At 46.3% G+C, this 57119-nt stretch carries 58 protein-coding genes (2 of these 58 running past the window's edge); 24 read left to right on the top strand and 34 right to left on the bottom strand.

What is annotated here, in order from left to right; all coding sequences use genetic code 11:
* The 3 genes in view from AC4E8B_RS03220 to AC4E8B_RS03210 are tightly spaced (at most 2 nt apart) and all read right to left on the bottom strand, a layout consistent with a single transcriptional unit that may run on beyond the window.
* Window positions 1-202 carry the start of a sensor histidine kinase gene (locus tag AC4E8B_RS03220; protein WP_490216988.1) on the bottom strand. Its footprint begins 920 nt before the window's first position, so only the first 202 of its 1122 coding nucleotides appear in the window; the start codon lies at window positions 200-202; the stop codon falls past the left edge of the window.
* The gene (locus tag AC4E8B_RS03215; protein ID WP_490216986.1) at window positions 203-943 is read right to left on the bottom strand and encodes an ABC transporter permease; all 741 of its coding nucleotides are present in this window, start codon (window positions 941-943) and stop codon (window positions 203-205) included.
* Window positions 944-945: 2 nt separating this feature from the next.
* The gene (locus AC4E8B_RS03210) at window positions 946-1884 is read right to left on the bottom strand and encodes an ABC transporter ATP-binding protein (RefSeq protein WP_490216985.1); all 939 of its coding nucleotides are present in this window, start codon (window positions 1882-1884) and stop codon (window positions 946-948) included.
* 317 nt (window positions 1885-2201) lie between these two features.
* Here AC4E8B_RS03210 and yiaA point away from each other — a divergent pair, with 317 nt between their 5' ends.
* Complete coding sequence (gene yiaA, locus AC4E8B_RS03205) at window positions 2202-2675, top strand: inner membrane protein YiaA (RefSeq protein WP_490216984.1); 474 nt, start codon at window positions 2202-2204, stop codon at window positions 2673-2675.
* A gap of 129 nt (window positions 2676-2804) precedes the next feature.
* Here the strand turns inward: yiaA and AC4E8B_RS03200 are convergent, their stop codons facing one another.
* The 5 genes from AC4E8B_RS03200 to AC4E8B_RS03180 form a co-directional block, all read right to left on the bottom strand.
* Complete coding sequence (locus tag AC4E8B_RS03200; RefSeq protein WP_490216983.1) at window positions 2805-5531, bottom strand: dynamin family protein; 2727 nt, start codon at window positions 5529-5531, stop codon at window positions 2805-2807.
* Window positions 5532-5815: 284 nt separating this feature from the next.
* Window positions 5816-6334 (bottom strand): YflT domain-containing protein, encoded by a 519-nt coding sequence (locus AC4E8B_RS03195; protein WP_490216981.1) that lies wholly within the window; start codon window positions 6332-6334, stop codon window positions 5816-5818.
* Between the two features lie 71 nt (window positions 6335-6405).
* Window positions 6406-7602, bottom strand: coding sequence for a class I SAM-dependent rRNA methyltransferase (locus AC4E8B_RS03190; protein WP_490216980.1), 1197 nt, complete (start codon window positions 7600-7602; stop codon window positions 6406-6408).
* A 185-nt stretch (window positions 7603-7787) separates the two neighbouring features.
* Window positions 7788-8945 carry an MFS transporter gene (locus AC4E8B_RS03185; RefSeq protein WP_490219477.1) on the bottom strand — a complete coding sequence of 386 codons (1158 nt, stop codon included), beginning with the start codon at window positions 8943-8945 and terminating at the stop codon, window positions 7788-7790.
* A gap of 235 nt (window positions 8946-9180) precedes the next feature.
* Window positions 9181-9924 (bottom strand): alpha/beta hydrolase, encoded by a 744-nt coding sequence (locus AC4E8B_RS03180; protein WP_490216978.1) that lies wholly within the window; start codon window positions 9922-9924, stop codon window positions 9181-9183.
* Window positions 9925-10101: 177 nt separating this feature from the next.
* On the opposite strand from AC4E8B_RS03180, the gene AC4E8B_RS03175 reads away from it, so the two are divergent.
* Window positions 10102-10287, top strand: coding sequence for a hypothetical protein (locus AC4E8B_RS03175; RefSeq protein ID WP_490216976.1), 186 nt, complete (start codon window positions 10102-10104; stop codon window positions 10285-10287).
* Window positions 10288-10478: 191 nt separating this feature from the next.
* Here AC4E8B_RS03175 and AC4E8B_RS03170 read toward each other — a convergent pair whose 3' ends face one another.
* The 3 genes from AC4E8B_RS03170 to AC4E8B_RS03160 all read right to left on the bottom strand — a co-directional run bounded on the left by AC4E8B_RS03170 (window position 10479) and on the right by AC4E8B_RS03160 (window position 11964).
* Window positions 10479-10673: a hypothetical protein gene (locus AC4E8B_RS03170; RefSeq protein ID WP_490216975.1), complete on the bottom strand. Its 195-nt coding sequence runs from the start codon at window positions 10671-10673 to the stop codon at window positions 10479-10481.
* Between the two features lie 39 nt (window positions 10674-10712).
* The gene (locus AC4E8B_RS03165; protein WP_490216974.1) at window positions 10713-11618 is read right to left on the bottom strand and encodes a hypothetical protein; all 906 of its coding nucleotides are present in this window, start codon (window positions 11616-11618) and stop codon (window positions 10713-10715) included.
* A gap of 169 nt (window positions 11619-11787) precedes the next feature.
* Window positions 11788-11964 carry a hypothetical protein gene (locus AC4E8B_RS03160; protein WP_490216973.1) on the bottom strand — a complete coding sequence of 59 codons (177 nt, stop codon included), beginning with the start codon at window positions 11962-11964 and terminating at the stop codon, window positions 11788-11790.
* 268 nt (window positions 11965-12232) lie between these two features.
* Here AC4E8B_RS03160 and AC4E8B_RS03155 point away from each other — a divergent pair, with 268 nt between their 5' ends.
* Window positions 12233-13891 carry a glutamine--tRNA ligase/YqeY domain fusion protein gene (locus AC4E8B_RS03155; RefSeq protein ID WP_490216972.1) on the top strand — a complete coding sequence of 553 codons (1659 nt, stop codon included), beginning with the start codon at window positions 12233-12235 and terminating at the stop codon, window positions 13889-13891.
* A gap of 137 nt (window positions 13892-14028) precedes the next feature.
* The gene (locus AC4E8B_RS03150) at window positions 14029-14454 is read left to right on the top strand and encodes an RrF2 family transcriptional regulator (protein WP_490216971.1); all 426 of its coding nucleotides are present in this window, start codon (window positions 14029-14031) and stop codon (window positions 14452-14454) included.
* Between the two features lie 56 nt (window positions 14455-14510).
* Here AC4E8B_RS03150 and AC4E8B_RS03145 read toward each other — a convergent pair whose 3' ends face one another.
* Window positions 14511-14861 carry a hypothetical protein gene (locus tag AC4E8B_RS03145; protein ID WP_490216969.1) on the bottom strand — a complete coding sequence of 117 codons (351 nt, stop codon included), beginning with the start codon at window positions 14859-14861 and terminating at the stop codon, window positions 14511-14513.
* Window positions 14862-15135: 274 nt separating this feature from the next.
* Here AC4E8B_RS03145 and AC4E8B_RS03140 point away from each other — a divergent pair, with 274 nt between their 5' ends.
* Window positions 15136-15843: a nitroreductase family protein gene (locus AC4E8B_RS03140; RefSeq protein ID WP_490216968.1), complete on the top strand. Its 708-nt coding sequence runs from the start codon at window positions 15136-15138 to the stop codon at window positions 15841-15843.
* Between the two features lie 358 nt (window positions 15844-16201).
* Window positions 16202-17695 (top strand): peptide MFS transporter, encoded by a 1494-nt coding sequence (locus AC4E8B_RS03135; protein WP_490216967.1) that lies wholly within the window; start codon window positions 16202-16204, stop codon window positions 17693-17695.
* Window positions 17696-18016: 321 nt separating this feature from the next.
* Here the strand turns inward: AC4E8B_RS03135 and AC4E8B_RS03130 are convergent, their stop codons facing one another.
* Complete coding sequence (locus AC4E8B_RS03130) at window positions 18017-18490, bottom strand: DUF2383 domain-containing protein (protein WP_490216966.1); 474 nt, start codon at window positions 18488-18490, stop codon at window positions 18017-18019.
* A 95-nt stretch (window positions 18491-18585) separates the two neighbouring features.
* Here AC4E8B_RS03130 and AC4E8B_RS03125 point away from each other — a divergent pair, with 95 nt between their 5' ends.
* Together AC4E8B_RS03125 and AC4E8B_RS03120 are read left to right on the top strand one after the other, a co-directional pair.
* Window positions 18586-19350, top strand: a complete 765-nt coding sequence (locus AC4E8B_RS03125) for an ABC transporter ATP-binding protein (RefSeq protein WP_490216965.1) — start codon at window positions 18586-18588, stop codon at window positions 19348-19350.
* On the top strand, window positions 19337-21256 hold the full coding sequence (locus AC4E8B_RS03120; RefSeq protein WP_490216964.1) for an FtsX-like permease family protein: 1920 nt from the start codon (window positions 19337-19339) through the stop codon (window positions 21254-21256). The genes AC4E8B_RS03125 and AC4E8B_RS03120 overlap by 14 nt, the downstream gene beginning before the upstream one ends.
* Before the next feature lie 35 nt (window positions 21257-21291).
* On the opposite strand, the gene AC4E8B_RS03115 is transcribed toward AC4E8B_RS03120, so the two are convergent.
* Both AC4E8B_RS03115 and AC4E8B_RS03110 read right to left on the bottom strand, forming a co-directional pair.
* Window positions 21292-22287, bottom strand: a complete 996-nt coding sequence (locus AC4E8B_RS03115) for a sensor histidine kinase (protein WP_490216962.1) — start codon at window positions 22285-22287, stop codon at window positions 21292-21294.
* A complete protein-coding gene (locus AC4E8B_RS03110; protein WP_490216960.1) occupies window positions 22284-22958 on the bottom strand; it encodes a response regulator transcription factor in 675 nt (224 codons plus the stop codon). Before AC4E8B_RS03110 ends, AC4E8B_RS03115 begins: the two co-directional genes overlap by 4 nt.
* Before the next feature lie 143 nt (window positions 22959-23101).
* On the opposite strand from AC4E8B_RS03110, the gene AC4E8B_RS03105 reads away from it, so the two are divergent.
* The 4 genes from AC4E8B_RS03105 to AC4E8B_RS03090 all read left to right on the top strand — a co-directional run bounded on the left by AC4E8B_RS03105 (window position 23102) and on the right by AC4E8B_RS03090 (window position 26726).
* Window positions 23102-23488, top strand: a complete 387-nt coding sequence (locus AC4E8B_RS03105) for a hypothetical protein (RefSeq protein ID WP_490216958.1) — start codon at window positions 23102-23104, stop codon at window positions 23486-23488.
* 108 nt (window positions 23489-23596) lie between these two features.
* Window positions 23597-24874 (top strand): IS110 family RNA-guided transposase, encoded by a 1278-nt coding sequence (locus AC4E8B_RS03100; protein ID WP_490216957.1) that lies wholly within the window; start codon window positions 23597-23599, stop codon window positions 24872-24874.
* 494 nt (window positions 24875-25368) lie between these two features.
* Complete coding sequence (locus tag AC4E8B_RS03095; protein WP_490216955.1) at window positions 25369-26103, top strand: EAL and HDOD domain-containing protein; 735 nt, start codon at window positions 25369-25371, stop codon at window positions 26101-26103.
* Between the two features lie 29 nt (window positions 26104-26132).
* Window positions 26133-26726, top strand: coding sequence for a hypothetical protein (locus AC4E8B_RS03090; protein ID WP_490216954.1), 594 nt, complete (start codon window positions 26133-26135; stop codon window positions 26724-26726).
* A gap of 45 nt (window positions 26727-26771) precedes the next feature.
* On the opposite strand, the gene AC4E8B_RS03085 is transcribed toward AC4E8B_RS03090, so the two are convergent.
* Window positions 26772-27320 carry a glutathione peroxidase gene (locus AC4E8B_RS03085; protein ID WP_490216952.1) on the bottom strand — a complete coding sequence of 183 codons (549 nt, stop codon included), beginning with the start codon at window positions 27318-27320 and terminating at the stop codon, window positions 26772-26774.
* A 206-nt stretch (window positions 27321-27526) separates the two neighbouring features.
* Here AC4E8B_RS03085 and AC4E8B_RS03080 point away from each other — a divergent pair, with 206 nt between their 5' ends.
* The gene (locus tag AC4E8B_RS03080; protein ID WP_490216951.1) at window positions 27527-28957 is read left to right on the top strand and encodes a vWA domain-containing protein; all 1431 of its coding nucleotides are present in this window, start codon (window positions 27527-27529) and stop codon (window positions 28955-28957) included.
* Window positions 28958-29430: 473 nt separating this feature from the next.
* Here AC4E8B_RS03080 and AC4E8B_RS03075 read toward each other — a convergent pair whose 3' ends face one another.
* Both AC4E8B_RS03075 and AC4E8B_RS03070 read right to left on the bottom strand, forming a co-directional pair.
* Window positions 29431-30273, bottom strand: a complete 843-nt coding sequence (locus AC4E8B_RS03075; RefSeq protein WP_490216949.1) for an aldo/keto reductase — start codon at window positions 30271-30273, stop codon at window positions 29431-29433.
* A gap of 33 nt (window positions 30274-30306) precedes the next feature.
* Complete coding sequence (locus AC4E8B_RS03070; RefSeq protein WP_490216947.1) at window positions 30307-31518, bottom strand: MFS transporter; 1212 nt, start codon at window positions 31516-31518, stop codon at window positions 30307-30309.
* A 174-nt stretch (window positions 31519-31692) separates the two neighbouring features.
* On the opposite strand from AC4E8B_RS03070, the gene AC4E8B_RS03065 reads away from it, so the two are divergent.
* Both AC4E8B_RS03065 and AC4E8B_RS03060 read left to right on the top strand, forming a co-directional pair.
* On the top strand, window positions 31693-32064 hold the full coding sequence (locus tag AC4E8B_RS03065) for a winged helix-turn-helix transcriptional regulator (RefSeq protein ID WP_022543312.1): 372 nt from the start codon (window positions 31693-31695) through the stop codon (window positions 32062-32064).
* Between the two features lie 193 nt (window positions 32065-32257).
* On the top strand, window positions 32258-33001 hold the full coding sequence (locus AC4E8B_RS03060; protein WP_490216946.1) for a MerR family transcriptional regulator: 744 nt from the start codon (window positions 32258-32260) through the stop codon (window positions 32999-33001).
* A gap of 39 nt (window positions 33002-33040) precedes the next feature.
* On the opposite strand, the gene AC4E8B_RS03055 is transcribed toward AC4E8B_RS03060, so the two are convergent.
* A complete protein-coding gene (locus AC4E8B_RS03055) occupies window positions 33041-35272 on the bottom strand; it encodes a putative bifunctional diguanylate cyclase/phosphodiesterase (protein ID WP_490216945.1) in 2232 nt (743 codons plus the stop codon).
* A 180-nt stretch (window positions 35273-35452) separates the two neighbouring features.
* Window positions 35453-35722, bottom strand: a complete 270-nt coding sequence (locus AC4E8B_RS03050) for an IDEAL domain-containing protein (RefSeq protein WP_490216943.1) — start codon at window positions 35720-35722, stop codon at window positions 35453-35455.
* 206 nt (window positions 35723-35928) lie between these two features.
* Here AC4E8B_RS03050 and corA point away from each other — a divergent pair, with 206 nt between their 5' ends.
* The 3 genes from corA to AC4E8B_RS03035 all read left to right on the top strand — a co-directional run bounded on the left by corA (window position 35929) and on the right by AC4E8B_RS03035 (window position 38958).
* Window positions 35929-36879 carry a magnesium/cobalt transporter CorA gene (gene corA / locus AC4E8B_RS03045; RefSeq protein WP_490216941.1) on the top strand — a complete coding sequence of 317 codons (951 nt, stop codon included), beginning with the start codon at window positions 35929-35931 and terminating at the stop codon, window positions 36877-36879.
* Window positions 36880-36906: 27 nt separating this feature from the next.
* Window positions 36907-37614: a hypothetical protein gene (locus AC4E8B_RS03040; protein WP_490216940.1), complete on the top strand. Its 708-nt coding sequence runs from the start codon at window positions 36907-36909 to the stop codon at window positions 37612-37614.
* Between the two features lie 474 nt (window positions 37615-38088).
* Window positions 38089-38958: a hypothetical protein gene (locus AC4E8B_RS03035; RefSeq protein ID WP_490216939.1), complete on the top strand. Its 870-nt coding sequence runs from the start codon at window positions 38089-38091 to the stop codon at window positions 38956-38958.
* Between the two features lie 36 nt (window positions 38959-38994).
* Here the strand turns inward: AC4E8B_RS03035 and AC4E8B_RS03030 are convergent, their stop codons facing one another.
* Complete coding sequence (locus AC4E8B_RS03030) at window positions 38995-39390, bottom strand: VOC family protein (RefSeq protein ID WP_490219476.1); 396 nt, start codon at window positions 39388-39390, stop codon at window positions 38995-38997.
* Between the two features lie 229 nt (window positions 39391-39619).
* Between AC4E8B_RS03030 and AC4E8B_RS03025 the strand changes: the two genes are divergently transcribed.
* Complete coding sequence (locus AC4E8B_RS03025) at window positions 39620-40075, top strand: DinB family protein (RefSeq protein ID WP_490216938.1); 456 nt, start codon at window positions 39620-39622, stop codon at window positions 40073-40075.
* Window positions 40076-40119: 44 nt separating this feature from the next.
* Here AC4E8B_RS03025 and AC4E8B_RS03020 read toward each other — a convergent pair whose 3' ends face one another.
* The 6 genes from AC4E8B_RS03020 to AC4E8B_RS02995 all read right to left on the bottom strand — a co-directional run bounded on the left by AC4E8B_RS03020 (window position 40120) and on the right by AC4E8B_RS02995 (window position 46202).
* Window positions 40120-40839 (bottom strand): YebC/PmpR family DNA-binding transcriptional regulator, encoded by a 720-nt coding sequence (locus AC4E8B_RS03020; protein ID WP_490216936.1) that lies wholly within the window; start codon window positions 40837-40839, stop codon window positions 40120-40122.
* 194 nt (window positions 40840-41033) lie between these two features.
* On the bottom strand, window positions 41034-41750 hold the full coding sequence (locus tag AC4E8B_RS03015) for a hypothetical protein (protein ID WP_490216934.1): 717 nt from the start codon (window positions 41748-41750) through the stop codon (window positions 41034-41036).
* A gap of 100 nt (window positions 41751-41850) precedes the next feature.
* Window positions 41851-42189, bottom strand: a complete 339-nt coding sequence (locus AC4E8B_RS03010) for a DUF6054 family protein (RefSeq protein ID WP_490216932.1) — start codon at window positions 42187-42189, stop codon at window positions 41851-41853.
* Between the two features lie 112 nt (window positions 42190-42301).
* On the bottom strand, window positions 42302-43741 hold the full coding sequence (locus AC4E8B_RS03005; RefSeq protein WP_490216931.1) for a PstS family phosphate ABC transporter substrate-binding protein: 1440 nt from the start codon (window positions 43739-43741) through the stop codon (window positions 42302-42304).
* Window positions 43742-43966: 225 nt separating this feature from the next.
* Complete coding sequence (pepV, locus tag AC4E8B_RS03000; RefSeq protein ID WP_490216930.1) at window positions 43967-45376, bottom strand: dipeptidase PepV; 1410 nt, start codon at window positions 45374-45376, stop codon at window positions 43967-43969.
* Complete coding sequence (locus AC4E8B_RS02995; protein WP_490216929.1) at window positions 45369-46202, bottom strand: DODA-type extradiol aromatic ring-opening family dioxygenase; 834 nt, start codon at window positions 46200-46202, stop codon at window positions 45369-45371. Before AC4E8B_RS02995 ends, pepV begins: the two co-directional genes overlap by 8 nt.
* Window positions 46203-46472: 270 nt before the next feature.
* On the opposite strand from AC4E8B_RS02995, the gene AC4E8B_RS02990 reads away from it, so the two are divergent.
* Both AC4E8B_RS02990 and AC4E8B_RS02985 read left to right on the top strand, forming a co-directional pair.
* Window positions 46473-48149 carry a glycosyl hydrolase family 28-related protein gene (locus tag AC4E8B_RS02990; RefSeq protein ID WP_490216928.1) on the top strand — a complete coding sequence of 559 codons (1677 nt, stop codon included), beginning with the start codon at window positions 46473-46475 and terminating at the stop codon, window positions 48147-48149.
* 110 nt (window positions 48150-48259) lie between these two features.
* Window positions 48260-48979, top strand: coding sequence for a DUF3784 domain-containing protein (locus tag AC4E8B_RS02985; RefSeq protein ID WP_490216927.1), 720 nt, complete (start codon window positions 48260-48262; stop codon window positions 48977-48979).
* Between the two features lie 81 nt (window positions 48980-49060).
* On the opposite strand, the gene AC4E8B_RS02980 is transcribed toward AC4E8B_RS02985, so the two are convergent.
* Both AC4E8B_RS02980 and AC4E8B_RS02975 read right to left on the bottom strand, forming a co-directional pair.
* Entirely contained in the window at window positions 49061-49792 is a 732-nt protein-coding gene (locus tag AC4E8B_RS02980) for a ZIP family metal transporter (RefSeq protein WP_490216926.1), read from the bottom strand.
* Window positions 49793-49852: 60 nt separating this feature from the next.
* Complete coding sequence (locus AC4E8B_RS02975) at window positions 49853-50050, bottom strand: hypothetical protein (RefSeq protein WP_490216925.1); 198 nt, start codon at window positions 50048-50050, stop codon at window positions 49853-49855.
* 228 nt (window positions 50051-50278) lie between these two features.
* Here AC4E8B_RS02975 and AC4E8B_RS02970 point away from each other — a divergent pair, with 228 nt between their 5' ends.
* The gene (locus AC4E8B_RS02970; RefSeq protein WP_490216924.1) at window positions 50279-50674 is read left to right on the top strand and encodes a DUF2512 family protein; all 396 of its coding nucleotides are present in this window, start codon (window positions 50279-50281) and stop codon (window positions 50672-50674) included.
* 98 nt (window positions 50675-50772) lie between these two features.
* On the opposite strand, the gene AC4E8B_RS02965 is transcribed toward AC4E8B_RS02970, so the two are convergent.
* From AC4E8B_RS02965 to AC4E8B_RS02955, 3 genes are all read right to left on the bottom strand, one after another.
* Window positions 50773-51684, bottom strand: a complete 912-nt coding sequence (locus AC4E8B_RS02965) for a gluzincin family metallopeptidase (RefSeq protein ID WP_490216922.1) — start codon at window positions 51682-51684, stop codon at window positions 50773-50775.
* A gap of 27 nt (window positions 51685-51711) precedes the next feature.
* Complete coding sequence (locus AC4E8B_RS02960) at window positions 51712-52413, bottom strand: HAD family hydrolase (RefSeq protein ID WP_490216921.1); 702 nt, start codon at window positions 52411-52413, stop codon at window positions 51712-51714.
* 117 nt (window positions 52414-52530) lie between these two features.
* A complete protein-coding gene (locus AC4E8B_RS02955; RefSeq protein ID WP_490216920.1) occupies window positions 52531-53091 on the bottom strand; it encodes a hypothetical protein in 561 nt (186 codons plus the stop codon).
* Window positions 53092-53392: 301 nt separating this feature from the next.
* On the opposite strand from AC4E8B_RS02955, the gene AC4E8B_RS02950 reads away from it, so the two are divergent.
* Window positions 53393-54829 (top strand): carbon starvation CstA family protein, encoded by a 1437-nt coding sequence (locus AC4E8B_RS02950; RefSeq protein ID WP_490216919.1) that lies wholly within the window; start codon window positions 53393-53395, stop codon window positions 54827-54829.
* Between the two features lie 192 nt (window positions 54830-55021).
* Complete coding sequence (locus tag AC4E8B_RS02945; RefSeq protein WP_490216918.1) at window positions 55022-55696, top strand: AlkZ-related protein; 675 nt, start codon at window positions 55022-55024, stop codon at window positions 55694-55696.
* A 266-nt stretch (window positions 55697-55962) separates the two neighbouring features.
* On the opposite strand, the gene AC4E8B_RS02940 is transcribed toward AC4E8B_RS02945, so the two are convergent.
* Entirely contained in the window at window positions 55963-56703 is a 741-nt protein-coding gene (locus tag AC4E8B_RS02940; protein WP_490216916.1) for a TPM domain-containing protein, read from the bottom strand.
* Window positions 56703-57119 carry the 3' portion of a LemA family protein gene (locus tag AC4E8B_RS02935; RefSeq protein WP_490216913.1) on the bottom strand. It continues 159 nt past the right edge of the window, so only the last 417 of its 576 coding nucleotides appear in the window; its start codon lies off the right edge, out of view; the stop codon is at window positions 56703-56705. Before AC4E8B_RS02935 ends, AC4E8B_RS02940 begins: the two co-directional genes overlap by 1 nt.

Genomic DNA, 57119 nt, shown 5'->3' with positions numbered 1-57119 from the left:
CAATGATCGGAGTTTCATATTTTCTGGTCCAGTACAGATGCCTGTAAAAAAAGAGATAGGCCAGCAGCAGGAAAAAGCCCGCTTCCCTCATAAGCGGGGCTTCACCTAGCATGAAATATACAGGCAGCGCAAAGTTGGCAAGATAGATATATGGAGGCCAGCCTTCCGAGGCAGGAAATAACTTTTTCCAGTAAAGATTCACTTATACCGCATCCCGTTTCTTTAGAATATAGCTTGATAGTACCATAAATAAAACCGTGCAGGCGCCCAGATAGAAAATATTTTCCAATGAAATGTAGTTGCCTGAAAGCACTTCCCAGGCCCCATTTGCGTAATGATAGGACGGCAGCCATTTTCCGGCGGCCTGCATCCAGCCTGGAAGGGCCTCCAGCGGCATCCACAGCCCGCCTGCGATGGCCAGCCCCATCAAGAGGACATTTGATATCGCAATGGCGGCATCCGCATTCCGCATTGTGCCGACCAAAGCTCCCAATGCCAGGAACGGGAGGCTTCCGCACAGCAGCCAAATCGTACAGGCTGCCCACTGCAGGGGAGTAAGATGGAGATCATATACAATAGCTGCCAGCGGAAACAGCAGCAGGATGATCAGCAGATGGATGAGCATCTGCGAAGCAACTTTAGCGCTTATCCAGGTGAAATGTGACAGGGGGGTGAGCTGAAGCTGGCGGATCCACCCTTCCTTCCTTTCAAAAGCAAGGCGGATGCCAAACTGGGATGTAGCTGTCCCTATCAGTGAAAAAGCGGTCATGGACATAAGCGAGTATGCTCCCCATGAAGTACCTGCTATTTCCTTGTCTGCTCCGTTCAGGCTGGCAAACAGAAAGTAAAATACAAATGGCATCAAGAGGGAAAACAGCAGGAAAAATGGGCTTCTGACAATCCGCAGGCTCTCTGCCTTCCATTGAGAAAGAAACATATTCATGTTTAAGCACCTTCCTTTTTTTCTGAATGCTGATCCTGTATATCTGTCAGCTGCCTGAAAGCGGCTTCCAGACTGCCGGAGGAAACCTGGACATCCCTGATTTCCCAGCCTGATGAAATGATATTCCGCAATAATTCATCCGTTTCCCGAGCATATAGAGAATAAGCATTGCCGCTTTTCTCCGCCCTCTCGACACCCGGCAGTCCACTCAGGAGATTCAGATCCAGCTCCTGGGAAGAGCGGAAGGAAACAGTCCTTGATGATACTCTTGCCTTAAGTGCCTGCGGAGTGCCGGCAGCGATGAGCTTCCCTTCCGCCATTACACAGATCTGGTCAGAAACGGCGTCCGCCTCCTCCAGGTAGTGGGTGGTCAGGAGAATCGTCTTCCCGTCATTCGCAAGAGCGCTGATCACTTCCCAAAAGCGGAACCTCGACTCTACATCCATCCCGACAGTAGGTTCATCCAGGATCATGAGGCTCGGATTGCCTGCAAGTGCCTGCGCGAATGCAAGCCTCCTCCGCTGGCCCCCTGAAAGCGCAGTTGCTTTCCTTTTTTCTTCCTTATGCAGACCCGAAAGATCCAGCAGCCGCTCATACGATAAAGGATTTTTATAATAGCTGCGGAAAAGCTGCAGGATCTCGCCTGTACGCAAGCCGTCTGCCGGCTTTGTTTCCTGCAGCAGCGCCCCCGTCATTTCCCTGAGCTCCTTGTTCTTCGGCTGCCGCCCGAATATTTCAATACTGCCAGAGGAAGGCTTCAGCATATTAAGCATCAGCCCCACCGCGGTCGTCTTCCCGGCTCCGTTAGGCCCCAGCAGTGCAGTAACTTCTCCTGCATTGACAGTCAAATTCAATCCATCAAGCGCCCTGAAAGAACCATAAGCCTTTACCACATTTTCAAAAACAACTGCCTTGGCCATACTCATCAGCTCCGTCTTCATTAATTAACTTCATTGTAAAACTTTCCAGCTCTGCTCATTAGTACCTACTGTCACCAGATTCATATGACAAATGTCATTTTCCGGTACCTGGTACGCGAAAAAGACACTTGGCCCATTCTGTCCACGGAAGATGCCAGGCACCCTAAAAAGACACTTTCGCCCTATTTGTCCACGAACGGTACCTGGTACACTGAAATGGAAGCTTTCTGCAATTTTTTCTATTCATTTCAAAAATTTTCTATATAATAGATGTTGGAAGATGCTTCAGGATTTTACGGTGCTTTAATTTAATTTGACTAGCTGGAGGCGATTTGGGAATGGCTTATGAAGATGATGTTTTATTAGATAAAGGCACTAATAATGCGCCGAAAAAGAAGGAAGAACGGAAAGAAGGGGAACCGACTGCCGCTTTTAAGGGAGCTTCCTGGGCGGCTTTGCTTGTCGGTGTGGCAGCCTATCTGATCGGGCTGTTCAATGCTGACACCATGCAGCTGAACGAAAAAGGATATTATTTTGCTGTCCTGATTTTCGGCCTCTACTCAGCAGTTTCTTTGCAAAAGGCGGTACGAGACAAAGAAGAGGGAATACCGGTTACCGGCATTTATTATGGACTGAGCTGGTTTGCACTTATTGTGGCCGTTTTATTGATGGCTATCGGCTTGTACAATGCAGGAAGCATTATTTTGAGCGAGAAAGGATTTTATGCGATGTCCTTCGTACTCAGCGTCTTTGCTGCCGTTACAGTCCAGAAGAATATCAGGGATACCCAGCAGGCAAAAGACAGAGATTGAATCAGCTGAGCAAATTAAGACGCTTCAGAACAGATGCTGACATAATCCTGCCCAAAAACACAAAAAGACTGGCCAGAACTAATTCTGGCCAGTCTTTTATTTTCGGTTGCCCAAAGCTTTCCTGCATCCTTACAGACGAACCATCCACTCATACTGCAGCTTCCTGAGCTCAAACAAAGTGATCGGATCGCGGTAAGCCTCCGGATTTTCCTTCATTTTGCTCAGTGCCTGCCCGTTTGCTTCTATAATGTTCAGGGTTTCCTCAACTGTCATGTTGAGGACATTGAATGGATTGCGGAAGAAGATTTTTATATCCCTCTCCAGCGCTTTTTCGAACAGTTCAAACTGCTGCATGAACTTGCTGACGATACTGTCTACACTTTCGCTGTAATCCTCGTTTTCGAGGAATTGTTTATATTTATTGTACAGCATCCCTTTGTTTTGCGGGATGCTGCCAAATAGCTTGCCGGCGCTTTTCAGCAGGAATTGGGAAGGAGTGAAGCGCAAAAGGATGTTCACTTTTTCCATCCTCACTCCGCTTGTCATCCTGTCGGCATCCCTGCGCCAGTCATCCAGCACTTTGAAATCGCACTCAAGCCTGATTTTTTCTTCCCCATACAGTTCATTGAAGCCTTCGCCCATTTCGTATAAATAAGCCTGGCTGTGATTGAATTCCTCTGTCGTAAGGGCAATCCACTCCTGGATGGATCCGTAGAATTCGGGAAGGACTGAATTCTCCAGATACTGCTGGACGCGCTCGTTCATTGCGTCGTTCAGCTCAAGATGGATTTTCCGGAAGTCGCTGTCTTCTGTGACAAGCTCGGAAGTGCCCCGCAGGATCCCCGGGATTTCTTCTTCAAGCTTCCTCTTCATCCGGTCTTTAATAGACTGATAAGATTTTGTGATTGTCCTTGTCTTTTCTTCTTCAATATCGCTGAGCTGGTTGATGGCGCCATTCAGCTTGGTAACCATCTCTTCGTTCCAGCGGATATCCTCCTGCAGCGAATTTTCCACCTCCACCCGCTTATCGAGCAGATAGCTTAAGGCGCGCTGGATATAGATGAGCATACTTTGTGACCTGCCCTCATACCAGTCCCTGCTTAAGGAGTCCCCGAAAAATCCGGCCAAATCTGCCAGCTGCTCCCTGCTTCCATAATGGGAGGAAAAAGCAAACACTTTTCCTTGCGGGAAATAAGACTGAATCTGTGCGGATATCTCATCTACCATTCTTTCAGCCTCACGCTGATCATGGATTGCATCCACCTTGTTCAAGAGGAAGTGCACCTTCTTGAAAGGAGCAGACTCACGAATTCTTTCCAATGCCAGAAGGTCTTCCTCTACAAGGCCTTCAGCTGCATTGATGACATATAAAATGCTGTCTGCCAGCGGGAGATAGTGGGACAGCTCTCCACTTGCCCGGCCTCCCCCATTGACTCCCGGGGTGTCAATGAGTGCAATTCTGTTTTCCTGCAGGAATGGGACAGGGACACGGCAGTCAAAGGCAACTTTTTCTCCTTCAAGGGCAGCGGCTGCTTCATTTTCCTGATATTGCGGGAGGTCCTTCATCAAGATCAGGCCGCTGTCGGTAATTTCACTGAAGGCAGCGTCTTCACCTGCCTTGAACATGCTGACAGAAGCTGTGTCCTCTCCAAGAACCGGCTTGCCCAGCACATAATTAATGAACGCTGACTTCCCGCTTCCAGGCCTGCCGGCAACAAGGATATGGCTGTTATCCAGATCAAGGAGCTCCTCAACCATCCATTCCAGCCTCTGCCCCAGCGGGAGATCATTTTTGAGGGCCCATTTCTTAATATCCGTAAACAATTTATAGCTGTCCTCCAGCCCTCCATTATAGAGGCTTGAGCGGCCAATCAGACTTTCCGCGTCTGCAGCAGCCTCAGGGTCGATTCCTGCGAAAAGCTTATTCCAGGCGAGCAATGCAGCGGAAGCGTGCACGGCATTGGCGGAATCTGTGATCCGGACCCAGTTCACGAGCAGCTCAGGAACAAGCGGCGTCAACTCTTTCACATAATAATTGCCGGTGACAAGCTGCAGATACGTCTCCTTGTACAGGGCGGAAAGCTCATGATATGCAAAAGAACGGTCCGCTTCAAGCTCCAGCATCATTCCGTTGAAATCCTTAAGCCACTGATGGTAGCTGCTTTGGTTCTGGTAATGCTCCCATAGGGATGAGGACAGTTTTTCAAACCTTGATTCGTCTTTATAAAAGACCGTTTTCAGTGCTTCAAGGAAATAAACAGGCTCGAGCTTCCTGGCAGCTCCCTGGTCGATATAGCCGTTCAGGACCGCAAACCATTCTAGCGAGCTCGTGCGTACTCCTTCATTGACGGCAAGTTCAATGGCATTGCCCCAATCCTGGTGCTTTTCGAAAAAGACCCTCGCCAATTCGGTTACATCCGGATAATCCGGGTTGAGGAGAACAGCCTCTTTAATCGTCTGCACGGCCTTGTCAAGCTTGCCCTGGTGAACAAATAAGGAAAACAGCTGGAGCAGGACCTCTGTCTGGAGCACAAGTGATTCTGTTCCGATGGATTTATAGATTTCCTCGGCTGTCGCATGCAGATCCAGCTCCATATAGGCATCAGCTGTATTTTTTTTAGCCCAGTCGCCCAATTCATTATGTATGTTTTCCCATTTGAAAATGGCAGCTTCATAGTCTTTATGGTGAAAATAGATTTCTCCCTGCGCGAATCTGATGACCGAAAGCTCTGGTATTTCTTTTTTCTGCTCCAGGAAATAAGCCTCGCCAAGCACCTGTGCAGGCTGCTCGCCGCTCCGGCCTTCCATGAACATCCCATAATATGATTTATCGATTAATTGCTGTTCTATCGTCATTGTTATCCCCTTATGTAAATAGATTGACCTACTATATGCTAAAGAGATTCCCATTATACTGCACTCTCTATCTTTGTATTCTAGCAAAGAATGGAATGCAACAAATTTCATTTTACTTTCATTTTTGATACAGAAATGTTTCCTTCTGTAATAATTTTAACAGCTCTCTGCAGATATGGTAAATTTTACGCAAAATCTTCTTCCTGCACTGTCCAATGCCTATGCATCAAGCAAAACCCGCCTTTGGAAGAAGGCGGGTCCGCACTGATGATGGATGGAAGCCCTTAGCGTGAGCCTCTTCTCAGGTTGTTTTGTTCATCTGTTGTGTATACGGTTTGCTCCCCGGAAAAGGAAGGGCCGGCATCCGTCCCATCGGCATCTCCGTTCTCGATCTTACCGGCGCCGTACCACTCATCCGCACCGGTTTCAGCATTGGCAAACGCAGAATCTGCATTTACAGCCAGGAGAATCTTGTCATTGTCCATATCTGCTGCATATGATTCTACATTTTCCTCAGCGATTCCATACTTTGTCAGCCTTTCATGGGATTCGCCAAAGTCGCCGTCCAGCGAGAATGCTTCTTTGAGTTTATCCCAGAACGATTCATCATCATGCTCTTTCTGCGCTGAGCCGGCAGTCTTTTCCACATCTGCATTTGTGTATGCATCAAGGGTGTAAATATCCTGCCGCTTTGAAATGACAGCCAGATCCTTTGAATCATAGCCCTTCGCCGTCAATTCCCTGATTGCCTCGATCGTTTCATCTATTGAACTGTAAACACCGATAATATCCCGTTTCATCATGAATGCCTCCTATATGAAAATCCTATATAGGCTGTTTACCCTTTACAGCTGCAGGCAAAACGCAGGCATAATCAAGACAGCTTTTGAATGAAAGCAACTTTCAAATAGTTGCCTTCCTTGAATTCATTAATGGTCCGGAAATCCTTCGGCAGGGAAAATTCCTCCAACAGCTTGTACTTTCCGCCGCTTTCCTTAAAGGCTGCTTCTATAAACCCTTTGAACTTGCCCATACCAAAGGTGCTGCAGTTGGTGGAAGCGACGATGATGCCATCCTTTTCCGTAATCGCAATTGCTTCCTTCAGCAGGTTCTTATAATCCTTGCTTGCGCTGAAGGTATGTTTCTTAGAGCGGGCAAAGCTCGGGGGATCGAGGATCACCATATCAAAGAGGAGCTTTTTCCTTACAGCATATTTAAAATAATGGAAGACATCTTCTACAATGATATCCTGGGCCTCATAATCGATATCATTGATACTGAACTGCTCAATCGTTTTGCTTTTGCTTCTGTTCGCAAGATCCACGCTTGTCGTTTTCACTGCACCGCCCTTTGCCGCAAAAACGGAAAATGCCCCTGTATAGGAAAACGTATTAAGGACGGTCCTGCCTTTCGCATATTGATCCCTGATGGTTTTTCTGACATCGCGCTGATCAAGGAACACGCCGGTCATCGCACCATCATTCAGGTAGATGGCAAAGTTTTCGCCATTTTCTTTGACGATGAGCGGGAACTCTCCCCGCTGCCCCTCGACAAAGTCATCATCCTCCATATAAGAGCCTTTTGCATCAAAGCGTTTCTTTTCATAGATCCCTTTAAAATCAGCCAGGTTCCTTAAAGACTGGAGGATTTCTTCTTTAAACCGGTATATGCCTTCGCTGTACCATGTCAGCAGATAATAGCCGGCAAAATAATCGATGGTCAGCCCGCCGATCCCGTCGCCTTCGCCATTGAAGACGCGAAAAGCGGTCGTATCAGAGCTGCTGAAGAATGCCTCCCGATGCTTAAAAGCCTTTTGAAGCTTTTTTTCGAAAAATCCCTGGTCAATCTCTTCTTGCTCATTACGCGTCAGGATCCAGCCGCAGCCTTTGTTCTGCAATCCATAATAGCCTTTGCCGATGAATTTATTCCTGCTGTCTGCAAGGCGGAAGATTGCCCCCTCTTCCTTCAGATCCGCAAGATTCTCTATTTTATCCTTATAAACAAGGGGAAACCCTTTACTATACTCCTCCTCAGAACGCGCCTTCAGACGGAGATTTACTTCCTGTGCCATATTATCACCCTTCTATATCCTGAGATCAGCTGCCCTGTTCGCCAGCTGTATCTTTTGCTTGTTCCATTTTATCATTCCTGCAGCAGGAGAAGCCAATCGCTGAGAATATCCTAAGGAAAGAAGACTGTTAACCCCCCCGCAGCAAACCGGCCCGGCACAAAAAGACCGGGGAAGCGTCCCCGGCCTTATACGGCTGCAGCCTGTTTCTTTATGCTGTTTTTCCGCCTCCGCCCATGAGCCATCATCATGGCTGCGGCTATCAGCAGGAAAAAGCTCGAAATCTGGAACAGCCTGCCTGTTTCCACGAATTGAGCTATGACGCCGAATACCAGCCCGCTCAAGCCGATGCCAAGGTCGATGGCTGAAAAGAACATGCCATTGGCAACGCCCCTGCGGTTTGGCGGCGTAAGAGACAAAGTCCACGACTGGAGTGTCGGTATCAGCGAGCCAAAGCCAATTCCGAACAAAACACCGGCTGCCGAAATCAAAACATTTGAATGAGCAAAAGACAGCACCCACATTCCGGCAAACGTAATGAGCGTACAGAACAGGACAAGCCCTCTCGGCCCATTTCTGTCAAACCATTTTCCAGCCGCCGGGCGTGATGCAGATGCCAGGACGGCATTGAATAAGTAGAAAAGGAAAATCTGCTCTATCCCCCGTTCCTCCCCAAAAATGACGATGAACGTAACAATGGAGCCATACCCGAAGGTGACGATGACCGTAATAAGAGCTGGATACCAGCTTGTTTTTTCAATCAGGGAACCCATATAGGAGAAAGCCTGATCCTCCTTCTTTGCTTCCTTCACCGATTGGGGAGTTCTGTAGCTGACGAGCGCCAGGAGCATGATCGCAATGATGCCAAGCGCTGCTGAAACATAGACCAGATTCTCAAAGGATGTGATCTGGAACAGATAAATGCCAAGGCTGGGAGCAATGATCATCCCGAGAGTCACAGACAGCCCATAATAGCCCATCCCCTCGCCAAGGCGGGAGTTCGGAACTACATCGACCGCCGCCGTCCCGTTGACTGTCGTCGACCATCCCCACGCCAGCCCGTGCACCAGCCTGAAGAGAAGAAACATAACAACCGCACTGGAAAGCGGGTAGATCAGCGTAATCAGCAGCAGTGCGGCTGCACCGGCCAAAACCAGGGGCTTTCTTGTCCTGTACCCAAGCATATAGCCGATAAAGGGCCTGCACAGGATTGCGCCTGCAGAGAAAAGAGTTGTGACCAGGCCGATTTCCAAACCGGAGGCCCCTATTGATTTTATGTATGGCGGCATCGTCGGAATCAGCATCTGGAAAGACATGAAGACAAACAGATTCCCTGCCATCAGCATAATGAAAGATTTTGTCCAGAGTTTTTCTTTCTGTTCGCTCAAATGGCCAAGCCTCCTTTTCAAATAATAATGTATTTCTAAAAAAGCTCCCTTTTTCGAGCAGTTGAAAGGCTCGGGAGAAATACTCTATTAAGAATATATTTCGATTCACTAAATGTTAACACAGTTATTTAATTGATGGCAATGCAGTATTATATCTTGTTTCCATTAAAAAAGAGGCCGAAGCCCCTGTTTCTTACTGATACTTTTTTATAAACGCAAGGGTCTCATCAATGATCAGCTGCTGGTCATTGTCGAGTGTGGCGACATGATAGCTGTTTTCCATCGTAATGAGCTTTTTGTCTTTGCTTGAGATGCGGTCAAGGATGAGCCGGGAATTATCAGGCGGGACAACGTGGTCTTCGCTTGAGACAAAAATCAGTGCAGGGCATTGGATATCATCCAGCCCTTCTTTTACCTGCTCCATTAACTGGACAATTTCCCCGATTGATTTGACCGGCGTCTTCTCATAGGCAAGCTCTTTTACGTCAGGTTTTTTTATATCGGAGCCGATGGCATCGAGAAAGCGGACGTCCTGGAGGCCGGCTGCACCTTCCATATCCGAAATTTCAACTGCTGCATTGATGGGAATGATCGCCTTGATCTCGGGATGCTTCTCAGCCATATACAGCGTCAGTGTCCCTCCCATGGATAAGCCTGTGACAAAAATATCATCGCACCGGTCTTTCAGCCATTGAAAGCCTTCTTCAATGCTGGCAATCCAGTCGCTGTACTGTGTTTGCTCCATTTCCTCATAATGGGTGCCGTGGCCTTTAAGCCTTGGGCCGCAGACAGTATAGCCCGCTTTTGCGTATGCCTCCCCGAGCGGCCTCATGCTTTGTGTCGAGCCTGTAAAACCATGTGAAACCAGGATGCCTGCCCTGCCGCCTTCAAAGTAAAAAGGTTCTGCTCCGTTCAATACTGGATAGTTATCCGCCATTTCTGTTTCCCTCCTCTTTCTCACCTTGAACAGGTTCGACTCTGCATGCTTCAAACCCTGCCTGCCCGCCTGAAAAAAGCCCGTTTTCTCCTAGACACACAGATTTCATTTCCCGTATAGTACTGCCTGCATAGAATACACTAAGGAGAGCATTTAACCTGGAGGCGGAGAACAGAAATGGATGACTTTAATTTTTCAAAGCTATTTGCCGATGCAGAAAGATTTTTTCATAAAAAAGGGTGCCGGGAAATCCAATTCCCCAAAGGCAGCCCCATCAACAAGGTGCACCGGTCTTCACAGATTGTCGGGAACAGCCACAACATGCAGCAGCTTCTGTCCAAATATCTGGGCATAAAAAAATAACCTGCATACGCAAGTTATGAAAGGCCTTATGGCTTGTCCCATTAAAAAACGATCAGTCCGGAATCTGCGGGGCTTTCCCGGGACCCGAAGATGCCGCTCATATTTTCTGCAGCCGCCCGTGATTCGGGCGTTTTTTATTTAGCATACCAAATGCCTGCTGCCGGCCCCTTTGGACCAGCCTTGCCGATTCATCAGGCCTTGGCGGTGAAAAGCCCTTTTACGATGGAGCTTTTCCTTGATATCGACGCTCCGCGCGGATAGTGGATATCCTGCTGGTCTGCTTTTTTATTATAGTTGGCAGCATCTTTAAATAACCGATCAAAATTAAAAATGTCTTCCTCGCCACTTGGCTTCTGGACTTTCAACGCATGCTTTTCGGCTGACATTTTCAACCACCTCTTTAATTTAAGTTTACCTCATTAGGGCTAAAGATTCAATCTTTCCCGAAGCTTTGTAAGCCCCAAGTTCTCCCATGCCCGTTTATGGAGCTCCGACACAAGGGAAGTGATGCCTGCGACCAGATAGCCGTCATTTTCATTGAATTCAGATCTGTAGCTCGAGATGCAAATGACATAATCAACGACTTCTGTTCCGCTTGTATAGATATTTTCCTCTTCTGAGGTGGTATAAACCAAATAATTTTTATCATGGATGACTTCCGGGTTTTCCTTGTTGATCGGAATCCCTGTTTTATATAAGTCCACAAGCTCCAGCGACCTCTTTACTGCCGAAGGAAATGATGTCTGATGGAACTCGGCAAGCGTCATCACTTCGAAGGTGAGATGCTCATCCCATTCACTCAAATAGAATTCCTGCATTTTGGCAAGCGCAAAGTCGAGCGCATCGTGAAATTTTGGATGCTCTGAGTCAAAGCTCGTTTTCAGGACATTCTTGTTTTCTTCCTTCATTAGATACGTCAGGAATTTAAACTTTCTCATCTGGTCATCAATGATGGAAATGACTTCCTTCTGGCTCTGGTCCAGGTCAAACTCCAGATTCCCGAGCTTGAAACGGATGATCCTCCTGGATGCGGAAGGCACTAACAGCCAAAGAAGCAGCCACAAAAGCAAATAAAACAGATATTCAAAAATGACCTGGAACTTCGGTGACTCGGCAATCGGCTTGATGATCAGGCTCGTGACCGTTTCCTGGGCAGCCCCCTGGCTCCCTGCGTCCGGCTGGCCTGCGTCAGAAGGCAGCTGTGCAGCATGATATAAGCTGATAGCCGCAAACAATATAATGATCCCTACTCCCGTCCAATACACAATCGCAGACCATTTCCTTACCTTATCTTCAATGACAGGCAGATCCTTAACCATCATCCTTTCCATTTTCATCCCCCTTTAGCCTGTTCGTCATTCAGCAATGTTGGAGGTTCATGATGTGATTGAGATTCGGAAACGATATTAGCTTGTGGGTAAAAAAACCATATGATCCATTATATTACCTTAACAGTTTATCATACCAGGAGATTTTCTCCCCTAGTTCTTTCGTTTCAATTCAGGCAGCAGCCTGGCTTACGGCCGATGCAGATGGGTACATAAAGCTATTGTATGCAGCCGCAGGCCGGCAGGCAGCTTTGCCCAAAAGTTTTTTCCCGCCAAGCCCCTCCGCTTTCCTGATTTTGCTTACCTGCTCCTTGTTTTTATCCTTCTTAATGAGTAGTATTAAGTTCATGGCATATCTTTTCAGGTTCCATTAGACTATAACCTGCCCAGAGAATTTTTCTGTTTTTTGGAAATGCTTTGTAACTGCATGGTGATTTTGGGCTCATGTGTGTGAAAACTCTGTTTCACACACATGAGCCCAAAATCACCAACAATGTTCAGATCAACCATTAAAAAAAAAAGGGCTATTTTAATAAAAATGTTTGGACACCGATTGAGCTTCGTGCAAAAAAATTCTATAATTTCCTAAAGTATATAAAAGAAAGGCTGATACTGTTTTGGAACAAAACTCATCCAATTTCATTCGAACGATCATTAAGGAGGACCTGGAATCCGGAAAAAGGCAAGAGGTTGTTACCCGCTTCCCTCCAGAGCCGAACGGCTATCTTCATATCGGTCATGCAAAGTCCATCATCATCAACTTCGGGCTCGCCGACGATTTTAACGGCAAAACCAATCTGCGCTTTGATGACACCAATCCGCTGAAAGAAGACCAGGAGTATGTGGATGCTATTAAAGAGGATGTCAAATGGCTTGGATTCCAATGGGATGAGCTCCGCTTTGCTTCCGACTATTTTGAAGAAATGTACGAGCGCGCAGTCCTGCTGATCAATAAAGACCTGGCCTATGTTGATGACCTGAATGCAGATGAAATCAGGGAATACCGCGGAACTTTGACTGAGCCCGGGAAGGACAGCCCGTACCGCAGCCGGTCTGCCGAGGAAAACCTTGATCTCTTCAAACGCATGCGTGCGGGCGAGTTCCAGAATGGTGAAAAGGTGCTCAGGGCAAAAATCGATATGAGCTCACCCAATATTAACCTGAGGGACCCGGTCATCTACCGTGTATCACATGCCCATCACCATAACACAGGCGACAAATGGTGCATTTACCCGATGTATGCATTTGCCCATCCGATCGAGGATGCAATCGAAGGCGTCACCCACTCTCTCTGCACCACAGAGTTTGAGGATCAAAGGCCGCTGTACAACTGGGTCATTGAAGCTTGTGAGATGGAAAGCAAGCCGCAGCAGATTGAATTTGGGCGCCTGAACCTGATCAACACAGTCATGAGCAAAAGAAAGCTGAAGCAGCTGGTCGACGAAAAGTATGTGGATGGCTGGGATGATCCGCGCATGCCAACCGTTTCTGGGCTGAGAAGAAAGGGCTTTACACCTGGCGCCATCCGTGATTTTGTAGAAGCGACAGGCGTCTCAAAAGGCTCCGGAGCCGTTGATACTGCTATGCTTGAACACTTCGTCCGTGAAGACCTTAAGCTCTCTTCCCCGCGGACAATGGGAATCCTGAAGCCGCTGAAGGTTGTGATCACCAATTACCCGGAAGGGCAGACAGAAATGCTTGAAGCGGAAATCAATCCTGAAAATCCGGAAATGGGCAATCGCCAGATTCCTTTTTCAAGAGAGATTTATATCGAGCAGGAAGATTTCATGGAAGATCCGCCGAAGAAATATTTCCGCCTCTTCCCTGGAAATGAAGTGCGCCTGAAGCATGCATATTTCATCAAATGCGAAGATGTCATCAAGGATGAAAACGGCGAAATCGTTGAGATCCATTGCACATACGACCCTGAAACCAAGAGCGGCACCGGCTTTACCGGACGGAAGGTAAAAGGGACCATCCACTGGGTCGAGGCGTCCCAGGCAGTTCCTGCTGAGTTCCGCCTGTATGAGCCGCTGATCCTTGACGAAGAATTGAACAGCGAAGAAAATGAAGGCAAAACCTTCCTTGACCATGTGAATGGAAATTCATTGGAAATCGTCAATGGATTCATCGAACCGAACATGAAGGATGTCCAGCCTCAAGATAAGTTCCAATTCTTCCGCCACGGATATTTCAATGTTGATCCCAAGCACACAGCAAATGATCATATTGTATTCAACCGGATCGTTTCACTGAAAAGCTCATTTAAATTATAAAAACATAGCTACCCGCCGCGGGCCGCTATATACAGGAGGAGAACGGCCGCTGAGCCGTTCTCTTTTTTCTAACAATTTTTTCAAGGGATTGTCTTTTTAGCTGAAAATACGATACAGTTAAAGATGAGGTGAGTATATTGAACGAGAAAACACCCTCTGCCTCCAGCATAAGATGGTTCAGCCTGGCCCTGCAGGCCTTGCTTATCATGGCAGACAATGAGGGCCTGTGCCCAAGTGCAAAGCTGGCCGATAAAATCGGTTCAGAATCAGGGTTCCTGCGTAAAATTTTGCGGAATTTGGTCAAGGAAGGCCTTGTCCAGGCAAAGGAAGGCCGGGACGGCGGCTATTTCCTCGCAAAGCCTCCAGAGGATATCAGGCTATCCGATGTGTATGCGGGGATGCGCGCCGAGCCATTTTCAAAAGGTTTCCTGGATGTCAGCAGCAAAGAGTGCTTTGAACCATGCACCCGAAGTGCCTTATCCGGCTTGAAAAATGAAATGGAGCAATGGATCCTGAACGGATTAGAAGAAAAGACCCTTAGCGACCTGATGGCAAAAAAATAAAGGAAACGGGACATCATTGTGTTTCGTTTCCTTTTTTATTTTTCCCGCAGCGGCTGTTAATGAGATCCGGGTAAAAGGAATATCATCATGATGGAGTCGATAAGGATGAACCACAAAAAAATAAAGAAAAGCCTCCGCTGTGTAAAATACAGCCGGACCAGCATAAAGTAAGCAAAGCCTGCTGCAATAACAAAAGACAAAAACTCCTCCAGCTTCTCTCCCTTCAAGACCAGCTTGTTATCATAATACAGCTGCAGCTCTTCATTTAATGAAACTGGCACTGTAAAAATACTGACCAGCAGTCCAAGCAGAATGAAGCCCCCGGCAATGTTGAGGATTTTTTGAACAGATACTGCTTTATCAGCTTTCAGTACCTGCTCTGAAGCATGCTTATAATCAACCTGCAAAATCATCCCTCCCTTTATAACATCTACGGACAGGAAAGCAATTGGTTCCAGCTTTCCGGATCAGGCAGGTATCCTTATGGCTGACAGGCAGGCACTTTCCACCAGGCAATTTCATAAGCTCTGAAATAGAATCCCTCCTTTCCCTCCCTTCACATGCGTATTACTATAAACCCAATTCTGTGATTTTTATGTAGTAAGAAACTGTGTTTGACAAAAGAACAGTAACGCCATATACTGTTCTTGTAATAACCACAGTTAAAAGGAGCTGAATTTTATGAGTGAAAATACAATGAGCAAAGAAGAATATTTAAATAAAGTAAAAGACCTTGATCAAACTACTGAAGCACCAAAGGAGCTGGAAAATACAGACTTCTTTACAGTGGCAGAAGAGCGCCGCTCTGTCCGCCAGTATGATGCCGATTATATTATGGAAGAAAGTGAAATCCGCGGGATTCTTGAAGCTGCCATCCTGGCACCTTCTTCATCCAACCTCCAGCCATGGAGATTCCTTGTCATCAAGGACCAGGAAGCGAAAAAAGAGCTGCTGCCAATCGCAAACAACCAGCAGCAAATCACAGATGCTTCTGTTGTCGTGGCAGTACTTGCTGATGTAGAGGCGTATAAGAATGCAGGAGAGATTTACGGAAGCCTTGTAAAGATGGGCCGCATGACTGAAGAAATCAAAGATTCCTATGTAGCATCCATTATGAAGACCTATGGCGGTTTCTCTGATGAGAGAGCGCTAAAAACTGCGATGATCGACGGCGGGCTTGTCTCCATGCAACTGATGCTGGCAGCTAAAGCAAAAGGCTATGACACAGTTCCAATGGGCGGCTATGATGAAGGGCAGTTCTTGAAAGCCTTTAATGTGCCGGACAACTTCAAGCCAGTGATGCTCATTTCCCTGGGTAAAGGCAAAAAAGCCGGCTTTGAGAAAAACCGCCTGCCTCTGGATGATGTACTGAACTGGAATAAATTCTGATTAACTTGCCCGGGCCTTGATGCCCGGGTATTTTTGCGGCTTGTGCAGGAGGATGGAATTGGGAATTGTTTATTACTAAATGATTAGTTTTATTCTCCAAAAGGGCATCTTATAAACAGATAGCCCGCAAAATCGCAGATCGGCAAGATCCAGCGCCTGACATATCAGACCATAATGATTCATTTATCCTGGTTTCAGGCAAAAATTATAGGGTAAACTCTCAATTGTTTCCAAATAAAGAAAGAGGAGTAGATATATGGTATAGATGCCTAGTACTTTTTTATTATATTCCTATAATTTTTTGACAATCCCAATTTATTTTTAGTATGATGGTTTTTGTACTAAAGGAGGCAGAAAAATGACAGCTTTTGATAAACAGAAAATTGTGAATAGCGTGCCGCAAAAAGGTTTTTTCGGTCACCCTAAGGGTTTGTTCACGCTCTTCTTCACAGAGTTCTGGGAGCGCTTTTCCTACTATGGGATGAAAGCTATCCTTCTATACTATATGTATTACGAAGTTTCTAAGGGCGGACTTGGGATCGATGAAACGACAGCTGCTTCTGTAATGGCTGTGTACGGCTCACTCGTTTATATGTCCGGGGTAATCGGCGGCTGGATTGCCGACCGTATACTCGGAACTGCCAGGACCGTATTCTACGGCGGTGTCCTGATCATGCTTGGCCACATTGCCCTTGCATTCCCTGGAGGCATTACAGCACTGTTCATTTCCATGGCATTGATTGTCATTGGTACAGGACTATTAAAGCCTAACGTTTCCAGCGTAGTCGGCGACCTTTACAGCAAAGAAGATGTCCGCCGCGATTCCGGTTTCTCCATCTTCTATATGGGAATCAATGCAGGTGCTTTCATTGCACCGTTAATTGTCGGAACTGTCGGTGAAAAGTATAATTTCCACTGGGGCTTCGGCCTTGCCGCAGTCGGCATGCTTATTGGACTGATTACTTATCTTGCTACCAAGAAGAAAAACCTGGGTCTTGCAGGCAGCTATGTGCCTAACCCGCTGCTTCCTGAAGAACGCAAAAGAGTATTCGGCCGCATTGCAATTGCCGCAGTTATTATTGCCATTATTGCTTTTATCAGTATTTCAACAGGTTTCTTAACAATCAACCGCTTTACGGTTCTGATCAGTATCCTCGGGATTGCCATCCCGACCGCATACTTTATTGTGATGTACCGCAGTCCGAAAACGACTTCAGATGAGCGTTCAAGGATCATCGCGTATATCCCGCTGTTTATAGCATCGGTTATGTTCTGGGCGATCCAGGAACAGGGCTCGATCATCCTTGCCCAATATGCGGACAAGCGGACTGACCTGGATTTCGCAGGCATCCACTTGCAGGCTTCATGGTTCCAGTCTCTTAACCCGTTATTCATCATCGCACTTGCGCCATTGTTTGCGTGGCTTTGGGTAAAACTTGGGAACAGGCAGCCATCAACACCAAGGAAGTTCTCACTTGGCTTGATTTTCGCAGGATTATCTTTCCTTGTACTGATCATCCCTGCTTATATGAGCGGTGGAGAATCTTTGGTTAATCCATTATGGCTTGTACTGAGCTTCTTCCTTGTCGTTATCGGTGAGCTTTGCTTGTCCCCTGTTGGACTGTCAGCTACTACTAAGCTTGCACCGGCGGCATTTTCAGCTCAGACGATGAGCTTATGGTTTTTATCCAATGCAGCAGCACAGGCGGTAAATGCGCAGCTTGTTAAGCTGTATGATCCTAATAATGAGATTATGTATTTTGGTACGCTTGGACTTCTGGCTGTCGTTTTAGGCTTTGTCCTGATTTTCATGTCGCCTTCTATTCAGAGATTGATGAAGGGTATTAAATAATCGCAAAGGCAGTGCATTTTGAGTGCACTGCCTTTGTTTTGCTTATAAATGGGTTTGATACTTTTTTTGCAATCCGATTCTAATTTTATGTAGTTCTTTGATCAGTTACCTGGATACTCTCTCAAATGTAGTCTGCTGATTTCCGTTCCAGGCACTTCGCTTTCCGCGGGGCGACGCTGAGCCTCCTCACCGCTGCGCGTCTGCGGGGTCTCAGCCTTGCCGCTATTTCCCGCAGGAGTCTTCGTGCCTTCCACTCCAATCAGCAGGGTTTAATAATTTGTTTGGCTGACCCCTTTAGTACCCTTGCTCTTAGACAAGGCTTCAGACTCTCCCCTTCAATGTATTCAAATATTCCACATGCTTCCGGTCTGTGTCGAGGACTTTTTCGACTAGACGGCGGCTCTCCGGGTCGAGGTCGCCTCTTACGTTTTCTTCGGACATTTGGATGGCATAATAGTCTTCGCCGGTAAGAGTTTTATCGACTATGGCATCCTGGCTGTCCGGCAGGAACAGACTGCTGATATATCCCTGGATGGAACCGGCAATGCCTTCGTCATCAGCGGGGACAGCCCCAAGATTCTGGATTCTCTCCGCGATTAGGGCCGCATTATGTTTATGCTCCTGCTGCATTCTCTGGAATTCGGCTCTGACACCTACATCTTGAAGCTTTTCAATGAAATGCTCGTAGGCATGGATGCCCATGTACATCCCTTTCAGGAACTTGTTCAGCTCCCTGGCAACTGAGTAATTGTCCACCTTGCTTCCTCCATCTTCTGTTTCTGACAAAAATGTCATCTTTAGTTTTAATATTGTAAGCTTAAGTTATGGCTGGCATACATCATTTCTCATATAGTTAGCTTAGAAAAAGAAAATTCAGGAGGAATTCTGCCATGCTTCTTCGTGCAAAGGGAATCAGGAAAACATATGGGACTAAAAAAAATTTATTTAATGCTCTTCAGCATATTGATCTTGAGGTTGAAAGAGGGGAATTCACAGGCATCATGGGGCCTTCCGGTGCAGGGAAATCAACACTGCTTAATATATTGTCTTCAATTGACAGCCCTTCTGCAGGCAGCATCCATATCAAAAATCAAGACATTCTGCGGATGGAGGAGGATGAGCTTTCCCGTTTCCGGAGAGAGCAGCTCGGCTTCATTTTCCAGGATTTTAACCTGTTGGATACTTTGAATGTCAGGGAAAATATCGCCCTGCCCCTTGCTTTGTCAGGAATAGCATCCCATCAGATTGACGCAAGAATCCAGAAGCTTGCCGAGTGGTTTGAAATCGAGAGAATACTTGAGCAATATCCACGGGAAATCTCAGGCGGGCAAAAACAGCGGACCGCTGCTGCGCGGGCGCTCATTACAGAACCTTCCCTCCTTCTGGCCGATGAGCCTACAGGCGCCCTTGACTCCAAGTCCGCTTTCGGCCTGCTCCAGGCGCTCCAAAGGCTGAATATTGAACAGCAGGCAACCATTTTAATGGTGACGCATGATCCACTTGCAGCCAGCTTTTGCAGCAGAGTGCTTTTTATCAAGGATGGTCATATTTTCACAGAGATCCGCAAAGGTATTTCTGATAGGAAACAATTCTTCCAGCAGATAATTGATATTCTTGCTGCTTTAGGAGGCGGAGGCCACCATGGCCTTATTTGAACTCGCCCGACGCAGCTTTAAAGGCAACAGGACCCAATATCTGCTTTATTGCTACCCTATGGTATTCAGCATCCTGATTTACTATACATTTGTATCTCTGCAGTACAATCAGAGCATTTCATCATCCGTAACAGCGCTCGGCAAGCTTGAGCCCGCCTTTGCTGCGGCTTCTGTTATGCTGCTGGCTTTCGCTGCGACCTTTATTTGGTATTCAAACGCCTACTTTATGAAAAAAAGGAAAAAGGAAATCGCCCTTTATGCCTTATATGGACTTAAAAAGAATCAGATTGGCCGCCTGCTTTTCCTCGAGCAGATGATGATAGGTATTTTCTCTTTGTCCGCAGGTATTCTGTCGGGTATGCTGATGTCTAAATTCTTTGCCATGCTTCTCATCAAAGTGATGGGTCTTTCCACTATTACCAGCTTTGCTTTTTCCGGGACAGCCATCCTGCAGACCTTTGCTGTTTTTTCTTTGATCATCCTGCTCACTTCCATTTACAACTGCAGGCTTGTGTACAAGCATACATTGCTCGAGCTGTTTCAGGCCGAAAAGAAAGCCGAAAAACAGCCAAAGGGTTCTGCTTTGGGTGCTGTGCTCTCATTGCTGATGGCTGGTTCAGGATACTTTCTTCTTTTGCAGCCTTCAAGCTCTGCTATCTGGAAAGACTTTGGCTTCTTCTCTATTTTGGCATCGCTTGGAGCAATCGGCCTTGGAACTTACTTATTCTTAAACTGTTTTATTATTATTCTGCTAAAATGCCTTAAAGGGATGAAGAGAGTATATTATAAGGGAAACAATTTAGTCAGCCTTTCCCATTTATTATTCAGAATCAAAGGCAATATACTGGCGCTGACAATCATTTCCCTGCTCAGCACCTTTACATTATTCACAATCGGAACGGCTGGCAGCCTTTACTACAATATGAATGCACTTGCTAATAAGAATTACCCGCTCAGCCTTCTGTACACCGTTCAAAATGAAGAACAGAATCAGCATATTATAGAGCTGATCGAGAAAAATCAGAAAAATCCCATCCGCTTTGCGGCTGAGATCCCTTACCTTGCTGTTAACTCTGATTTGTCGGCTACAGGCAGGTTTCCGGATGACTACCCGGCTCTGCTCATTCCCGAAGCCGCCTATAAAAAACTCGCAGGAGAACTCGGCCGGAGTATGCCTGTCATATCCGGGGAAAATGGAGCAATTGCCTTCTATGACGGAAACCTGAAGCAGGATGAAGATCCTTATTCAGGAAAAGTCATGATGCTGCCTGGAGGTCAGGAGGTCCGCTTTTCTTCATACGAAAAAAAGCCGATCCTAAACCAGGGTTTGTATTCCTTCCCTGTTGTCATAACCGATAAACTCTATAGTGAGCTAAGAGCAGATTACCCTGAAAACACTTTACAGGCTGTCAGCTGGAAAAATGATAAGAATTCCGGATCGATCGCAAACCAGATCCAGGCCTATTATTATAGTGATATGCATGATCTTGATACAGCCATTTTTTCGACCTTCTTCCATCAGCATGAAAAGCTGATGCAGATATATGGAATCCTTATTTTTATAAGCAGCTTTCTCGGATTGACATTTCTGCTTGCAACCGGCAGTATGCTTCACTATAAACAGCTGTCAGAGGCTGTTTCTGACCGGGACAGATATAGAGTCCTAAAGAAAATCGGAATGAGCAGGAAGCAGATCAATGCCGCCATCATGAAGCAGCTGTTCCTTATTTTCACGCTTCCGCTCCTGGCAGCTGTCCTGCATAGTTCTGTCATTATGCTGGCATTGACGCGGTTCCTGAAGATAGACACACTGGCCCCATTCGGTTTGGCGGCAGCTGTATATGCACTGATTTACTTTGTTTATTATTTCACTACAGCAAGAACATACAGCCGTATCGTTAATTAACGAATAAGAGAAGCAGCCGGAAAATGCTGCTTCTCTTATATTTCTGTATAAGGGTTCTTCAGGTCAGGGAAAAGGATTTCAAACGAGCTGTACCTGCCTCTTTCTGATCGGCAGACAAGCTTGTGCCCCAGCTTCCCTGCCAATTCATTGGCAAGGTACAGCCCCATTCCTGTGGAAGCAGCCATCTGCCTGCCGTTTTTCCCTGTAAATCCTTTTTCAAAGACACGGGGGATATCCTCCTTCGGTATGCCAATTCCGTTATCACGGATAATAAGTTTCCTTTCGGCAGGCTGGATGCTGATACTGATCATGCCCCCGGCCCCAGTATACTTCAGTGCATTTCCGATGATCTGGCTGGTAATAAACAACAGCGCTTTTTTATCCGTTAAAACAGAAAAAGGCTCAAGGGACAATTCCAGCTTGATTTGCTTAGAAAGAAACAGCTTCATGTCCTGCTTGACGGCATCCTTGATTGTCTGCTGGACATCAATCTCCTGAATCAGATAATCTTTGTTGAAATTGCTCAGGCGGGAAACATACAGAGCCTGCTCGGCAAAATGCTCTATCTTGCGCATCTCCTCTGCCAGACTATTAATGTCTCTATCTGTTTCGAAATGCATCCTGCTGACAGATATCGGTGTTTTGATCTCATGGAACCATAGTGCCATATACTCAAGCCAGTCCTTTTGATTCCTCGCCAGAGCATCTTCTCTTTCGAGCTGGTTCATATATTGGCTCCGGATAAGCCGCAGGACCAGTAGTTCTTCCTGAGACATGCCCCGCCATTCACCTGGAAGGCTGTCCTGTTCAACTGCAGGCGCCAAGTGACTATAAAACCGCCTCTTTGAGATATACCCAAAAGCCAGATGGGCAGCTATCACAATAATAGACATTGCTGCCATATAAAGCAGACTGGAAAAGCGGAGGGATGAACCTGGCTCAAGCCAGACGATTATCCAGTTGAGAGTTAATAAAGTGCAGATTGACACCAGGAGCGCCCTTTGGTCCAGCAGATACTTTCCCCAGCTCATAGAAGCATATACCCCAATCCTTTTTTCGTAGAAATTCTGTCCTTCAATCCTGCTGCTTCAAGCTTTTTCCGGAGTCGCCCGACATTGACAGTCAAAGTATTATCATCTATGAATTGTTCATCCTGCCAAAGCGCCCGCATGATTTCATCACGTGAAATAATCTGTTCAGGCTTTTTCATCAGCGTATATAATATCAAGAACTCATTCTTGGTCAAAGAAATTTCAGTCCCCTCATACATAAATGCTGCAGTTCCCATATTAAGCGATATACCGCCTGCTGTTATAATATCAGTTTCCGCTTCCTTCCCCCTGCCGGTTCTCCTTAAAACCGCATTTATTTTGGCGACCAGCACTTCCAGCGAAAAAGGCTTCTGGATGTAATCATCGCCCCCCATGTTCATTGCCATGATGATATCCATATTCTGCGAGCGCGAGGAGATGAAAATAACAGGCACATCAGAGATCTCTCTTATCCTCCCGCACCAATAATAGCCATCCCGCTCAGGAAGATTGATATCAAGGAGGACCAGATCCGGGCTGCAGGCGCTGAACTGCTCAGCTATCATGCTGAAATCATCGACTGGCAGCACTGAAAAACCCCAGTTTTTTAAAAATTTCCCGATAAGCCCTCTCATTTTGCTGTCATCTTCAATGATCATGATTTTCTGCATAAAATAATCCTTTTCTATTTTTTATGTCAAACTATTTCTGTAAACCAAGTAAAAATTTTACTTAAACTATATTTACAATCTACATAGTTAAATATTACTATTGAAATGGTATATACTTCAATAAGGACAAAGAACTGAAGGATGTGTGGAATGTGGAAGTTTTCGTGGGCAGACAGCCAATCTTTGATATCCATCAGGAACTGTTTGGTTATGAGTTATTAAATAGAACGGGCAAGGAAAATGTTTATCTGCAAACTGATGGGGATATGGCCACACTGGAGGTCTTAAAAAACAGCTTCCTTAGTATTGGCATGGACAAGCTCGCGGACGGAAAAAAATGCTTCATTAACTTTACCGAGAAACTAATTCTGAATGATATTCCAACCTATTTTGATAAAGAAGCCATAGCAGTAGAAATTCTTGAAGACATCATTCCCACCAGAGAAATACTCCTGGCATGCTCTAAACTTAAACAGCTGGGGTACACAATTGTTTTGGATGACTTTGTTCTAAAGGAGCATTCCTGTTAGAAGGATTTTCGGGGACTTGAACAAAAAAGAGCCCTCTTGGTATGATACGGGGTGTCAAATCGTGCGCCGATATGACCCCTAACTTAGTTAACCAAGGAGGACTCCTTAATGGATTTTAAACAAAATCAGAAAATTAATCAAGTCACCGAAAATACACTTGTGATTGGAATCGACATTGCCAAGCGGACTCACTATGCTTGCTTTGTAGATGACCGAGGAAGAGTGCTTCAGAAATCCTTCTCAGTTTCCCAGTTAGAAAATGGTTTTGAGCTTTTCTATCAACGTATTTTGGCCGCCATGAAAGAGAACGCCAAAACAGAAGTGATTGTAGGGATTGAACCTACGGGACACTATTGGCTCAACCTTGCCTATTTTCTAGAGGAACGGGGAATCCCCCTAGCCATGGTTAATCCTATGCATGTTAAGCGATCAAAAGAGTTGGATGATAATCTGCCAACTAAAAACGACCGTAAGGATGCATTGGTCATTGCTCGCCTAGTAAAAGATGGGCGCTTCAGCTATCCGCGCATCCTGAAAGGCATGGAGGCTGAACTCCGCGTCGGATCATCGTTCAGAGGTAAATTGACAGAGGAATTGGGCGCTGTCAAAAACATGATGATTCGCTGGCTGGATCGTTATTTCCCTGAGTTTGTCCAAGTATTTCCGTCATTCGGAAAAATGGCATTGGCTGCACTTCAATGCACTCCTTTTCCGAGTGATCTACACCAGAAACAACCCGATGAAGTGTTATCTCTTTATCGAAAGGCCGAGGGGCTCAAATCCCCCCAGAAACCAAAAGCAGTGCGTCTTATTGAAGTCGCTGCCAGTTCAATTGGGGTAACAGAAGGACACCAGATGGCCCGAATTGAAATTGCCACACTTGTCCGTCATTATCATCAACTTGAACAGGATATTGAAAACATTACCCTTCATTTAGATAAGCTTGTAAAAACATCTGTAGAATATGAATGGCTATCAACGGTGCCTGGGCTTGGAGATGCCACCATTGTTGACCTACTAGCTGAGATCGGAAGCTTTTCACACTACGAAGATCCACGCCAAATCATTAAACTTGCGGGATTAACGCTGCGTGAGAACTCATCCGGAGAGCATAAAGGGAAAAAACGCATCTCTAAACGGGGAAGGAGAAAGCTGCGAGCCCTCCTATTCCGAGTCATGATGCCAATGATTCGCCACAACGAAGCCTTTAGAAAGCTTCATGAGTACTATACAAACCGTAAGGTTAATCCATTGCGTAAGAAACAATCCATCGTGGTTCTATGCGGGAAGCTATTAAAAGTTTTGCATGGTATAAGCACGAAGCACAGAGTATTTGATGCACAGCGAATGATGAGGGATATTCCAAGTCTCGAAGAGGCTGCATAAGACCCTACATCCCTTAATGAGACCTAGACAACTGGATGACACGGAGAAGCTGGCACTATTTTTTCCATTCGACCCAGAGTCCCTAAAGGAGCTTCGCTAGCCTCTGCCTTATGACTAGACCGAACGAAGGAATGTAGGCACACTGATGCCCAGAGACATGGGAGGGTACGTCATCATAAGCTACGCAGAGATCCATTGTGCATCGCATATAACCTAATCACCATTTACCATATTTATACACTGGTGACCGCGTAGCGCACCCATATGTTGGAATAGTTTCACATAAAAGAAAAATACTGTTAGAGTTCGTGTCAAAAAATATTTTTTTGACACCCCATTAACGGCTCAAACCGTTGATAAATCAATATTTATAGAGGGAGGAAAATAAAGCATTCCTCGATTATGCTAATATTATAAAAGTTGATATAATTAAAACAAACATCCAGGATATAGGAAAGATACTCAGGGAGTTACCCAATAAAGATGTTAAGCTTTTGGCGGAAAAGGTAGAAACCAGAGAGGATTTCACCATAGCGAAGTCTCTTGGCTTCACTTTGTTCCAAGGTTACTTCTTTAGCAAACCGGTAGTAATTAATGCCAAGGATGTTTCCTCAACTTTGATCAATCAGCAGCACTTATATCTTTTGAATAAAATTGATGATCCTGAGCCGGATATCGATGAAATCGCCGAGCTTGTAGAAAATGATTTTTCCCTCACCTACAAAATCCTGCGTATTGTAAACAGTGCAGCTTACCATATGAGAAACAAAATCCATTCAATCAAACAAGCCATTATGGTACTGGGACTTTACGAGCTTCGCAAGTGGGTGCTTTTGATGGCCATTTCAGATTATAAGTCGGCTAAAGACAATGAAACAATTAAGCTTTCAATGTGCAGAGCCAAATTTGCAGAATCCATCGGAAAGCTGAAACAGCGGAATATTTCAGAGTATTTCCTGCTTGGCTTATTTTCTCTAATAGATACAATTTTAGAGCGGCCAATGGACGAAATTCTTGTAGAGCTGCCACTGACTCCTGCAATGCAGGAAGCCCTGCTGGGACATAAAAACGAATTTGCCATGGTCTTAGATTTGCTGTCATCTTTAGAAAGAGGCAATTCCATCACTGAATTGAGCAGCACCTTCAAAATCCCTGAAGATGAAATATATCGCCAATACGTAGAAGCCCTAGGCTGGGCTGATAGTCTAAATCGCTCTATCAATACTTAAGATGCCAGTTTCATTTGGGGGAATAACAGATGTCCAGCAGCTATACCATTACTAAAAAAAAGAAACGGGACAAAAATCAATATATCCTTGGCATTTCCTTTATTCTGCTGTTGGGATCATTCTTTATACCGCTGGTGGTGCTGCTCCCTCTTCAGCAGGCCCTGTATCATCCCTTCGGATACTGGTTCCTGGAGCCGCCGAGATCAGCTTATTTTGTTTTCACCGGCTCCCTCATTTTATTGAGCCTCAGCCTGCTCCTGATGATTTCCGGCCTGGCCAAAAGTAAATGGGCTAAGGGATTGATTGCAGCCGGCATCTCCGCAAGCATCTTGATGTCCGTCTTCAGCGTCGATCATTATCACTATATGAACGGCAATGGAATATATATCAACCCCTTCTTCGGCTTCGGAGAAAAGGAATTTCTGTGGGCGGATTTAAAGGAAGCAAAGCAGATTGCTGTTAAGGAAAAAGGTGGATTAAAGGATAAGAATCTTACATTTGTATTTGAGGATGGGGAACAGTACAGCTTCCTGATCACAGAAACCGTACGGAAAGCATATCCAATATTTAATGTGAAGCTTCAGGAAAAGGGCATCCAGGTGACCAGGGAGTTTCCGGAATAATTACGCGCACAAAAGGAGCCCCGGCATCGGAGCTCCTTTTGTCTATCAGCTCAGCAGACGTTCAATGTCCGCTTCCATCTCGAATGGATCTGTAGTAGCCTCGAATCTTTTCACAGCATTCCCTTCTGAATCTATTAAAAACTTCGTGAAATTCCATTTGATTGAGTCGCCGAACAAGTATTCAGGATGCTTTTCCTTCAACAGAGGAATGAGGATTTTTGCAACATGATGATGCTCATTAAATCCTTCAAATGGCTTTTGTGCAGTCAGGTAATTGAATAAAGGATGGGCATTTCCGTCGCGCACATCCATTTTTTGAAACATTGGGAATGAAACACCATAGCGGAGCTCGCAGAAGGATTGGACTTCCTCATCGCTGCCCGGTTCCTGATTGCCAAACTGATTGCATGGGAATCCCAACACAACCAGCCCTCTGTCTTTATAGCGGTCGTACAGCTTCTGAAGATCCTGATATTGAAAAGTAAAGCCGCACTGGCTTGCTGTATTGACAATCAGCATTACCTTCCCTCTATATTCTTCCAGAGAGATTTGCCTTCCGTTCATTGCCGGAGCTGAAAATTGATACACACTCACTGTGATTCCCCCATCTATCTGTATAGTCTTTATGTAATAGTCATTTATAACTATATATACCCTTCTTCTCTTTCGGAAGTTTGAACTCTCTAGATTCCTATTTTCCTATATTTTAAATCAAGCGGGTTACTAAATGCCTGATTTTGGGTAAAAAAGGGCAGACGCTTAGTAAATATTGTAAAATCTCTAAAGAGGAGGACAGAAATATGAAAAGAAACATACATATTCTTGCAAGCTTATTCGCACTTTTATGCATCCTGGTTCTGGCAGCCTGCAGCGGGGAAGATGAAAAAGCTTCAGGTGAAAAGAAAAGTGATGCTCCCCAGGAAGAAGCCCGGGAGAAGGAAACAGCTGCTGATGAAAAGATACCGGAGGCAGCGGAAGATATTGAGGGCATGGTTGCCCAGAAACCAGGCAAAATTCTTGAAGGTAAACTGGAACCTGAGGTGGAGGTTGCCGATCTGTGGGACTCCAAAAAATACACCGGCTTTAATGAGCAGACACTCCAGCCGGCAGCAGAGAAAGAAATGAAAGCATATTTCTCCGGGAACAAGGATGCATCCGGCAGCCAGGTATACGACTATCTGGTCTATCAGCTGGGTTCAGGTTTATACCAGTCCTACTATGAGGACCTTGTTTCTTTTGAGCACGGCCATGTGATGCCTGAGCTCCCTGATGGGGAAGATGAGATTCAGCAGGCAAAGAACCAGAAATCTAATGTAGTCATCCTGATGGATGCAAGCGGAAGCATGAAAGCTGACGTCAGCGGCGGCAATAAAATGGCGCTTGCCAAAGAAACCATCAAGGAGTTCACAAGTTCACTGGAGGATGATGCCAGTATTTCCTTAATGGCGTACGGACATGTAGGGACAGGGAACGATGAAGATAAAGCAGAATCCTGCAGCCGCATTGATGAGGTATTTGCTTTGGGGGCCTATGAGAAAACGGCCTTCAACCAATCTATGGATTCATTTGAAGCAAGCGGCTGGACTCCGCTGGCTGGAGCGATTGACAAAGCACGGGAGCTTTTGTCCGCTTATAACAGCACGGATTATAAAAACACTATCTATATTGTCAGCGATGGGGTTGAGACCTGTGACGGAGACCCTGTAGAAGCAGCGCGGCAGCTTCAGGGCAGCAATATCGAGGCAAAGGTCAATATCATTGGCTTCGATGTTGATGACGAAGGGCAAAAACAGCTGAAGGAGGTTGCGGAGGCGGGCGGCGGGACTTATGCGACGGTCCGGGATAAAGACGAGCTGGAAGACCAGGTGCTGAAAAAATGGAAGCCGAGCCTGGGCCAGATATTTTCCCAGCTGGGAGTACCATTGCATGAGACGGTAGACCAGAAAGAAAGGCTTCTTGATCTATCCAACCCGATCAGATTGATTTCCGATAGAGAGAAAGACAGAATTAAAAGTGCCGTATCCTTCCTCGAAAGTGAAGAGCTGATCAGTTCCGAGGCGGCGGAAGAAGCAGAAGAACTGGCGGAGACCAGGCATGAAATCCGCGATGCGCATTTCAAGGACTTATACGAACAAAAAGAGGAAGAAGCACAAAAGGCAAGAGATGAAATTAACAGCAAAGTAGAAGCCTGGAAGGATAAATGGTATGAGGTCCTGGAGAACGATAACTGATAAGGAAAAGCCCCGGATATAGCCGGGGCTTTGTTTTTCTATTAAATGGCTTTTGAATAGATTGTTGCTATCTTTTCATCTTTATAAGACATGATAAATACCTCTTCAGGAGGCGGTTTCTTCCCCGCCCAGCCCTAAAAGAACGGACCTTTCCGGACCTGAATGAGGGATCATTGACAGGTTGAAAAATAAGCGGAGCAATTCCCCCTAATTTCAAAAAAGCTCTAAAAATAGCTCAAATAGACGGAGAAATTCCGGCTATCGACTCAAAAAACAGGAAAATGGGCAACTTCGCTTCGTTTTACCGGAAAGTCTCCGCTTATTTAAACCCACTCGTACCATATTCAGCAGTCTAACCGGAAAATCTCCGCTTATATTAAGGCTTGCTGGCCACTTAAATCAGGAGACGATACCCTAAAATGTAAATTGTTTATCATTATAATTAAAAGCAACAATATTTACGAATAAAGCCATTAAAAATCAAAATTATCCGGATCCGGCCCAACACGCAGGTTTTGGTTCAGTGAGCTGATCTGGTCCATTTCATCTCCAGATAGCTCAAAATCAAATATGGCACTATTGGCAGCAATCCTGTGCTCCTTTGTTGATTTAGGGATTGTGATGACACCATTTTGAAGATCCCATCGCAGGATAACCTGGGCCGCAGATTTGCCATGCCTTTCAGCAATTGCAGCAATGATTTCATTGTCCAGCAGCTGCCCCTGCATAAGCGGGCTCCACGCCTCAAGCTGGATTCCATTTTCCCGGCAGAATGCTTTTACTTCCTGCTGGGTAAGACGCGGATGGTATTCTACCTGATTGATCACCGGCTTTACCTCTGCATCCTTCAACAATTCCTCCAGCTGGTGCACTTGGAAGTTGCTCACGCCGATAGCTCTTACTTGTCCTTTTTTATAAAGAGTTTCAAGTGCACGCCATGCGTCTTTATACTTCCCTTCCACCGGCCAATGGATAAGATACAGATCCAGATATTCAAGCCCAAGCTTCTGCAGGCTTGTTTCATATGCCTGGATTGTTGACTCATAGCCTAAATCACTGTTCCACACCTTTGATGTGATAAAAAGGTCCTCGCGGGATATGCCTGCTTCCGCAATCCCCTCCCTGATTCCCTGTCCGACGCCTTCTTCATTTCCATAAATGGCAGCTGTGTCAATGCTCCGGTAACCGAGCTTGATTGCTGTTTTTACGGCGTTGACCAGCTCCGGCCCTTCTTCTACTTTAAAAACGCCCAATCCCATCCATGGCATTTCCACACCATTATTTAAAACTGTTTTATCTTGAATGCTTTTCATCATCACTGCTCCTCCTTTATTTTTCCGGAAGCTGCTTTAAGCAGCTCCCCCATTGATAGTGTTTGTTTTCATATCCCGGTTTTCCAGCTTCATGCTCCAGCCTGTAAGAATGACAGCGCCAAGCACCATGCTGGCGCCGATCCACGGTGTATGGATCAGCCCGATAGAGTCTGTGACGCGTCCACCCAAATATGAACCAATCGCAATTCCGGCGTTGAAGGCGGCAATATTAATAGCAGAAGCCACATCCACCGCTCCGGGGACAAACCGCTCTGCCAGCATAACAACATATACCTGGAGCCCTGGGACGTTCATGAATGCAAACAGCCCCATCAGCAGGATGACGATCAAGCCTGCTGTTTTATAAGGCGCTGCAAATGTGAGCAGCAGCAAAACCACGGCCTGGATAATGAACATATAAAAAAGTGCCCTGATTGGATTTTTGTTCGCCAAGCGGCCGCCGGCCATATTTCCTATCGCAATGGCGATTCCATATAAAAGCAATATGGCAGCCACTGTACCAGCTTTAAAGCCGGTCACTTCCTGCAGCAGTGGTGACAGATACGTAAACACAACAAATGTGCCGCCATAGCCAAGCGCCGTTATTATGAAAACCAGCAGCAGCCGGCCGTTCGTGATCAGTTTGATCTGATCGGCAAATGCAGCTTTTGACCCTTTTGAAAGATTTCTTGGCACAAGGATGCTGTTGGCAATAAAGGCAATGATGCCGATCACGACAATCGCTACAAAAGCAAATCTCCAGCCAAACTGCTGGCCGAGGAATGTCCCAAACGGAACGCCTGTTACTGTGGCAACAGTCAGGCCTGTAAACATGATTGAGATGGCACTTGCCCTCTTATCCTTCGGCACTAAATCGGCGGCAATGGTAGAGCCGATAGACATGAACACTCCGTGGCTCAAGGCCGAAATAATCCGCGCTGCAAGGAGAATACCTATGCTGCCAGATGATGCAGCAATGATATTCCCCGCAATGAATACCACCATGATCCAAAGCAAAAGTGATTTGCGGGACATTTTAGCAGTGAGCGAGGTAAGGACAGGCGCTCCGAACATGACCCCCAGTGCATATATAGAAACAGTCAGTCCTGCTGTAGTGACGGGAATATTCAAATCTTCCGCGATCATCGGCAGCAGCCCGACTGAAATGAATTCAGTTGTTCCGATTGCAAATGCACTGACTGCAAGCGCAAGCAGCGGAAGCAAACTTGTTTTTTTGCCAGATGGCATATTTTTCTCCTCCTATTCCTATCTATGAAAATTTTATGAGTATAGCAATTTCCTGCCGGCAAATGCTATTATGGGATATAGCGTTTCTTTTGAAAAGTACGTACTTTATAGTGCTATAGGCACCGAAAAGTTCTATAGGCACCTTTTGGTTCCTATGAAACAGGAGTGATCATGATGGAGAAAAAGAAATACAATATTTCGGTGGAAGCCACCCTTGAAGTAATCGGCGGGAAATGGAAGACTGTGATTCTCTGCCACCTGACCCACGGGAAAAAACGGACGAGTGAGCTGAAGAGGCTCATGCCGAATATCACACAGAAAATGCTCACCCAGCAGCTTCGCGAGCTTGAGGAGGACGGTGTTATCAACCGGATCGTCTACAACCAGGTCCCCCCGAAGGTTGAATACGAGCTCAGTGACTACGGCAAATCACTCGAAAGCATCCTTGACGCCCTCTGCGCCTGGGGCGAGCGCCATATCACCAAAGTCTATGGCGATAAATTTTCCGTATTAGAAGAAAGTGTGCTGAACGATAAGCTGAAATAGAAATACGGAAGCAGCTTGCCCTTATAAGGAACGCAGGCTAAAGGCGCGGCGTTCTTTGGCCAATCTTGCATGACCTGCACTCTGCAGGTCTTCTTTTAATTATTTGCTCCTCTTTATAAATATTTGTATTTTACCTGTTGACTCTCACGCTGCGTGATACTTTAAAGTGTTTATTGAAGGGAGGCCGGATGAAATGGCCATGAAGGTAAAAGAAGCAGCCGGGCTGGCTGGCATCAGTGTGCGCACACTTCATCATTATGATGAAATCGGGCTCCTCGTCCCGGATGAGGTTTCCGAGGCAGGATACCGGCTGTACTCTGATGAAAATCTGCAGACGCTGCAGCAGATCCTCTTTTTCAAAGAGCTCGGCTTCCCTTTGAAGAAAATTAAAGAAATTATCAGCAGCCCTTCGTTTGACCAGCAAAAGGCTTTAGAGCTGCACCGGGAAATGCTGCATGAAAAGCGCAGCCGTCTTGATAAGATGATTGCCACGCTGGATAAAACGATCAGGCACACGAAAGGAGAGATACACATGTCAAATGAAGAAAGATTTGAGGGCTTTGACTTCAGCTCGAACCCCTATGAGCAGGAGGCCCGTGAACGCTGGGGGGATAAAGCTGTTGATGCTTCCAATAAGAAGGTTTTCAATATGACAAAAGAAGAGCAGCAGAAGCTGGGGGATTCTATGAACGCGATTTACCGGCGCCTTGCGGAAGTGCGCCATATGTCCCCTGATTCAGACAAAGCCCAGGAGGCGATTGAAGAATGGTATATATTCCTGAATAAAATGGGCAGCTATTCATTGGATGCCTTTAAGGGCCTCGGGCAGATGTATGCCGATGATGAGCGCTTCACCAGGAATATAGACAAATTCGGAGAAGGCCTGGCCATCTTTATGCGCGACAGCATGATGGTTTACGCAGACAAAAATAAATAATAGAAAACCCAAGCCTTTCCGCGGCTTGGGTTTTCCTTATTATAATTTTTTTATGAATTCCTTGAAATCTTCTCCTGTCAAAGGCCGGCTGAAGTAATACCCCTGTCCAATAGGGCAATTATTTTCCAGCAGGAACTCTGCCTGCTCTTTATGTTCAATTCCTTCAGCGACTACACTGAAATTCAGATTCAAGCCCATATCTATAATGGCTTTTACAAGCGATCCGTTCTGGGCAGGATCCAATATATCGTCTACAAACGACTTATCAATCTTGATGGTGTCGATCGGCAAGTGCTTTAAATAGCTTAATGAAGAATAGCCTTTTCCAAAATCATCGATAGAAAGACGGATGCCGATTTTTTTTAATTCATTCAGGGCCACCGTGGCCTTTTCAATATTCTGCATGATGCTCTCTGTTATCTCCAGCTCCAGGCACCCGGGCTCAATTTCACAGGAAGACAGAACTGATTTGACATACATGATGAAATCAGGATCCTCAAGCTGCCGGACTGATATATTGACTGCTACCGGAACCGATCCGGCACCTTCATCTTTCCAGCGTTTATGCTGTTCGCACGCTGTCCGCAGTATCCATTTTCCCATCGGTACGATCAGGCCGGTTTCTTCTGCCAGCGGGATGAATTCCCCAGGGGAAACAAGCCCCCCATCCTGCTGCTGCCAGCGCACAAGCGCCTCCGTCCCTTTCAGCTTCCCTGTCTTCAGATCGATTTGCGGCTGGAAATGAAGCAGAAGCTCCCCGCGGTCAAGCGCTTTGCGCAGGCCATTCTCCAGCGCCATTTTCCGGGATGCCAGGCCCTCCAGGGAAGAGGTGTAAAATTGAAAATTATTCTTTCCTCTTTCCTTTGCAAGGTACATGGCTGTATCAGCATGCTTGATCAGCGTTTCCTGATCAGTCCCGTGCTCAGGATAGAGGCTGATGCCGATGCTTGGAGTAATAAAAAATTCTTCCCCTTCCAGAATGAAAGGCTTGTTGAACTGCTCGATGATCGCTCTCGCTGCCCCTTCTATCTGTTCCTTTTCCTTTTCTTCAAAAAGGATGATGAATTCATCGCCGCCCTGCCTGGCTACAAGACCAAGATTCCCTACGGTATCTTCCAGGCGGATGCCTGCCTTTTTAAGAAGAAGGTCGCCAGTGGAATGGCCTTTTGTATCATTGATGATTTTAAAGCGGTCCAGATCCAGGAAAAATACTGCCGCTTTGTCTTTGCCGCTGTTCAATATGCCCTGCAGCCGCTTCATGATTTCGTTCCGGTTCGGCAGGCCTGTCAGCGTGTCATAAAAGGCCATATACTCCATGGTTCTTTCCGACTTTTTCCGTTCAGTAATATCCCGGCCAATGACCTGCACTGCTTCTCTGCCTCCATACCGGATCGGCATAGATGAGACCTCGACATCAACCAGAACACCCTCAAGCGTTCTTGCCTGCACTTCAAAGCGCCTCTTCTCAGCTGCAGCGCTGTCCTTTGCCAGCAGAGTGCCATAGATATCGACAGCTGCCTCCTTGCTGACAAACTGGGTGATCGGCTTGCCCAGAAGCTGTTCTTTGCTTGATGCCCCGATCAGCCGGCACCCTGCTTCATTGATATAAACAATAACATTGCCTGATATGACGCCGATGAAATCCGGGGACAATTCCACCAGGCCGCGGTAGCGGTCTTCACTTTCTTTCCTGTCTGTTACATCAAACAGGACGCTCGAAAATTCGGTCAGCCTGCCTTTTTTATCGAGTACAGGAATTCCGCGGTCCTGAATCCACCGCACTCCACCTTCTGGCCGGATGATCCGGTATACGCTTACAACCGGATCGCCCTGTCCAACCTTTTCTTCCCGGTCTTTAAGAACACATAAATCATTCGGATGGATGACTTTTTTCCATAAATCGTGATCCTGGTAAAATGACTCACGCGGAAATCCGTACAGCTTTTCAATGCCGGATGTAATCATCAGCCGGCCGCTCTTCAGGTCATGATGCCAAATAGCGACATCCAGGGTATCAAATATATTGCTGAGCCTCTGATTGCTTTTTCTCAGCTCGGCTGTGGTGCTCTGTATGCCTTTTTGAATAAAAAGCAAAAACAGGATAATCAGGATACCAAAGCTGATCAGCATATGAGCCAGCTCGAATAACCAGAAATCCCCCGGGTGAAAAAAGTAACCCAAAGCAATTTCGATGGCTTCATCGATTAAAAATATGGCACATAATATATATATCCACTTTAACACGGTATAGTTGCGGGCAAAAAAATTCATTATGGCTATGACTCCTATGTATAAGCTTTCCCAGCGGACACATCAACTCCAGTGCTGGGTACCTTAAGCCTATTATCACATATTTATAGTGAAAACGATAAAAAAATCGGGCTCATTTCCATTTGAAAAAAATGGGCCCGATCGGAAATCATATATGTTTTCTCTTCTATCCATTCTTCTTTATAACACCGCTTCCCAGTTTTCTGATGTGAGGGCCAGAAAACGTTCTTCGTCTTTAATATCCAAGGCTTTGTCGATTTCATCATATCGTTTAGCTTCAAGCCACTCGCCCTGCACCTTTCCAATGACTTCGTTCACTGCATCTGTATATTCTGTCGTTTCCTGAGACAGAATCTTTCTTGTCTTCCAGCTGTCTTTATCCGCTAGGTCATGGATGGATGATAAATACTGATCCTGGTTGAACTGGTTCGGTTTGTACTCGGAATTCATATCGTTCCTGCCTCCTGTTTTTATAAGATAATATCATTCAATTGTGTTAGTACTTATTTATTACCCGAATTTCCTTAAAAATAACAGGTCAATCGGTCTTATGTCTTTATTTCACTCAAAAAGCCTGCATCAACAGCCTATATTCTAATTTCATTTCATCATTTATTTCGTTTATTATAGAGATGATACCCTTAAAAGGAGATAATATGATCAAAACGATTGCGGTAACGAAGAATCACGAAATTAAGAGCAACTGGGATATCGCCAGGCTGCTGGAAGAAGATATTCTCTGGTACTGGGCAGATTTCAGCAATCCTTCCGATGAAGAAATCGAGCTGCTGAGAAAGCCATTGAATTTCCACCCGCTCGCCATTGAGGACTGCATCCATGTGCTTCAGCGCCCAAAGCTGGACTATTATGAAGACTATGCATTTTTTGTTACGCATAGCGTCAATCCGGATACGATTGTTCGTGAAGAAGTTAACTTTTTCCTCGGGCAGAATTATGTGATTACTTTCCATCACCATCCCTCCACTGAAATAGAAGATGTCAGGGAAAGGCTCAGGCTGTCCAACTCGCCTGATAAATGGGAGCCGCTCTTGGTTCTATACCATATTCTTGATAAAATTGTGGACAACTACTTTCCGCTCGTCTACCAGCTGGAGGACACGCTGAATGATATTGACGAAAATTCAAAGGACAGGCCGATGGAGCTTTTACTGGAAGATCTTTTTGATGCCAGGCACGATCTTTTGGCCCTGAGGCACACTGTCGCCCCGATGAGGGATCTTATTTACAGGATGCTGAACTCCCAGCGGCTGGCGGGCTTCCAGGAAAAAATCAAATATTTTTCCGACATCCATGACCATCTCCTCAAGCTTGCAGAGATGATTGAAGAAAACCGGGAGCTGACCACCGATATCAGGGACAGCTATTTGTCATTGAATGCCCATCAGACAAACAGGGTCATGAAGGTGCTGACGGTCATCACGACCATATTCATGCCCCTTACCTTCATTGCCGGTATATATGGGATGAACTTCGAGCATATGCCAGAGCTGAAATGGAACAGCGGCTACCACGCAACCTTGCTGGTCATGCTCTTTATTGGGCTTGCGATGTTTGCCTGGTTCAAGAAGAAAGGCTGGTTCAAGTAGAAAATAGAAAGATAGGAGGAGCCATCCATGTTCAAAACGATACCACCCGGAGAATTTTTCACCTTTGCCGACGAAGATGACTATGCGGCTAAATTAAGGGAGTGGGGACTGATCACAGCCTCTGCCAAAAACGCTAAGCAGGAATTCTCTTACAAACGCGGGGCTGCCGCTTATACTGTTGCCATAAAAGGATTTTTGCAGACAGGCAATCATGAAACTGCTGTAGTGGCGTTTTCCAATGACGCTCTTCACTGCGTCCATCCTGCCTACTTAAAAGAAATGCAGAGCTCTTCCTTTGGTAGAATCAGTTCCCTTGAAGCGGGAGATTCCCAGAAGGATACAGGCCTTCCAGAGGCAGGAGAGCCGGCGAAGGCCCCTGCGCAGGCTCCGGAAGAAAAAAAGCCGGCAGAAAAGAAACAGAGAAAAGCTCCCGCCCTGGACCTTCCGGCTGATAAGGTTCCTTTTGAGGCGGCAATAAAGGAATTTACGACAAAATATAATCATTTCAATGAAACGGATGAAGAAATCATCGTCTTTGAGCAGGTGCAGATTACAGGAGAAAGCCCGCTCGAAGTGGGCGAAGCCTGGTGCAGCTACAGCAAAACACTGAAAAAAGCAGAGCTGACCGAAGGAAACAGGCTCACCTTTGAAGCCAAAATCGTCGACCGGAAGCTGAATAAAGATGTGCGCTATAAGATTAATAATCCTTCTAAGATTAAGAAGCAGGAAGATTAGGGGACGGCAGCTGTTTCAGTAATGGCTGGCAGATAAAGAGGACAGAAGAAACCTTCCGTCCTCCCTTTAATTTTTACGTAGATATGTATTAAACACTATGGGTGTAAAAATGGATTTGACATAAACTGCCTTGCCTGCTTGCCCAAAAATTTTTGAAAACCGGCTAATTGGAGTGCAAGGCACGCAGACTCCTGCGGGATTGCAGCGGAAATGTTGAGACCCCACAGCGCGTTAGCGCGAGGAGGCTCAACTTCGCCCCGCGGAAAGCGAAGTGCCTGGAACGGAAATTAGCAGCCCCATCCGAAATCCACCCTATTCTCCAAGTCCCCCAGGAAAGCTTCATCCGTAATTATTTATTGCATAGTATATTTATATCTTTGTATGCAATCTCTCAGTTTTCCAGCACAGGTTTACCGTTTCCTCCAGTAAAGATAGGGAAAACATCTAATATCAATTCTAATAGGAGGAACTTCATTGAATAAAAAACGACTGATGCTTCCGGTTTCACTGGCCTTTGCCATTTCTGCAGCAGGCTGTTCGGGTACTGATGACGCGGGCTCTCCTGCCCCGGAAGACTCCCGGCAGGAACAGACCACAGTGCCTGATGATCAAAATGCAGAAAACGGAGCAGAAGAAAATGAAGCCGAAGCAGATGGGACAGAAGAAAACAGCACACAGGAAGAAAACAGCCAGTCTGATAATACCCAGACAACAGCGGATGTCATCGGGAATGTAAAAGAGCAGCTGAAGATGGAGAATGCTATACTGCCCGCTTCATTTCCTTTAAAGGAGGGATCCCATCTTTCAGCCTCAATTGAGGAAGATAAGACAGATTCTTATCAGGTAACCTTCTACCAGACGAATGAGATGGTCCCTGTTAATGACCCTTCATTAACACCAAATGGAAATGCCCCTGTTATCGCTGTCTTCAAGGCCCATAACAAAACAGCAGCTGACAATGATCAGGAATGGTTTCCGCCGATGTCACTAGATGATATACCGGCAGAAATGGCCGTGGACCTCGGCCATGGCATCAAGGGTATGGGTGAAGGAGCCGCAGGCCATAAATACTTAAACTGGAAAGAAGGCAATTGGATTCTCCAGATCAGCTCTGTTACAGCAGATCAAATGGATGACCAGGCAATTGCCCGCCAGATGGTTGATTATCTTGAAACCCACTACCTCCCTGCACCACATGATGATGGGCGCATTAAGGTTCATTACAGGCATGGCGGCAATGAGGTCGAAAATGATATTTACTGGGAAGATGGAGAAAGAATCTACGAGCTTCAAACAAAGAAAGTGCCGCTTGAAGCTCTGGAAATGGCAGTTCATACAAAATAAAGCAAAACAGGCCGGAATCTATCTTTCCGGCCATTCTTATGGTGCGGCCAGTTCAACCTTTAACCGGTCCGGATCCTCGAAAAATACGGCATAATGGCCCTCCCCGCCGGCATATGGGTATCTGTCCCCATACAGGAGGCTGACTCCCCTCTCCTTTAGCTGTTCTGCCATCCGGTCGACCTGGCTGCGGGAGCCGGCATGGAAGGCAATATGATTGAGGCCTGTCCCCGAGCGATGATATGGGATATCAAGGTATTTCTCCTCTGTTTGCACAAAGACAATATAGGCATCATCCAGCCTCCAGCTTCGCCCCTTTTTCCATTCCTGAAAATGTTCATAGCCAAGCTCTTCTAAAAACCAGCCCCAAAATTCAATGGTTTTCTGCAAATCAGATACGTTGATTTCAACATGATGAATGTGTCCAGGCATGATCCCGCCTCCCTTTGATTTCTATAGTTCATTCTATCAAAGGCACTTCCGGAATGGCTGTTTCTTTTATTCAGGCACCAGCTTTGAATGGCACAGGAAAGTGAATTATACTGATGGCAGCAGGCTGCTTTTGCCGGTGTGGCGGCAGGCTGCTTTTGCCGGTGTGGCGGCAGGCTGCTTTTGCCGGTGTGGCGGCAGCCTGAATTTTTCATAAATAGAGAGGAAGATCTTGATGGAAAAATGGAATGGTTTCATTCAGGGCTGGCTCGGCCACAGAAAGGCGCTGATCGAACTGCTGGACACATTTGAAGAAGGGCAGCAGAATTTCAGAGCATGGGAGCAGGCGATGTCTGTTTCTGAACTGACAACACATATAACAGGTTCTATGGAAATGTTCGTGCAGACAGTGAAAACAGGCGAATTTACGCCGCCTCCTGAGTATCCGGCCATTGAAACATTAGAGCAGCTAAAAGCACTTGTGCAGGAAGAAACTTCCAAAACAAAAACAACACTTGAAGAGCTGACCCAGGACCAGCTTGGGAAAACAGTCGACTTCTATGGCATGACCATGCCCGGGATCGTTCTCCTCGAAAACGCCAAAGACCATGAAATCCATCATAAAGGACAGCTGTTTACATACGCCCGCCTTGCAGGCATTGAAAAACTGCCTTTCTTTGTGAGCAGATAAATAAGTAAAAAGCAGGCTCCCATCAAGGAGAGCCTGCTTTTCACTTATTCACCTAAATCAACGTTATGGTACACACGCTGGACATCTTCCAGATCCTCAAGGGCGTCGACCAGCTTTTCAAACTGGGCGAGGTCTTCTTCAGATAAAGATAGTTCATTCTGGGCAAGCATCGTTTGCTCGGCCACTGTAAATTCCTCAATCCCGGCAGCCTTTAAAGCTTCCTGAACGGCATGGAATTGATCAGGTTCGGCGTAAACGATGACTGTATCCTCTTCTTCAAGGATATCCCTTGCATCAACATCTGCTTCCATAAGGATTTCCAGCACTTCATCAGCTGATTTGCCTTCAATCCCGAAAACAGCCGTAGCATCGAACATATATGATACAGAGCCGCTGACGCCCATGTTCCCGCCATTTTTCCCGAATGCTGCGCGGACATTGGACGCGGTCCTGTTCACATTATTGGTGAGCGCATCCACGATGACCATGGAACCGCTCGGCCCAAAGCCTTCATAACGGAGGTTGTCATAGCTCTCTTCTCCGCCGCCCTTTGCTTTATCGATCGCACGGTCGATGATGACTCTTGGCACATTATATGTTTTGGCACGCTCGAGCACAAATTTAAGCGCCTGATTGGATTCCGGATCCGGCTCCCCCTGCTTTGCCGCCACATATATTTCCAATGCGAATTTTGAATATAACCGGCTGGTATTAGCATCCTTCGAAGCCTTTTTTTCTTTGATATTATTCCATTTACGGCCCATCTGTTTCACTCTCTTTCACTTATATCTGATCTATGGCTGCATGGAAAGACCTTTCCATGCCTGCAGAAAATAGTAAGTCTCACCATTATTATACCTTAAAATGGGGTGCTGTTTCGAGTTAAATGGATAAGGGCTGCTAATTGGATAAACGGGAAAATATTTAAGAAGGCGTACATGCGGAAGACCTTCCTCCTCTAATCCTGCCCTGCACGGGTCCTGACATATTCCACTGCTTCTCCTGGATCGCTTGTCCTTAAAACCGGCTCTTCATACCCAAGCACAATATAGTAAGGGGCCTGCTGGACTTCAAGGTCAGTATATAATCTTTGAACAGTATCCAGATTTCTAAATTCTACTTTTGTGGTGCCAGCTTCATAAACTTCCTCCGGGATAACCCAGTTATCCTGGTCATTTTCCTTTATAGCTAAAATTGTGAATTCCCCTGCCTCTTCGGCCAGCAGCTCCTGGTAAGCGGTCTCCTTCTCAACATTCAGGCTTAATGTATATTCCGCCTGTCCTTTGCCTTCCCATTTTGCCTTTATTCTCATCGTGATGGGGCCTGGCTTGTTGGATAGCTTATATTTGCCTGTATTGACCGGCTTTTTGCGGTCAGTTCCGTAAATCGTATCTATTGCAATTGTTTCAGGCTCATCTCTTGTTCCGAATTTAACCGTTACTTCAGAGCGGGGTTTTACTTCTATTACAGAAGCTGCATTCGCCCTTTTCACTGCCTGCGTCTCTCCATCCCATGTATATCCTCGCAGATCGGCATCTGCTTTCCCCCCATCGATCATCACCACAGGATTGGGAGGATGCTTCTCATTTGAGATTTTTACAGCATCCATCAGCAGCATAATGGCCAAAGCTGCAAGAATCCCTGTTCCTATTACCAGCTTTTTCTTTTTCAGCACTGAATACACCTCTTAATCTATTAATATGCTCTTATATTTTATTTTACCATATTAAGGAATTTGGCGATGATGATTTTTTTCCGGAGGATTATGCTGAAAACTATTTTCCCAATGCAAAGGGAGCGAGAATTTCCTTCACCTTATTGACAAAGCTTTTGCCTGCTCCCCAGTCAAAGCTGATCAAACTTTCCGCGCTTCCCGCAGAAATGCATCTCACTTTGTTGTCTCCTCTCAGATTTTCCATGATGACTGTCAGCGACGCCCTTCCCCCCGTCCGGAAATAAAATCTTTCAAACACAAGAACACATATCTCAACACCTTCCGCAGGTGTATGATACTCTTCATGGATTTTATCATTGTTCAATGAATGGGATTCCAGCAGTTTCAAGGCGCACTCAAAAGGGGTTATAGAAGTTTTGATTTCAGATAAAGTATTCATAGTGTCTCCTCCTGTCTGCCTGTATTACGGACTGGAGAGGGGAAAGGTTCCAGCCATTGGAAAAAGGGACCCGTTTAGGCTCCCTGGATTTTCCCAACTATAAAATTGAAAATCAGTTTTCAAATTCCTTTATATATCCGATCTCATCTACTATTCTCTGTCCTTGCTCACCCTGCATCCATTCCAAAAATGGAGTGATATTTGGATTAGGATTAGATTTAAGTGTAATTGCGTACAGGGAGGCAGTAAAAGGATATTTCCCGGTGGCAATATTCTCCGGGCTTGGGTCGACCCCATCGATTGCCAGAAGCTTGATATCTGTGCTTCCATTCATTCCTGTGGCGAAAAAGCGAAAGGAAAATCCGAGGGAATTGTCATAGTTCCGGTAATCCGCAACCTGCTCGATGATTCCGCCCATGCCCTCTGGGACTTCTTCCTTCAATGGCTCTATGATTGGTGTATCACCCATGATTTTTTCCAGGAGCGTCTGGCTTCCTGAATTTTTCGGCCGTTGAAAAGCAATGATTCTTCCGCCGCTTCCGCCAACCTCCGACCAGTTTTTTATCTTTCCTGAATAAATGTCTTTCACCTGTTCAACAGTAAGGCCTTCAATGCGATTTTCCGGGTTGGCAAAGAAGACGAAAGCCTCCTTCCCAATTGGGGTCATCACCAGCTCTTTTCCTGCATCTTCCGCCATTTTCCGCTGCTCGGCAGATGGCTCTGCGCCAAAGTAAATATCAGCATCTCCCGAAAGGAGGCGTTCATATGCATAGATGGTATTGGTGAAACTCACTACCTCCTTTTTCGTTAAGGCGTCCTGTACATTCTTATAAACTGCATTGGCAAAAGCAGAATAAACAGGGTAAGCTGCTTCTGCTCCATCCAGTACAGGCATAGCGCCGGCCTCTGAAATTGAAAAAGAAGGCTTTTCTTCGAGCTTTGGAAGCCGGTTATTAGTATTGGTTATATCATAAGGCGTCAGATCTGTGCTCGAGTAACCGCCAGCATAGTCAAAACCATAAGAAGGGAGGACAGTTCTGCTCCGCTCCCAATGGATGAAAGCTCCGCCGCCTATCGAGAGTGCAAATACTAAAGATAAAATAGCAGCCTGCTTTTTGGGAATCTTCCGAACTGCATTTCTCCTGATAATCATTGAAACTGCAATAGGCACCAGGAAGGCCATCTCATATGCAAGCGGAGCCCATAAGAAGGTCCGCCCTTCGCCCATGAGGGATGAGAAGATGAAGATCGGGGCAAAGGGAATATGGAGGATTCCATAAAACAGCCAGGACTCATGTCCGGAAAATCCGCCAGTCACTATCATAAAAAACGCCCAGACGACTGCTGTATAGACGAGCGGTCCATAGGCAAGAAGCCAATCCTTCTCATTTTCCTTCCTGCTTTTAACTGTTCCAATCAGCATTCCGCCTGCCGCCAGCACGATAATCTGCAGGAGGAAGGCATATTCCGGCCAAGCTCCCAACAAAAGGAAAGACAGTATAGAGAGAAGGAACGGGGCAATCCCAAAATACAGAAACCATTTAGCAAGCATTTCAGCACTTCCTTTTTTGTGTTAATTAGTGTAATTTTACACTTTAAACCATGTTTTTACAATACTAAATAAAGATGAAGAGCAAAAAAGCTCAGCTTCATGCTGAGCTTTTTTGCTTAAATCTATTTAGTTCTTCCTTTTAAAATCGAGAGGGATCACCTATGCCAGAACGGCTGCCGCCATATGGCTCAATATAAACAAAAGATGATCAAATAAATATTTTTGTCATTTTGCAAGCTCATAGATAGCCCGCGCATAGATGGCTGCGGCCTTTACCAGATCATCAACTTCAATATACTCATCTTTCTGGTGGGCAGTCATCTCTTTCCCAGGGAAGCAGGCGCCAAAGGCTACTCCTTTTTTCATAAATCGGGCATATGTGGCACCGCCTGTTGATAAAAGGACCGGTTCTTCTCCCGTTTCTTCCTGATATGCCTTTTGAAGGGCTTCAATCACTGGATGCCCCGGGGCAACGTAATGAGGCTGTGACTCCCTGTATTCGTCCAGGTCAAATCCCTGCGACTCAGCAGCTTCGGCCAGCCTTTTTTTCAGGTCTTCATAATCGGAGGAAACCGGACAGCGGATATTCAGCTGCACAAAGCTTTCACCAGCCTGATCAAAAGAGATAATGCCCGGATTGACTGTCAGCGGACCTGATACTTCATCTTTGTATGAAATGCCAAGTCTGTGGCCATAAAAATCCCCGTGAAGAAGCTTTAAGAACGAAAGGAATTCCGCCCCTGTATGCTGCACATCCAAATCTGACAGGAAAACGGCAAGCAGGGTACCGGCGTTCACTCCTTTGGAGGGCTCCATCCCGTGGGCTGCGGTTCCATATAAATTAAAGGTAGCCACATCATCTGTTATGACAGCGTCACCGCGTACGCCATTCACATCACAAAATAAACTGAAGTCCTTTTCCAGCTGCCCTGCGTCCGGTCCGGCCACACTTGCCGATGCACTTTCCGGCACCATATTGATGCGGCTGCCCGATTGGAAGGACAGAAGCGTCAAGCCCCTCTCCTGCCTCTGCTCTTTCCTGCTGGCGCCGATTGCCAATTTGACATTCATCTGCCCCTTTTCAGCATTAATGATCGGAAAAACTGCATCTGGTGCAAAGCCTTCCTCCGGCATAGTCTCCGCTTCTGCATAGTGGCGCATGCAGCTCATCCCGCTCTCCTCATCCGTCCCGAAAATGATCCGCACATTCTTACTTAGCTCAAGGCCCAGTTCCCTGACAATCTTCATTCCATAAAAAGCGGCAAGCGTCGGCCCTTTATCATCGATGCTTCCACGCGCATACAGCTTCCCGTCCCTTACTGCAGGTTCGAATGGGGGTGTTGTCCATTCGCCGGGAGCAGGCACGACATCAACATGGCAAAGGACGCCGACCGTTTCCTCACCGCTGCCTTCCAGCTCGGCATGGCCGGCCATTCCGCCCACATTTTTCACCGTAAAGCCCGCTTCTTCAGAGAGCTTCAGCATATATTCCAGCGCTTCCCCAATTTTATCTCCCATCGGCCTTTCTTCAGTGGCCGTGGATAAATCTTTGATGCTGGCAATCTTCAATATTCCGGTCAGATCTTTCATCAGATCGTTCTTCCGTATATCTGCTTTCCTTTTCCAATCAATCATTTCCCCTTGCCTCCCAGTTCTGGTAATAAGCTGCGCAAATCAGGCCAAAATAGGTGGGTGCTTCGAAAGAGAGCAGCATGCTGTCCCTTTCCTCAGGCGGCAGGGCCCCGGCCAGAATAAGCGCCTGCCAAATTCCGTCCGGCTTTGCATTATCCACAAGCTCTGGGTCGAACAAGGTGAGATCCTCCAGCCTCCCGGACTCTATTATTTCTGCTGTACGGCGGTCCAGTTCCTCCGCTGCCGGATGAAAGCCATAAGGCCCTTCGCTGTCATGGGTATGAGACCAGTCGCAGCTGGCAATCAGGCCGACTTTCCTCCCCGATTCCCCGGCTGCCTTTCTGATTGCCCTGCCGAAAGCCATATGCTGCTCATAAGAAATTTCCCTTGAAGGGGTGATGACCACTACCGGCAGTTCCGGCATAAAGCGGAGCGGTACAATGGCGCCCCAATCCAGGGGAAGGCAGGAAAACGGGCCGGCGCTTGTTCCATAATTGATGCCGGCTGCAGGAACCTCCCTTCCTTCAGCTTCTGCCAGGATAGACGCAGCAAGCATAAGATCGGTTTTCCTCTCCATCCTGAAAGAAGCTCCATTTTCCTCCACTTCCCCCTCCAGTCTTTCAGAAACAGCTACTGAGAACTGGCCATTAATGCGTGTTCCATGGGGAGTGAGGACTATCAGGCTGTCAGGGCGGGCTTCACTCATGATGGCCCCAAGCCTCTCCATACTCTTTCTCGTCTTTTCCATCCTCTCAGGCTTATCCCCTTGCAGTTCAGGTATGATTTCTCCTCCATGCGGAGTGATGCAGGCAAATACAAACGGGTTCATCCGGCCACTTTCCTTCCTGTATGATCTATATTCAATCAACTTCTGATTTTCTTGAAATATCCTTTTTCCGGCAAAAAAACACACAGAGTCTTACCACTCATCCCCTTTTCGCATTTTTCCTTATAATAAAACTAACCCAGTTGCAATTTTCTGTCTATTATTTCCCCATTATTCCGCTTTCGCCCTTCCTCTGGGTGCAATAAGGTTAGCAGCATCCCCGGGCGGGAATAATACAAAGGCCCAGTATAAAGAAATAGAGGTGATCCGCAGATGCTATATTTGGATAAGCAGCATGACCCATGCCGCAATAGAGAACTGATAGATAAGTTCAGTCCGGAATATGATACAAAAAGGCTGGCTGAGGAGACAGGCAGGCTCTTTAACGAGAGAAAAAAAACGTCCGACCTGCATTCCACCGGAAAAACGCCTGATTACGGCAAAGGTTTCTTCAACAAATTGATCAAAACCGCAGAAAACCTGTTCCTGGCCTCAGACCGGAAAAATGAAGAAACGGACGGCACGATAGTGGATGAATCCGGCACTGCCGCACCTCTGTGGAAAAAGAAGCTTGACCAGGAATATACCCGGCTGTTCCAGACTTTTGAAAGAGAGATTTGCGTGAAGGACTGCGGCGCTGCCGGAGATGGGCTGACAGATGATACAGAAGCCTTCAGGCGCGCGCTGGGCTCAGGAAAGGTGAAGGTCAGCATTCCCGCTGGAACATATCTGGTGTCGGGTATACAGATTCCTTCATGGACTCTCCTGCAGGGAGAAGGAAAAGGCCTGACCGTCATTAAGCTGCTTGACCAGGCTCCTAAGGCAGCCAGGCTGGTGACCAATTCAAACCATTGGAAAGGCAATCATCATATCCTTGTCCAGAACCTGAGCCTGGACTGGAACGTCGAAAGGCTCGGAAATGAAGCTAAAACAAGCACCTGGGGAAACCATTCCAGCTGCCTTACGTATGCAAACGTCATGTACGGATGGGTAAAAAATGTGGAAGCCATCAACCCCGGCCTTCACTGCTTTGATGTTTCGTCCACCCTTTATAACTATTCAGGAGACGGCTACCGCGCCCGCGGAGGCAGCCGTTATGTCTGGCTGGACAAGCTGAACGGCTATGGATTCGGGGACGACGGGATCACCACCCATCACAGCGAGAATATCTTCATCTCCAACTGCCATATGTGCGATCCAAGCGGCCGCAGCCATAAAAAAGGCTTCTCCAATTCAAACGGCATTGAGGTGGATGATGGCTCCAGAAATGTCTGGCTTGTTAATAACTCTTCGGCCAGATGCTTTGGCGGGGTGGAAATCAAAGCTCATCATAACTCTTCAGCGGCCTCTGATGTCCAGATCATCGGCCATCTTTCCGTCAATGATAACCGCTCCTTTAACTTCCGCCACATCGGCCACCATAAAGCCGGCGATCCGGAATCGCGGACAGCCCGCAATATCAGGGCTACTAAAATAGTAAGCATACATCCGGTTCATACAGATCTCTATTCAGGCTCTGAACCCAGGGGGCTGGTGGTCTCAGCATATAAAAATGTGGTGATCAACCAATTCACACTGATAGGAGATCCTGACTATGACTATGCCGGCAACCCAATCATAGCCATCCAATACAGGGCGCGCAACATTGTGCTTAACCGCCTTTCCATCCAGGGCTTTAAACAAGCAGGTGCTGATGTTAAAGTGTTCGGCGGTGCACAGCGGGCAGACCATGTTAAGATCAGCAAAGCCTCCATCCGGGGGTCTGCAAAGCAGGGAATTCTCATTGGCGAAGGCATCCGGCATGCCAGGGTTTCAGAGGTCAGGGCGGAAGGAGAGAACGGCAAATTAGGGATCGCCGATAACAGTGGACATGCAAGTATTGAAGATGTACTTGCTGCAGGCTATAAAATCCCTATTTCTGTTGGCGGCAGAAAACATGGTTTGGCATAAAGAAATAGACAGACATTTAGATATCACCGTTCAAAAACCGCATAAATCTGAATCCAAAGCCGGCCTCCAGCCGTATAGTTGTTAATGAACGAAAAAAGGAGTGGCTTTTCATGTGGTTCCTCGCAGGTGTACAAATCTTTGTTATTGTGCTTTTTTCTATTCTCGGATGGGCCATACGCTATAAAAAGAACTATGAACTGATTTCAGGTTTTGCCGGACGTCCCGCAGAAGAGAAGGAAGAGCTCATTCAAAATCAAATGCCCCAGAAAACCGGCGGTCTCCTTCTGGCAACGGCGGCCGGGATGCTCCTGCTTTTACCGCTGACCTTTACCAGCTTCACTTATGCAATGGAAATCCAATTTGGCTTTATGCTTCTTTTCCTCCTCGGCGGCAGCATCTATTTGTCCAAGTTTGAAATTCCCCGCAAAAGAAAAAGGATGTATTGGTTCACCAGCATCCTTTTCGTGGTTGTGATTGGATTTATTGGCGGCCTTACCTATTTCGGCTATCAAAAGCCGCATCTCTCCATTTCAGAAGAAACCTTTAAAATTACAGGCATGTACGGGGATGAATGGGCGATTGACAGCATTACAAAGGTAGAGCTGCTGGAGGAAATGCCGGAGGTGACCTGGAAGGAAAACGGCTTTGGCCTGTCAACCCTTGCAAAAGGCCGCTTTACGGTAGAAGGCTACGGAAGCAGCCTGCTATTTATCCACAAGAAATCCCCTTATATTTATATTGAAATGGGAAAAAAGCATATCTTCATCAATGGAGAGAACAAAGAACAGACCTTAAAGTGGCATGAGCAGCTGACAAACAGTGTGGAGTGAGTGCTGCCGGCTTTTATCGAACAATGGCCGCAGGTTCCGGGTTCCATCTCCGGACCTGCGGCCATTCTCTTTTTCCTATCCTTATCCAAACTCCTGTACAAGAAACAGCATGGCAATGAGCCCGAGCACAAAAGCATAAGTGGGAATTTTTTCTTCCTTTCTTTCATTGCTGTCAGGGATCAGCTCTTTGAAGATCACGTAAAGCATAGCTCCCGCTGCAAAGCTCAAGCCATATGGAACGAGGCCATCCACCTTTGATGCCAGAAAGTAGCCGATCGTCCCGGTAATAATTTCGACCGCTCCCGTAAGAGCAGCGATTAGAAGTGATTTGATTCTTGAGACATTTTCTGAGAGCAGATAGATAGCAACCAGGAACCCTTCAGGGGCATTCTGCAGCCCGATAGCCAAAGCGATGATCGATCCCAGATTATCCTCGCCCGATCCGTAGCTCACCCCTACAGAAAGGCCCTCCGGCAAATTATGAAGCATGATGGCAATCACGATGAGAAGGGTTTTTCTGTCGATGCCGGGATTAAAACGGATGTCGCCGGCTTCCAGCCCCGAAACCTTTGAATTCACATAGTTCAGCACAATCGTACCGGCAAGCATCCCTATTGAGAGCACCAGCAAATCAGAAGCCTTAAGTGCCTCAGGGATAAGGCTGAAAGCTGTAGCTGCCATCATGACCCCTGAAGCGAACCCCAGCAGGATGCACTTCAATTTACCGTTTATTTTATTCAAAAACAGGATTGGAACAGCGCCCAATCCTGTTGCCATTGCTGATAGTATAATGCCAGTGAAAGAATTGTCCATATTTAAGCCCTTGCCTTTCCTCACCAATGTCCGCTGATCTTCTTACTCAGCCGGGAGCAGCTACTTTTCACCAGCCTCGGAAATGATGGCTGCAGCAATCGATAACCCTTCTGATATCCCTTTTACATAAGCTTCCTTCTCCTTGCTTCCCCTCTCTATAGCCAATTTAATTTGTTTATCTTCATAGAGCTTTTTCTCATCTTCCAGAAGTTTGATGATCTGGCCGATCCCTTTCCCTTCCATTTTGCTCAGCTCCATTTCATATTGGTTGTTTGCAGCATACCCGTTTATAGTTCCAGAACACTTTATTAAATCAGCATGGGAGCATTTTTCATGATTTTACCACTTAATACCCGCTTAAAATTATTTTAAGCACAGTGTAATTTGGAATTACTTTCCTTACCTGTTCAGTCATATCCGGGTTTACGATGGGGCAGGCCTGGCTATGTAATGGATATACCTACATCATAAGAAGGAGGATGCACTTTGGAACATATTAAAGCACTTGTCATTAAGTTTGTTATGGTTGCTGTTGTATTGGGCATCATTTTTACCGGCTTTTTCGATGTCAGTCTTACAGATTCCCTGCTCATTAGTGTGGTTTTGACCATTCTGGCTTATGTTGCCGGCGACCTGTTAATCTTCCGTACAGCAGGAGACCGTTCAGATCAAGGAAGAAGAAACCTGATTGCCACTATTTCCGACGCCGTGCTCGCCTTCCTGGTCATTTGGTTCATGGGCAATAGCCTTATTGCCGGCGACGGTGACATCATTACAGCCTCCATCATCAGCGCCATCGTCATTGCAGCTGGAGAATGGTTCTTCCATAAATATCTCGACAGCCATGTTTTCCACGAAAAGCAAAGAACGGATGTCTATTAATTAAAGGCTGTGTGAAACAGAGTCCGTGAATAATGGAATATGAACAAAAAAGAGTCCCGGGATTATCACCCGGGACATTCTTATGCACTAAGCCAAGCCTATTTAAAATTCTTGCTGTCTATTGCTCCAAGGGATTCGTCGACATAATAGAAGTTTGGTATTTTCATTTTATCCGGCATTGACAATTCTCCTGCATTTGCTTCAATATATTGCAGCCACTCCTGCTCAAGCTCCTCTTTGCTTTTGCCGTATACTTCATACAGCTTCTTCTCCAGATTGACATGGTTATAGATTTCCTCAAACTTCTCTAAGCCATATATATCAATAAGATAAGTGACGAATGACCCTGCTTCTGTGTAAGAAATCCACTGCAGGGCAATATTGCCTTCTTCTTTGAGAGACGGACGGAAAAACTGGTCATCGGTATCTTTACTTATCAATTTATCCAAAGGGACTCTTTTATTCCGAGAAGCTAAATAATTCACTACTTTATGCGCAGGGTACCTCGTTTTCCCATATTGGTTTTCCATATAGACCGCATAGCCCTCCTGCGTAAAATAGCCCCGGTCTGAACCAAAATCACTGCCATAGCCGAGCAGACTGTGGGTAAGCTCATGCACCAGGGGATACTGATTGTTCCTTATGCCATATAAGACGACTTCATTCTTGAACCCCCATGAGGCATCAGATCCATCTTCCAGATAAATGGTGATCCTTTTCGCCGGCTCATAATCTGTTAGAATGGATTCCTTCACAATATCATAGGCCTCAGCCAGTTCTGATTTAAACTGCTCTTTCTTCTTTTCTGTTATGCCTGCGTTATCTATGATCTTGAAGGTAATACCATCCTTTGTTTTGACTATATCTGTTCCGGTTTGCGGAGAAGCAGATACTTCAGCAGCTTTTCCTGTTGATTCCTGCCGGGCTTCCTTATAGCCTTCCGCTTCATTGTCAGAGCAGCCTGCGGCCAAAAAGCAAGCACCTAAACAAAAAGCAATTAACCTCTTCAAAAAATCTCTCCCCCTCTTGGTTAAAGGTCATTCGTATTCACCAGCAAACAGACCATGCCTATGTATTTTTCCCCGGATTCTATTAACTATTAACGGAAGCTCTTTTAAGCTGGCTATCTGCCATTTTACAGCTGGTTCAACCCAGTGCGGATCCCTTTTCCACACAGCCTCCATTCCACAGTTTTTGGCAGCTTCTGCATCGTTAACCGGATGGTCTCCGACAAACACACTTTCATGCGGCATGACTCCAAGCCTGGCCATAGCTCTTTGAAAAATCCGGGGATCTGGCTTGCTGATGCCCTCTTCCTCCGAAATAACAATGGCTTCAAAATATTCCTCTATATGAAGAGCCTGGATGCTCGCTTTCTGGAAATCCCTTTTGCCATTCGAAATAACCCCCAGCTTAAGCTGCATAACTCTCAGAGCAGATAAACATTCAGCCAAATGAGGAAACGGAACACAGCTTTGGCTGAAATGATCAAGATAATCCGTTAAAAGATCTTCAGCAGCAATCCCTTGAAAGGTAAACTCGGCTTCCATCTGCTGATAGACTTTATCTTTCCAGACATACCCGCGTGCATCCAGCTCTATGAATCTGTTTGTAAACACAGCTTGGGGGATATGGCTGAGTTTGCTGTAATGCCTTTGATACTGCTGCAGTGAAAACTCTTTTAGTGAGGCATCACGGTCCAGTAAGGTTCCATCCAGATCAAAGAAGACTGCTTTCATTTCATCTCCTCCCATTTCCGTTCTATTATCTTCATTTTACATTCTCATCTCTTAAATGGATATATTTACCTTGAACTAAAAAAATATAGCCGCCTAGTCAGGCAGCTTTTTGTATAACTAAAATATCGCCGTCCACCCTTTATTCAGTATATAGACACCGAAGCAGGCATAAATCAGCATAATTATAAAAAGAATCCAATAACCCTTTGTATCGGACCGGATTGGTGCACGATAAGCTCTTGGAACGAAGAACTGCCCCACAAATCCCATTAGGCGAAGGTAAAGCCAATAGAGGGAATAAGAGTCCCAATAATCCCAGCCATTGCTGAATCGTATGAATCCAAAATAATCTTTTAAAAATACTTCAATAGAAAAAACAGCAGTGATGCTGATAAAGAAAAAAGGGAAAGTGTTTTTATCAGGTCTGTATCTGATCAATAATAATGCAAAAAAACTGAAGCTCACAGCAGCCGCAGGCAGGACCTCTTTCATAGGCAGAGCATAGCGGTAAAAGCCCATCCGAAAAAACAACAAGCATATTAATGCAGCAGTAATACTGCTAAATATAAGCATGATCCCGTAGCGGAGGAAATTATATCTCAACATAAATAGAACTCCTGCACTTGTGGCGATCAAAACGGTCCATAAAATAGCGTAATGGGCTGCTGTCATGCTCATATTAATTGCTCCTGCCGTTATGTGTCTTAATAGCAATTATTGTCCCGCACTATCCTGATATCATACCTGCATCTTCCCCATTTCCTGTGAAGCAGCAGTCCCTCACATAACAAAGGAAATCAAAAAAAGGTCAGCTGGACAGTAAGGGCTTTCTTTATGATTAAACAGCCTCTGATGCAAGGAAGGTGCCAAATGCCAATAAACCAAATTTTATATTTTTTCTGAAAAATCTGTTGTTTTTATGCATAAAAGTGTTAAAATGTTTCATATTCCAAAGGCAATCAACAGGAGGAGAACAATAATGGCGACTTTTTTTGGAGCACTAGTCCTGCTTGTACTCGGCTATGTTTTTTATTCTAAATTTGTGGAACGCGTATTCATCATTAATGACAGCACTCCAACACCTGCATATACGAAAAGGGACAATCTCGATTATGTACCGATGAGCTGGTGGAAGGGAAACCTGATCCAGCTCCTGAATATAGCTGGCCTCGGGCCGATCTACGGTGCGGTGGCCGGAGCCTTATACGGTCCTGTAGCCTTTATTTGGATCGTGATAGGGACGATTTTTGCAGGAGGCGTTCATGATTATTTTTCAGGCATGATGTCCCTCCGCCATCAGGGAGAGCAGTACCCTTCCCTTGTAGGCCGTTATCTCGGGCAAACCGTTAAAGCGGTTATCAGTGTCGTTTCGCTTGTATTAATGGTGCTGGTGGCCGCTGCGTTCACAGCAGGCCCCGCCCAGCTGATCGCCCAGCTGACACCGCTCAGCTTTACGGTCTCGCTGCTGATTATTTTTGCTTATTTCCTGCTGGCAACAATATTGCCGATCAACCGCGTCATCGGGAAGATTTACCCGCTGCTCGGCGGCATCCTGCTTTTCATGGCATTGGCCATCGGCATTTCACTGCTGATTTCTGATAAAAGCATCCCCAACCTGACATTGGAGAATCTTCATCCTGGGGAGCTGCCGATCTGGCCGCTATTGATGGTCACCATTTCATGCGGGGCCATCTCTGGCTTCCACTGTACGCAAAGCCCGATTGTCGCCTGTACGATGAAAAAAGAATCAGACGGCCGCAAAATCTTTTATGGCGCTATGGTCACCGAAGGCATCATCGCCCTCATCTGGGCAGCAGCCGGCATGACGTTTTTCAATGGAACTGCGGGCCTTGGAGAGGCGCTGGCAGCAGGGGGCCCATCCGGAGTTGTAAACGAAATCTCTACCTCCCTTCTTGGGACACTCGGAGGAATTCTTGCCATCCTTGGCGTCATCATTCTGCCAATCACAACAGGAGATACGGCCCTGCGCTCTTCCCGTATGATCCTGACAGAAATCTTTGCCAAGTTCTTTAATATGGAAAGCAAAATAAAGATTCTTCTAGTAACCGTGCTGGTAGCAGTGCCGGCCCTTTTCCTGGCAACTATTGACTATACTTTCCTTTGGAGATATGTGGGCTGGACCAATCAGGTTGTTGCTACAGTCATGCTGTGGACAGGCACTGTGTATCTTCTGAAGAACAGCCGCTTCCACTGGATCTGCGGGGTCCCGGCCCTGTTCATGACAGGCGTCGTCTGCACCTATATTTTCTACGCACCGGAAGGATTGGGAATGGATTACCGGCTGTCTATGATTATTGGTTTCTCGCTGGCAGCCGTGGTGCTCGTCTGGTATATCAGCCAGATTTTCAAATACCGCCAGCTTCGGGTGAACAGCAAGGATTTCCGGGCAGCTTAATTTTCGGGAATAACAGAAAAGGGCCTCGGCCCTTTTTTTGTTTACTTCAGTACTGCGCCTTTAACAACAAATATGAATAAGAAACGCCAGATATATATCCTTCATCCAAATTTTACTATAATGGTCTTATCACATTGAGCAGTTAACAGAAAAATAGAAAGAGATTACTTTTCAAAAGGAGGAAGCTGAATCATGAAGGATTATAAAGCAGCAGCATATTCAGAAGCTGCTGCCGTCATTAAAGAGCTTGGCCTGCTGCCGCTGGCTCCCCTTATCCCGGGGTATCCAGCACTTAATACCATTACGGAGCCTGAAAGCTGGCATGCCGGAGGAGATTCCGACCCTTGGACATGGCGGACCCGGTTTGCGGGGGAAGGGATTGCCGCTTACGGAAAGTTCATCAGTAAAAAGGCAGTGTTTATTTCAAAAGACTGGGTTCCTCTTTTTCTCGCTGTTCTGGGAAAAAACGATATGCCTAAAGAAAGATACCATAAGGGGGAGCTTTCAAAAGAAGCGCTGACTCTGTTCAGCATCATCAGTACCCATGAAGGAATCGACACGCGCCTTTTGAGACAAGAAGCTAATATGCTTGGCAAAGAGCACAAAAAGGCTTTCGATCAAGGATTGCAGGAACTGCAGGGAAGCATGGATATTGTCATTTCCGGAATAAAGGAAAAACATAATGAAGCCGGGGAAACGAACGGCTGGAACAGCACTTCCTATGAAACGATGGGAAGCTGGCTGGAGAAGGACGGGATTGAGCGTCTCTCTATCAGCAGAGAGGAAGCCAAAGAAAAACTATTGCAGCACTTCTCCGGTTTCTGCCCGGACGATGCGATGAAGAAGATTTCAAAAATATTAAGCTAAAATGGAGAAAAGCCGGAAACTAATCATAGTTTCCAGCTTTTTTTTGTTAATCTGTTCGTCTGAAGCTGGAGGTTATCCTTAAGACGGGTGTCCAGCGGCTGAATGTAAGGGTTTTAGAATCAGAGCGGTACTTGAATTTACCGATTGAAGGATTAATTCAATTAAAGCCGGTGTTATTTTGGTTATTTCTCGACTTTTTTTAATCATTTCCCGACTTTTTCTACCAAATCAGCAAAACCGCACGCAAGCAGCCCTTCTATTCTCTCTCACCAGCCCCTGCTGGCACCCCCGCCGCCGGATGAGCCGCCTCCGCCTCCGCGTGGTCCGCCTCCGCCGCCTCTTCCTCCGCCCCGCGAAATGACAGAAAGCAGCAGATAGGTCAATGTACCGCCAAAAAACATGAAATCCAGCACGATGACCCCAACGATGATGATAAATAACAGCCAGGAAGGAATGCCTGTGCCCTGCTCTCCTGCCGGCTGTGCTGCACCCTGGCCCTGGCCATACTCAGCTGCTGCTTCGCCGGCAAGCGTTTTATATGTGTCAAGGACAGCCTGCCCCGGCTGTCCGGCCTGCATCAGGGGGAACGTCACTTCATCAAGTATCCTTCCGGCTTTGCCGTCGGGTATCCGGCCTTCCAGCCCATAGCCAACTTCTATCCGTGCCTTTTTGTCCTTCATGGCAAGAACAAGCAGGACTCCATTATTCTCCTCGGCACTGCCGATAGCATATTGCCGGAATGCCTGGTTCGCGTATTCCTCAATTGGCCGTCCCCCGGTCGTTTCCACTGTAAGGACTGCTACCTGGGCAGTGGTCCGATCTTCAAGGGAGCGTCCGAGGGCCCGTATTTCATTTTCCTGCTCCGGGCTTAAGACTTCTGCAAAATCCTGGACATATATATCCCCGGACGGGGCGGGAATTCCGTTTTCTTCAGCGTATGCTGCGCCTGCAGAGAAGAATAGCAGGAGAAGCGCCAGCACAAACGGCAATGCCCGATGCCGGATCATTACTCATTGCCCCCAAAATCAACTTCAGGCGCTTCTGCGGCAGCAGGATCGGCCCGGAAGTATTCTTTTTCATCGAAGCCAGCCACATTGGCAATAATTGCACCGGGGAATCTTTTAATTCTTTTGTTATAGCTTCCTACCTGCTCATTATAGTCACGGCGTGCCACGGATATCCGGTTCTCCGTTCCGGCAAGTTCATCCATCAGCTGTGTAAATTGCTTGTCCGCCTTCAGATTCGGGTAATTTTCCACCACGACGAGCAGCCTGCTCAGTGCACTCGAAAGCTCGGTATTGGCTGTCGCTTCTTCTTCCGGCGTCCTTGCTCCTGCCAGCCTCGCCCTGGCATCAGAGATGGATTGGATGACTTCCTTTTCGTGAGCCGCATAGCCTTTGACTGTATTAACGAGGTTCGGGAC

The sequence above is a fragment of the Bacillus sp. SRL543 genome, from assembly GCF_984799205.1.
The sequence above is the reverse complement of the archived record's forward strand: the minus strand, read 5'-3'. Positions and strand labels throughout refer to the sequence as shown.

Coding starts and splice junctions, on each gene's coding strand:
- AC4E8B_RS03210 (WP_490216985.1), bottom strand. CDS start 1,884: ATGAAGACGGAGCTGATGAGTATGGCCAAGGCAGTTGTTTTTGAAAAT.
- AC4E8B_RS03215 (WP_490216986.1), bottom strand. CDS start 943: ATGAATATGTTTCTTTCTCAATGGAAGGCAGAGAGCCTGCGGATTGTC.
- AC4E8B_RS03200 (WP_490216983.1), bottom strand. CDS start 5,531: ATGACGATAGAACAGCAATTAATCGATAAATCATATTATGGGATGTTC.
- AC4E8B_RS02955 (WP_490216920.1), bottom strand. CDS start 53,091: ATGAGCATGACAGCAGCCCATTACGCTATTTTATGGACCGTTTTGATC.
- AC4E8B_RS03100 (WP_490216957.1), top strand. CDS start 23,597: ATGGATTTTAAACAAAATCAGAAAATTAATCAAGTCACCGAAAATACA.
- AC4E8B_RS02985 (WP_490216927.1), top strand. CDS start 48,260: ATGTGGTTCCTCGCAGGTGTACAAATCTTTGTTATTGTGCTTTTTTCT.
- AC4E8B_RS03125 (WP_490216965.1), top strand. CDS start 18,586: ATGCTTCTTCGTGCAAAGGGAATCAGGAAAACATATGGGACTAAAAAA.
- AC4E8B_RS03055 (WP_490216945.1), bottom strand. CDS start 35,272: ATGAATTTTTTTGCCCGCAACTATACCGTGTTAAAGTGGATATATATA.
- AC4E8B_RS03040 (WP_490216940.1), top strand. CDS start 36,907: ATGTTCAAAACGATACCACCCGGAGAATTTTTCACCTTTGCCGACGAA.
- AC4E8B_RS02960 (WP_490216921.1), bottom strand. CDS start 52,413: ATGAAAGCAGTCTTCTTTGATCTGGATGGAACCTTACTGGACCGTGAT.
- yiaA (WP_490216984.1), top strand. CDS start 2,202: ATGGCTTATGAAGATGATGTTTTATTAGATAAAGGCACTAATAATGCG.
- AC4E8B_RS03065 (WP_022543312.1), top strand. CDS start 31,693: ATGGAGAAAAAGAAATACAATATTTCGGTGGAAGCCACCCTTGAAGTA.
- AC4E8B_RS03005 (WP_490216931.1), bottom strand. CDS start 43,741: ATGCTTGCTAAATGGTTTCTGTATTTTGGGATTGCCCCGTTCCTTCTC.
- AC4E8B_RS03120 (WP_490216964.1), top strand. CDS start 19,337: ATGGCCTTATTTGAACTCGCCCGACGCAGCTTTAAAGGCAACAGGACC.
- AC4E8B_RS03115 (WP_490216962.1), bottom strand. CDS start 22,287: ATGAGCTGGGGAAAGTATCTGCTGGACCAAAGGGCGCTCCTGGTGTCA.
- AC4E8B_RS02975 (WP_490216925.1), bottom strand. CDS start 50,050: ATGGAGCTGAGCAAAATGGAAGGGAAAGGGATCGGCCAGATCATCAAA.
- AC4E8B_RS03070 (WP_490216947.1), bottom strand. CDS start 31,518: ATGCCATCTGGCAAAAAAACAAGTTTGCTTCCGCTGCTTGCGCTTGCA.
- AC4E8B_RS03090 (WP_490216954.1), top strand. CDS start 26,133: ATGTCCAGCAGCTATACCATTACTAAAAAAAAGAAACGGGACAAAAAT.
- AC4E8B_RS02995 (WP_490216929.1), bottom strand. CDS start 46,202: ATGAACCCGTTTGTATTTGCCTGCATCACTCCGCATGGAGGAGAAATC.
- AC4E8B_RS03010 (WP_490216932.1), bottom strand. CDS start 42,189: ATGAATACTTTATCTGAAATCAAAACTTCTATAACCCCTTTTGAGTGC.
- corA (WP_490216941.1), top strand. CDS start 35,929: ATGATCAAAACGATTGCGGTAACGAAGAATCACGAAATTAAGAGCAAC.
- AC4E8B_RS03140 (WP_490216968.1), top strand. CDS start 15,136: ATGAGTGAAAATACAATGAGCAAAGAAGAATATTTAAATAAAGTAAAA.
- AC4E8B_RS03180 (WP_490216978.1), bottom strand. CDS start 9,924: ATGGCGGATAACTATCCAGTATTGAACGGAGCAGAACCTTTTTACTTT.
- AC4E8B_RS03160 (WP_490216973.1), bottom strand. CDS start 11,964: ATGAACTTAATACTACTCATTAAGAAGGATAAAAACAAGGAGCAGGTA.
- pepV (WP_490216930.1), bottom strand. CDS start 45,376: ATGATTGATTGGAAAAGGAAAGCAGATATACGGAAGAACGATCTGATG.
- AC4E8B_RS03170 (WP_490216975.1), bottom strand. CDS start 10,673: ATGTCAGCCGAAAAGCATGCGTTGAAAGTCCAGAAGCCAAGTGGCGAG.
- AC4E8B_RS03195 (WP_490216981.1), bottom strand. CDS start 6,334: ATGATGAAACGGGATATTATCGGTGTTTACAGTTCAATAGATGAAACG.
- AC4E8B_RS02945 (WP_490216918.1), top strand. CDS start 55,022: ATGAAGGATTATAAAGCAGCAGCATATTCAGAAGCTGCTGCCGTCATT.
- AC4E8B_RS03025 (WP_490216938.1), top strand. CDS start 39,620: ATGGAAAAATGGAATGGTTTCATTCAGGGCTGGCTCGGCCACAGAAAG.
- AC4E8B_RS03080 (WP_490216951.1), top strand. CDS start 27,527: ATGAAAAGAAACATACATATTCTTGCAAGCTTATTCGCACTTTTATGC.
- AC4E8B_RS02950 (WP_490216919.1), top strand. CDS start 53,393: ATGGCGACTTTTTTTGGAGCACTAGTCCTGCTTGTACTCGGCTATGTT.
- AC4E8B_RS03130 (WP_490216966.1), bottom strand. CDS start 18,490: ATGACATTTTTGTCAGAAACAGAAGATGGAGGAAGCAAGGTGGACAAT.
- AC4E8B_RS02990 (WP_490216928.1), top strand. CDS start 46,473: ATGCTATATTTGGATAAGCAGCATGACCCATGCCGCAATAGAGAACTG.
- AC4E8B_RS03050 (WP_490216943.1), bottom strand. CDS start 35,722: ATGAATTCCGAGTACAAACCGAACCAGTTCAACCAGGATCAGTATTTA.
- AC4E8B_RS03110 (WP_490216960.1), bottom strand. CDS start 22,958: ATGCAGAAAATCATGATCATTGAAGATGACAGCAAAATGAGAGGGCTT.
- AC4E8B_RS03060 (WP_490216946.1), top strand. CDS start 32,258: ATGGCCATGAAGGTAAAAGAAGCAGCCGGGCTGGCTGGCATCAGTGTG.
- AC4E8B_RS03185 (WP_490219477.1), bottom strand. CDS start 8,945: ATGCTGATGGCAGGGAATCTGTTTGTCTTCATGTCTTTCCAGATGCTG.
- AC4E8B_RS03165 (WP_490216974.1), bottom strand. CDS start 11,618: ATGGAAAGGATGATGGTTAAGGATCTGCCTGTCATTGAAGATAAGGTA.
- AC4E8B_RS03135 (WP_490216967.1), top strand. CDS start 16,202: ATGACAGCTTTTGATAAACAGAAAATTGTGAATAGCGTGCCGCAAAAA.
- AC4E8B_RS03175 (WP_490216976.1), top strand. CDS start 10,102: ATGGATGACTTTAATTTTTCAAAGCTATTTGCCGATGCAGAAAGATTT.
- AC4E8B_RS02940 (WP_490216916.1), bottom strand. CDS start 56,703: ATGATCCGGCATCGGGCATTGCCGTTTGTGCTGGCGCTTCTCCTGCTA.
- AC4E8B_RS03020 (WP_490216936.1), bottom strand. CDS start 40,839: ATGGGCCGTAAATGGAATAATATCAAAGAAAAAAAGGCTTCGAAGGAT.
- AC4E8B_RS02980 (WP_490216926.1), bottom strand. CDS start 49,792: ATGGACAATTCTTTCACTGGCATTATACTATCAGCAATGGCAACAGGA.
- AC4E8B_RS03075 (WP_490216949.1), bottom strand. CDS start 30,273: ATGATGAAAAGCATTCAAGATAAAACAGTTTTAAATAATGGTGTGGAA.
- AC4E8B_RS03190 (WP_490216980.1), bottom strand. CDS start 7,602: ATGGCACAGGAAGTAAATCTCCGTCTGAAGGCGCGTTCTGAGGAGGAG.